The 57144-nt window shown below is 71.6% G+C and carries 48 protein-coding genes, 3 tRNA genes and 1 pseudogene (2 of these 52 only partly in view); 22 read left to right on the top strand and 30 right to left on the bottom strand.

Annotation, left to right across the window (positions count from 1 at the left end; translation table 11 throughout):
• A protein-coding gene (locus R2D22_RS23560; RefSeq protein WP_318106643.1) for an NsdA family TPR-like regulatory protein crosses the window boundary here: on the top strand, positions 1–1279 show its 3' portion. 5 nt of this gene lie to the left of the window's left edge; the window shows 1279 of its 1284 coding nt (coding positions 6–1284); its start codon lies off the left edge, out of view; it ends in the stop codon at positions 1277–1279.
• Positions 1280–1295: 16 nt separating this feature from the next.
• Here the strand turns inward: R2D22_RS23560 and R2D22_RS23555 are convergent, their stop codons facing one another.
• Entirely contained in the window at positions 1296–1892 is a 597-nt protein-coding gene (locus R2D22_RS23555; protein ID WP_318106642.1) for a histidine phosphatase family protein, read from the bottom strand.
• 146 nt (positions 1893–2038) lie between these two features.
• Between R2D22_RS23555 and R2D22_RS23550 the strand changes: the two genes are divergently transcribed.
• The 7 genes from R2D22_RS23550 to R2D22_RS23520 all read left to right on the top strand — a co-directional run bounded on the left by R2D22_RS23550 (position 2039) and on the right by R2D22_RS23520 (position 8239).
• Complete coding sequence (locus tag R2D22_RS23550; RefSeq protein WP_318106641.1) at positions 2039–2932, top strand: phosphatase PAP2 family protein; 894 nt, start codon at positions 2039–2041, stop codon at positions 2930–2932.
• Complete coding sequence (locus R2D22_RS23545; RefSeq protein WP_318106640.1) at positions 2865–4025, top strand: hypothetical protein; 1161 nt, start codon at positions 2865–2867, stop codon at positions 4023–4025. Before R2D22_RS23550 ends, R2D22_RS23545 begins: the two co-directional genes overlap by 68 nt.
• Positions 4016–5605, top strand: coding sequence for a hypothetical protein (locus R2D22_RS23540; protein WP_318106639.1), 1590 nt, complete (start codon positions 4016–4018; stop codon positions 5603–5605). Before R2D22_RS23545 ends, R2D22_RS23540 begins: the two co-directional genes overlap by 10 nt.
• Positions 5606–5661: 56 nt before the next feature.
• A complete protein-coding gene (locus R2D22_RS23535) occupies positions 5662–6930 on the top strand; it encodes an AAA domain-containing protein (protein ID WP_318109950.1) in 1269 nt (422 codons plus the stop codon).
• Positions 6931–7015: 85 nt separating this feature from the next.
• Entirely contained in the window at positions 7016–7369 is a 354-nt protein-coding gene (locus R2D22_RS23530; protein ID WP_318106638.1) for a hypothetical protein, read from the top strand.
• Positions 7370–7518: 149 nt separating this feature from the next.
• On the top strand, positions 7519–8175 hold the full coding sequence (locus R2D22_RS23525) for a bifunctional DNA primase/polymerase (protein WP_318106637.1): 657 nt from the start codon (positions 7519–7521) through the stop codon (positions 8173–8175).
• Positions 8166–8239 (top strand) — tRNA-Lys (locus R2D22_RS23520). Before R2D22_RS23525 ends, R2D22_RS23520 begins: the two co-directional genes overlap by 10 nt.
• A 65-nt stretch (positions 8240–8304) precedes the next feature.
• On the opposite strand, the gene R2D22_RS23515 is transcribed toward R2D22_RS23520, so the two are convergent.
• On the bottom strand, positions 8305–9579 hold the full coding sequence (locus tag R2D22_RS23515; RefSeq protein ID WP_411977159.1) for a M6 family metalloprotease domain-containing protein: 1275 nt from the start codon (positions 9577–9579) through the stop codon (positions 8305–8307).
• 322 nt (positions 9580–9901) lie between these two features.
• Between R2D22_RS23515 and R2D22_RS23510 the strand changes: the two genes are divergently transcribed.
• Positions 9902–11851, top strand: a complete 1950-nt coding sequence (locus tag R2D22_RS23510) for a putative bifunctional diguanylate cyclase/phosphodiesterase (RefSeq protein ID WP_318106636.1) — start codon at positions 9902–9904, stop codon at positions 11849–11851.
• Positions 11852–11981: 130 nt separating this feature from the next.
• Here the strand turns inward: R2D22_RS23510 and R2D22_RS23505 are convergent, their stop codons facing one another.
• Both R2D22_RS23505 and R2D22_RS23500 read right to left on the bottom strand, forming a co-directional pair.
• Entirely contained in the window at positions 11982–13685 is a 1704-nt protein-coding gene (locus R2D22_RS23505; RefSeq protein ID WP_318106635.1) for a glycosyl hydrolase family 18 protein, read from the bottom strand.
• Positions 13686–13930: 245 nt separating this feature from the next.
• Positions 13931–15010 carry an LLM class flavin-dependent oxidoreductase gene (locus tag R2D22_RS23500; protein WP_318109948.1) on the bottom strand — a complete coding sequence of 360 codons (1080 nt, stop codon included), beginning with the start codon at positions 15008–15010 and terminating at the stop codon, positions 13931–13933.
• A 307-nt stretch (positions 15011–15317) separates the two neighbouring features.
• On the opposite strand from R2D22_RS23500, the gene R2D22_RS23495 reads away from it, so the two are divergent.
• Both R2D22_RS23495 and R2D22_RS23490 read left to right on the top strand, forming a co-directional pair.
• On the top strand, positions 15318–16076 hold the full coding sequence (locus R2D22_RS23495; protein ID WP_318106634.1) for an IclR family transcriptional regulator: 759 nt from the start codon (positions 15318–15320) through the stop codon (positions 16074–16076).
• A 96-nt stretch (positions 16077–16172) separates the two neighbouring features.
• Positions 16173–16246 (top strand) — tRNA-Lys (locus tag R2D22_RS23490).
• A gap of 62 nt (positions 16247–16308) precedes the next feature.
• Here the strand turns inward: R2D22_RS23490 and R2D22_RS23485 are convergent.
• From R2D22_RS23485 to R2D22_RS23460, 6 genes and pseudogenes are all read right to left on the bottom strand, one after another.
• Positions 16309–16962 carry a response regulator transcription factor gene (locus R2D22_RS23485; protein WP_318106633.1) on the bottom strand — a complete coding sequence of 218 codons (654 nt, stop codon included), beginning with the start codon at positions 16960–16962 and terminating at the stop codon, positions 16309–16311.
• Positions 16941–18200: a sensor histidine kinase gene (locus R2D22_RS23480; protein WP_318106632.1), complete on the bottom strand. Its 1260-nt coding sequence runs from the start codon at positions 18198–18200 to the stop codon at positions 16941–16943. Before R2D22_RS23480 ends, R2D22_RS23485 begins: the two co-directional genes overlap by 22 nt.
• A gap of 290 nt (positions 18201–18490) precedes the next feature.
• On the bottom strand, positions 18491–20158 hold the full coding sequence (locus R2D22_RS23475) for an AMP-binding protein (protein WP_318106631.1): 1668 nt from the start codon (positions 20156–20158) through the stop codon (positions 18491–18493).
• Between the two features lie 25 nt (positions 20159–20183).
• On the bottom strand, positions 20184–20786 hold the full coding sequence (locus R2D22_RS23470) for a lytic polysaccharide monooxygenase auxiliary activity family 9 protein (RefSeq protein WP_318106630.1): 603 nt from the start codon (positions 20784–20786) through the stop codon (positions 20184–20186).
• A 145-nt stretch (positions 20787–20931) separates the two neighbouring features.
• Positions 20932–22251: pseudogene (locus tag R2D22_RS23465) on the bottom strand (SPFH domain-containing protein); the annotation flags it as partial.
• Between the two features lie 944 nt (positions 22252–23195).
• The gene (locus R2D22_RS23460) at positions 23196–24620 is read right to left on the bottom strand and encodes a peptidoglycan-binding protein (RefSeq protein WP_318106628.1); all 1425 of its coding nucleotides are present in this window, start codon (positions 24618–24620) and stop codon (positions 23196–23198) included.
• Positions 24621–24804: 184 nt separating this feature from the next.
• On the opposite strand from R2D22_RS23460, the gene R2D22_RS23455 reads away from it, so the two are divergent.
• The 3 genes from R2D22_RS23455 (at position 24805) to glxA (ending at position 28976) form a co-directional block, all read left to right on the top strand.
• A tRNA-Lys gene (locus R2D22_RS23455) sits at positions 24805–24878 on the top strand.
• Between the two features lie 283 nt (positions 24879–25161).
• A complete protein-coding gene (locus R2D22_RS23450; RefSeq protein ID WP_318106627.1) occupies positions 25162–27033 on the top strand; it encodes a glycosyltransferase family 2 protein in 1872 nt (623 codons plus the stop codon).
• Between the two features lie 41 nt (positions 27034–27074).
• Positions 27075–28976, top strand: coding sequence for a radical copper oxidase GlxA (glxA, locus tag R2D22_RS23445; protein WP_411977068.1), 1902 nt, complete (start codon positions 27075–27077; stop codon positions 28974–28976).
• 18 nt (positions 28977–28994) lie between these two features.
• Here glxA and R2D22_RS23440 read toward each other — a convergent pair whose 3' ends face one another.
• The 14 genes from R2D22_RS23440 to R2D22_RS23375 form a co-directional block, all read right to left on the bottom strand.
• The gene (locus R2D22_RS23440) at positions 28995–30020 is read right to left on the bottom strand and encodes a glycoside hydrolase family 6 protein (RefSeq protein ID WP_318106625.1); all 1026 of its coding nucleotides are present in this window, start codon (positions 30018–30020) and stop codon (positions 28995–28997) included.
• Between the two features lie 62 nt (positions 30021–30082).
• Positions 30083–30763, bottom strand: coding sequence for a class F sortase (locus R2D22_RS23435; RefSeq protein WP_318106624.1), 681 nt, complete (start codon positions 30761–30763; stop codon positions 30083–30085).
• A gap of 1 nt (position 30764) precedes the next feature.
• The gene (locus tag R2D22_RS23430; protein ID WP_318106623.1) at positions 30765–31445 is read right to left on the bottom strand and encodes a PT domain-containing protein; all 681 of its coding nucleotides are present in this window, start codon (positions 31443–31445) and stop codon (positions 30765–30767) included.
• Positions 31446–31558: 113 nt separating this feature from the next.
• A complete protein-coding gene (locus tag R2D22_RS23425; protein ID WP_318106622.1) occupies positions 31559–32341 on the bottom strand; it encodes an HAD-IIA family hydrolase in 783 nt (260 codons plus the stop codon).
• A 91-nt stretch (positions 32342–32432) separates the two neighbouring features.
• Positions 32433–33968 (bottom strand): alkaline phosphatase family protein, encoded by a 1536-nt coding sequence (locus R2D22_RS23420; protein ID WP_318106621.1) that lies wholly within the window; start codon positions 33966–33968, stop codon positions 32433–32435.
• Between the two features lie 146 nt (positions 33969–34114).
• Positions 34115–35173, bottom strand: a complete 1059-nt coding sequence (locus R2D22_RS23415) for a 2-aminoethylphosphonate ABC transporter substrate-binding protein (protein WP_411977158.1) — start codon at positions 35171–35173, stop codon at positions 34115–34117.
• Positions 35174–35196: 23 nt separating this feature from the next.
• Complete coding sequence (locus tag R2D22_RS23410) at positions 35197–35994, bottom strand: ABC transporter permease (protein WP_318106619.1); 798 nt, start codon at positions 35992–35994, stop codon at positions 35197–35199.
• Positions 35981–36805 (bottom strand): 2-aminoethylphosphonate ABC transporter permease subunit, encoded by an 825-nt coding sequence (locus R2D22_RS23405; protein WP_318106618.1) that lies wholly within the window; start codon positions 36803–36805, stop codon positions 35981–35983. The genes R2D22_RS23410 and R2D22_RS23405 overlap by 14 nt, the downstream gene beginning before the upstream one ends.
• 112 nt (positions 36806–36917) lie before the next feature.
• Positions 36918–37973 (bottom strand): ABC transporter ATP-binding protein, encoded by a 1056-nt coding sequence (locus R2D22_RS23400; protein WP_318106617.1) that lies wholly within the window; start codon positions 37971–37973, stop codon positions 36918–36920.
• On the bottom strand, positions 37970–38659 hold the full coding sequence (locus R2D22_RS23395) for a phosphonatase-like hydrolase (RefSeq protein ID WP_318106616.1): 690 nt from the start codon (positions 38657–38659) through the stop codon (positions 37970–37972). Before R2D22_RS23395 ends, R2D22_RS23400 begins: the two co-directional genes overlap by 4 nt.
• A gap of 4 nt (positions 38660–38663) precedes the next feature.
• Positions 38664–39785, bottom strand: a complete 1122-nt coding sequence (locus R2D22_RS23390) for a TIGR03364 family FAD-dependent oxidoreductase (RefSeq protein ID WP_318106615.1) — start codon at positions 39783–39785, stop codon at positions 38664–38666.
• Between the two features lie 143 nt (positions 39786–39928).
• The gene (locus tag R2D22_RS23385; protein WP_318106614.1) at positions 39929–40693 is read right to left on the bottom strand and encodes a GntR family transcriptional regulator; all 765 of its coding nucleotides are present in this window, start codon (positions 40691–40693) and stop codon (positions 39929–39931) included.
• Positions 40694–41075: 382 nt separating this feature from the next.
• Entirely contained in the window at positions 41076–42056 is a 981-nt protein-coding gene (locus tag R2D22_RS23380; RefSeq protein WP_318106613.1) for a hypothetical protein, read from the bottom strand.
• 120 nt (positions 42057–42176) lie between these two features.
• Positions 42177–43412 (bottom strand): ROK family transcriptional regulator, encoded by a 1236-nt coding sequence (locus tag R2D22_RS23375; RefSeq protein ID WP_318106612.1) that lies wholly within the window; start codon positions 43410–43412, stop codon positions 42177–42179.
• 55 nt (positions 43413–43467) lie between these two features.
• On the opposite strand from R2D22_RS23375, the gene R2D22_RS23370 reads away from it, so the two are divergent.
• The 3 genes from R2D22_RS23370 (at position 43468) to R2D22_RS23360 (ending at position 45289) form a co-directional block, all read left to right on the top strand.
• Positions 43468–44556, top strand: a complete 1089-nt coding sequence (locus tag R2D22_RS23370; protein WP_318106611.1) for a Gfo/Idh/MocA family oxidoreductase — start codon at positions 43468–43470, stop codon at positions 44554–44556.
• Positions 44557–44627: 71 nt separating this feature from the next.
• Positions 44628–44873, top strand: a complete 246-nt coding sequence (locus R2D22_RS23365; protein ID WP_318106610.1) for a type II toxin-antitoxin system VapB family antitoxin — start codon at positions 44628–44630, stop codon at positions 44871–44873.
• The gene (locus tag R2D22_RS23360; protein WP_318106609.1) at positions 44870–45289 is read left to right on the top strand and encodes a PIN domain nuclease; all 420 of its coding nucleotides are present in this window, start codon (positions 44870–44872) and stop codon (positions 45287–45289) included. The genes R2D22_RS23365 and R2D22_RS23360 overlap by 4 nt, the downstream gene beginning before the upstream one ends.
• 49 nt (positions 45290–45338) lie before the next feature.
• Here the strand turns inward: R2D22_RS23360 and R2D22_RS23355 are convergent, their stop codons facing one another.
• The 4 genes from R2D22_RS23355 to R2D22_RS23340 all read right to left on the bottom strand — a co-directional run bounded on the left by R2D22_RS23355 (position 45339) and on the right by R2D22_RS23340 (position 48314).
• Positions 45339–46196 carry a fumarylacetoacetate hydrolase family protein gene (locus R2D22_RS23355; protein ID WP_318106608.1) on the bottom strand — a complete coding sequence of 286 codons (858 nt, stop codon included), beginning with the start codon at positions 46194–46196 and terminating at the stop codon, positions 45339–45341.
• Positions 46197–46312: 116 nt separating this feature from the next.
• The gene (locus R2D22_RS23350) at positions 46313–47095 is read right to left on the bottom strand and encodes a YidC/Oxa1 family membrane protein insertase (protein WP_318106607.1); all 783 of its coding nucleotides are present in this window, start codon (positions 47093–47095) and stop codon (positions 46313–46315) included.
• Between the two features lie 95 nt (positions 47096–47190).
• On the bottom strand, positions 47191–47484 hold the full coding sequence (locus R2D22_RS23345; protein WP_318106606.1) for a DUF6412 domain-containing protein: 294 nt from the start codon (positions 47482–47484) through the stop codon (positions 47191–47193).
• 59 nt (positions 47485–47543) lie between these two features.
• Positions 47544–48314: a class E sortase gene (locus R2D22_RS23340; protein ID WP_318106605.1), complete on the bottom strand. Its 771-nt coding sequence runs from the start codon at positions 48312–48314 to the stop codon at positions 47544–47546.
• A gap of 85 nt (positions 48315–48399) precedes the next feature.
• Here R2D22_RS23340 and R2D22_RS23335 point away from each other — a divergent pair, with 85 nt between their 5' ends.
• Complete coding sequence (locus R2D22_RS23335; protein WP_318106604.1) at positions 48400–49395, top strand: SEC-C metal-binding domain-containing protein; 996 nt, start codon at positions 48400–48402, stop codon at positions 49393–49395.
• Positions 49396–49515: 120 nt separating this feature from the next.
• Complete coding sequence (locus R2D22_RS23330; RefSeq protein ID WP_318106603.1) at positions 49516–52656, top strand: DEAD/DEAH box helicase; 3141 nt, start codon at positions 49516–49518, stop codon at positions 52654–52656.
• 79 nt (positions 52657–52735) lie between these two features.
• Here the strand turns inward: R2D22_RS23330 and R2D22_RS23325 are convergent, their stop codons facing one another.
• Positions 52736–53272, bottom strand: coding sequence for a hypothetical protein (locus R2D22_RS23325; RefSeq protein WP_318106602.1), 537 nt, complete (start codon positions 53270–53272; stop codon positions 52736–52738).
• A 482-nt stretch (positions 53273–53754) separates the two neighbouring features.
• Between R2D22_RS23325 and R2D22_RS23320 the strand changes: the two genes are divergently transcribed.
• The 3 genes from R2D22_RS23320 (at position 53755) to R2D22_RS23310 (ending at position 56790) form a co-directional block, all read left to right on the top strand.
• Positions 53755–55527 carry a DUF262 domain-containing protein gene (locus R2D22_RS23320; RefSeq protein ID WP_318106601.1) on the top strand — a complete coding sequence of 591 codons (1773 nt, stop codon included), beginning with the start codon at positions 53755–53757 and terminating at the stop codon, positions 55525–55527.
• Positions 55528–55800: 273 nt separating this feature from the next.
• A complete protein-coding gene (locus R2D22_RS23315; protein WP_318106600.1) occupies positions 55801–56466 on the top strand; it encodes an excalibur calcium-binding domain-containing protein in 666 nt (221 codons plus the stop codon).
• A gap of 21 nt (positions 56467–56487) precedes the next feature.
• Entirely contained in the window at positions 56488–56790 is a 303-nt protein-coding gene (locus R2D22_RS23310) for a hypothetical protein (protein ID WP_318106599.1), read from the top strand.
• Positions 56791–56857: 67 nt separating this feature from the next.
• On the opposite strand, the gene R2D22_RS23305 is transcribed toward R2D22_RS23310, so the two are convergent.
• Positions 56858–57144: the 3' portion of a DUF445 domain-containing protein gene (locus R2D22_RS23305; RefSeq protein WP_318106598.1), read on the bottom strand. The gene runs 1099 nt beyond the window's last position; only the last 287 of its 1386 coding nucleotides appear in the window; the start codon falls outside the window, past its right edge; the stop codon is at positions 56858–56860.

Here is a 57144-nt window from a genome sequence, read left to right as displayed (position 1 = left end):
GACGTCACGGGCAGTTCCCAATCTCGCCTTCCGCAGGCTCCGCGGACAGCAGTCGCCCGCGGAGTTCGCCGCGGCGGTCCGCCGGGCGGCGCGGGAGATCGGCGAGCAGGTCGCCTGCGACGCCCGCTACATCGGACGCGTGGAGGCCGGAGAGATCCGCTGCCCCAACTACGCGTACGAGCGGGTGTTCCGGCACATGTTCCCCGGTCTGTCCCTGGCGGACCTGGGCTTCGCGGCGCGGGAGGCGGTGCGCGGGCGGCGGACGAACGCCGCGGCCGGCGCGGCCCCGCCCGCCCGCACCACCCGGAACGATGAGGAGAGCGACGTGCTGCGTCGCGCATTCATGACGAGCGGCACCGCCACCGTGGCGGCCGCTTCGCTGGGACTCGGCGGCAGCGCCGCCGCGATCCCCGCCCCCCGGTCCCCGCACCGGATCGGCGAGGCCGAGGTCAAGGCCGTCGAGGACGCCGTGCGGCGGATCCGGCTGCTCGACGACCGGCACGGCGCCGAGGGCCTCTACAAGGTCGCCGCCCAGCCGTTGCGGGCCGCGTACGCGCTGCTCGACGCGGGCGTCGCGGCCCGCCGCTCGACCGAGGAGCGGCTGCAGTCCGGCGCCGGCGAGCTGGCCATCTCTGTCGGCTGGCTCGCCCACGACTCGGGCCGGCACGAGGACGCCCGCTCGCACTACGCGGAGGCACTGGCCACCGCGCGGGTGGCCGACGATCCGGCCCTGGAGGCGCACGCCTTCTGCAACACCTCGTTCCTGGCCCGCGACGGCGGCCGGTTCCGCGAGGCCGTACGGGCCGCGCAGGCCGGTCTGCGGGCGGCCCGGGTGGTGCCGTCGGCGCGGCTGCACGCGCTGCTGTCGCTGCGCGAGGCCGGCGCCTGGGCGGGGCTCGGCGAGCGGACGTCCTGCGAGCAGGCGTTGGGCCGGGCGCACACGTTCTTCGCCAAGGGCACCTGCGAGGCGGACCCGGAGTGGATGTCGTTCTTCGGCGAACCGGAGCTGGAGGCCCTGGAGGCCCAGTGCTGGTCGGCGCTGGGCGAGCACGGCCGGGCCGCGCGGCACGCCCACCGCGCGACGGTCCTGCAGAACCCGCACTTCGCCCGCAATCTGGCGCTCTACCGGGCGCAGCTCGCCGGTGACCTGGCCCGCGCGGGCCGGCCGGACGAGGCGGCGGTGGAGGCGCGGCGGGTGCTCGCCTCCCTGGAGGGCGTGCAGTCGCACCGGATCCGCCGGATGCTGGAGACCACCCGGCAGGTCCTCGCCTCGTCGTGACCGCCCCGGGCGGCGGCTATGCCTCCAGGTGCCCGGTGTCGTTCCAGCGCTCGATCGCGGGCGCGCCGTACTGCCAGCCGAGCACCGACAGGCTCGTCGGGTCGAGCTTGATCCGGGAGCCGAAGAACACGTCCTCGCCCAGCCAGCGCGCGGCGATCGTGCGCAGGATGTGCCCGTGCGCGAAGACCAGGACGTCCCGGTCCGCCGAGCGCGCCCAGGCCACCACCTCGTCCGCGCGGGCGGCCACGTCCGCGCGGGTCTCGCCCTCCGGCACGCCGTCGGTCCAGAGCAGCCAGCCCGGCTGCCGCTCCTGGATCTGCGCCGGGGTCAGGCCCTCGTACGCGCCGTAGTCCCACTCCATGAGCGCGTCCCAGCGCTCGGCGCGCTCGCCGAAGCCCGCCAGCTCGCAGGTCTCGGCCGCGCGGACCAGGGGGCTGGTGCGGATCTCGACGCCCGGGAGTCCGTCCCAGGCCCCGCGGTGCAGCCGTTCGCCGAGCAGCTTCGCGCCGCGGCGGCCTTCTTCGAGCAGCGGGATGTCCGTCCTGCCGGTGTGCCGGCCCGAGAGCGACCACTCGGTCTGGCCGTGGCGGGCGAGCAGGATGCGCGGTGCCATGAAGACTTCTCCCTGAAATGTCCTCGCATGGGTGCACGAACGTGCACCCTCATCATCCCGCACCCGAACTCCCGTCCGCCTCCGGGCAACCCGTTCCCCCTCCCCCGCGTCTCTTGAAGATCAGGACCGGATGGGGGGACGTACGGATGCCGCTGCCGCGAGGAGCGTCGCTGGGGGTCAGGGAGGGCCGGCCGCGCTGGTGGACGGAGCTGCTGCTGATCGTGGTGGTGTACGCCGCGTACTCGGGCGGCCGGCTGCTCGCGCGCGGCGACGTGACGGCCGCGGTCGACCACGGCCTGGCGATCCTGCGGATCGAGAAGCTGCTGTACCTGAACGCAGAGCACCCGCTCAACCGGCTCTTCACGGCCACCCCGGAGATCGGCATACCCGCCGACTTCGCGTACGCCACGCTGCACTACCTGGTCACCCCGGCCGTGCTCATATGGCTGTTCCGCCGCCGCCCGGCCCACTATCGGGCGGCCCGCACCTGGCTGATGACCTCCACGCTGCTCGGCCTGGTCGGCTTCACGCTGCTGCCGACCTGCCCGCCGCGGCTGCTCGACGCGAGCCACGGCTTCGTCGACACGATGGCGCAGTTCAGCGCGTACGGCTGGTGGGGCGGCGAGGCGAGCGCGCCGCGCGGCCTGGGCGGGCTGACCAACCAGTACGCGGCGATGCCGTCGCTGCACGTCGGCTGGGCGCTGTGGTGCGGCGTGATGCTGTGGCGGTACGGGCGGACGCCGCTGCTCAAGGTCCTCGGCGTGGCCTACCCGCTGCTGACCGTGATCGTGGTCATGGGCACGGCCAACCACTACTTCCTCGACGCGGTCGCCGGCGCGGCCGTGATGGGCCTCGGGCTGCTGCTCGCGGCGCCCGTCATGCGGGGCGCGGACCGGCTCGCACGCCGGTTCACCGCCGGCACCCCGCCCGTACCGTCCCCGATTGTCAGTGCCGGATGCGACACTTCCGCGGGTGAGCGAATCCCTGGGCAGCGCGGTGCGCGGAGCCCCGCAGACGACACTCCGACACCAGCTCGCTGAGCTGCGCGGACCGGCCGTCGTCCCGCGTCCGATGGACGCGCGGGCGCTGGCGGCGCTGGCCGCCAACCCCGGCTGCAAGCGGCGTGCGCTGCTGGACGGCGCGGGGGTCGACAAGGCCGTGCTGGCGGAGCGGCTGGGCTCCCCCGCGGCGTACGGACAGTCCCAGTTCGCGATCATGCGCGGGAACGCCTTCGAGGCGAAGGTGAAGGCCGACGGCGGGCGGGAGCTGCTGCGGCTGCTCGGCGTCGACGACGCGGCCGGGGTCGAGGTGCCCGATCTGGCGGCGGCCGGCCCCGAGGGGCGGGCCGCGCGGACCGCGCTGGCGCTGCGGGAGGCGACCGAGGCCGGGGCGTGGACGCTCCTCGACCATCCACTGCTCGCCCTGGACGTCGCGGGCTCGCCGGTGTTCCTGGAGCCGGACGCGGTGGTGATCGGGCCCGACGGGCGGTGGACGGTCGTCGAGATCAAGTCCTTCCCGATGATCGACGGTGCGGCGGACGCGTCGAAGGTCGGCGCGGCGGCCCGCCAGGCGGCGGTGTACGTGCTGGCCCTGGAGCGGGTCGCGGCGGTGACCGAGGGCGCGCGGGTGGCGCGGTCGGTGCTGCTCGTGTGCCCGAAGGACTTCTCCAACCTTCCGGCGGCGTCCGTGGTCGACGTGCGCAAGCAGGTCTCGGTGACCCGCCGTCAGCTGGACCGGCTCACCCGGATCGAGGACATCGCGGCGGCGCTCCCCGAGGGGCTCACCTTCGACGTGGAGACGTGCACGCCGGAGCAGTTGACCGAGGCGGTGGAGGCGGTGCCGCACGCGTACGCGCCGGAGTGCCTGGCCGCCTGCGAGCTGGCGTTCCACTGCCGGGAGCGGGCCCGCTGCGCCGGGGCCGTGGAGGTACTGGGCCGGTCGGTACGGGGCGAGCTGGGCGGCCTGACGACGATCGGCGCGGTGCTCGACGCGGCGCGCGGACAGGACGGCGACGGGGGCACCCCCTGCTCGGGCGAGGCCGAGAGCTCGGGGGAGGACGACCCGACGGTCGCGGCGGTCCGCCGGGCGCGGGCGCTGCGCGCGGAGGCACTGGAGGCGGGCGCATGTCTCTGATCAGCACGCTGGCCCGGATGGAGGCCGTCGAGGCCGGCCGGGCCCAGCCGCTGGCGACGGTACGCCACCGGCATCTGGCCGAACGGCCCCTCGTCTTCGTCCCGTTGACGACCGCCGGCGAGGCGGGCGCGCCGCTCGGCGCGCTGGTCGGCACGGACCCCGACGAGCCGCGGCTGCTCGTCGTACCGCAGCCGCGCGACCGGGACCTGCGGTTCGCGTTCCTCGCCGAACTGGCCGACGAGATCCTGCCGTACGTGGACTCGTTCGCCGACGGCGTCGAGGCGGTGGAGAAGAACGAGACCGACCCGGAGACCGGCAAGAAGGTCAAGGTCGAGGTCGAACTCTGCTCGGACGCCCCGCAGTTGATCCTGCCGAGCCGGTCCGGCGTGGAGTACGTACGGCTGCTCGGCCGGTCGATGCGGTTCCGGCGGACGGCCGAGCAGGACCCGGAGACGCCGTTCCCGGCGCCGCCGCGGGTGCCGCTGCTCGGCCGCTGGCTGACACACTTCGGGGACCGGGCCAGGGTCCCCGGCTCGTCGCTGCTGCTCGCGGCCACGGACCTGCTGAACCGGCACTGGGCGACCGGCCAGTCCTCCCTGGAGGACCAGCACCTGGGGGCGCTGCTCGCCTGGATCGACGTACCGGACGGGGAATCGGGCGCGGAGGCGGCGCTCCGGGCCGAGCTGGGTCGCGACGCGGCCGGTCAGCTGCTGTGCCCGCCGGCCGGACCGGCGACGGACCCGGCGTTCGACAACCGGCTCCTCGCGCCCGCGATCGAGCGGTACGACCGGGCCCGGCAGGCGCTCGGCACCGCCCAGGACGGCGCGAGCGCGGACGAGCGGCTCGGCGAGCTGCACCGGGCCGAGCGGGAGATCCGCCGGCTGATCGCCACGCAGCTGAAGCCGACGTGGGACGCGGTGTGGCGCGCCGTCGAGCTGCTGCGGGAACTGCCGGAGGGGGCGAGGGTGCCGGACCGCTGGACGCGGGACCGCTGGTCCTTCACCGCCCACCGGGACCGGGTGACGGCAGGCGAGCCGCCCCAGCCGCGCCGGGACGACGCGGTGACCGCGGCCCGGAAACTGGCCGCGCGCGAACAGGCGCAGGGCCAGCTGGAGGCGCAGGAGGCGCTGGACGACCCGCTGGTCCTCGCCGGACGGCGGCTGACCGGAGAGGCTTTCGTGGCGGAGGTCGTGGAGGTCACGATGGCCTGGACGGAGTCGAAGCGCCCCGCGCCCCGGCCGCTGCTCACGGTCCGCACGGAGGACCGGCCGCATCTGGGCGAGGGCGTGAAGGTGTACCGCTCGCTGGACGGCAAACCGCAGACGGCGCAGTTCGCCGGGCATGACGACGACGGCTCGATGGTCCTGCGCATCCTGGACCGCATGGGCCGCGGCAAGGAACCCGCCGAGGGCTCGGTGCCGGAGAAGGGCGAGCGGCTGGCCTGGACGCTGTTCGAGCACGAGGCGCGGGTGGGCGCGAAGCTGCCGGACCCGGAGGAGACACCCTGGACGCACGGCGGCCCGCCGCGTGCGGACGTCGCCGAACTGCCCGACGCCGTGACCCCGGAGGACGTGCTGTGACCTTCGATCCTTCTGCGGAGGCCGCCCGGGCGACGTCCGACATCCTGGCCGGCACGATGCACGGGGACGCGCGGGGTGTCGTGGTCGACTCCCCGCCCGGCGCCGGCAAATCGACGCTGGTGGTCCGCGCCGCACTGGAACTGGCCTCGGCGGGGCGGCCGTTGATGGTCGTCGCGCAGACGAACGCGCAGGTCGACGACCTGGTGCTGCGGCTCGCGGAGAAGGAGCCGGACCTCGAGGTGGGCCGGCTGCACTCCAACGACAGCGACCCGTACGACAAGGCCCTGAACGACCTGGAGCAGGTACGGAAGTCCGCGAAGGCGGGCGACCTGGCCGGGCTGCCGGTGGTGATCTCGACGGCCGCGAAGTGGGCTCACGTGAAGAACGTGGAGCCGTGGGCGCACGCGATCGTCGACGAGGCGTACCAGATGCGCTCGGACGCGCTGCTCGCGGTGGCGGGCCTGTTCGAACGGGCGCTGTTCGTCGGCGACCCGGGGCAGCTGGACCCGTTCTCGGTGGTCGGCGCGGAGCAGTGGGCGGGGCTGTCGTACGACCCGTCCGCTTCGGCGGTGTCGACCCTCCTCGCGCACAACCCCGACCTGCCGCAGCACCGCCTCCCGGTCTCCTGGCGCCTGCCGGCGTCGGCGGCGCCGCTGGTGTCCGACGCGTTCTACCCGTACACGCCGTTCCGCAGCGGGACGGGCCACGGGGACCGGCGGCTGACGTTCGGGGTGCCGTCGGACGGCTCCGGCCCGGACCGGGTCCTGGACGAGGCGGCCGAGTCGGGCTGGGGCCTGCTGGAGCTGCCCGCCCGGCACACGCCCCGGACGGACCCGGAGGCGGTCCGGGCGGTGGCGCTCGTGGTGCGGCGGCTCCTGGACCGGGGCGGCGCGGCGGTGAGCGAGCGGGGCCCCGACCCGGTCCCGCTGACCGCGGACCGGATCGCGGTCGGCACCGCGCACCGCGACCAGGCGGCGGCCGTCCGCGCGGCCCTCGCGGAGGTCGGCGTGACGGGGGTGACGGTGGACACGGCCAACCGGCTGCAGGGCCGCGAGTACGACGTGACGGTCGTCCTCCACCCCCTGTCGGGCCGCCCGGACGCCACGGCCTTCCACCTGGAGACGGGCCGCCTGTGCGTCCTGGCCTCCCGCCACCGCCACGCCTGCATCGTCGTCTGCCGCGCCGGCGTCTCCGACCTCCTCGACGACCACCCGTCGACGGAACCGGTCCAGCTGGGGGTGACGGTGAAGTTCCCGGACGGCTGGGAGGCGAACCACGCGGTCCTCTCCCACCTGGCAGAACACCGCGTGACCTGGTCCCCCTAGCGCGGGGGACGCGGTCTTGCGGGGCGCGGGAGAATGGGAGGTGGCCCGGGTGTCCGGGCCGTGCGTTTGCGAGGAGGAACCACACATGGCGGAACCCGAGCGGAGCGAGCAGCGGCGGCTCCGGCCCGCACCGCTGATCTTCGAGCCTGCCGAGGCCACCGCCGACCCCGAGCACTTCTTCGACCTGGAGTCGATCGAGGACCCGAGGGAGCTGCTGGCCCGTGCGACGGAGCTGGCGAAGGCGTTCCGTGCCGCGACGGACCGCGCGATCGAGTTCCAGGCGATCGCGGCCGCGCAGCTCGCGGACCCGCGCCGGTTCGACCGGCTCACGGACGCGGACATCGCCGACAGGGCGGAGTGGGCGCCGGACTACGCCCGCAAGATGGTCGAGTTCGGCCGCGACCTGATCCGGTCCGGCGGGAAGCCCGCCGAGGACTGACCCGACCTGCGCCGGGGGCCGGGGCCACCGGCCTCTGGCGCGTAGCCCTGGCATATGCCGGGGCGCAAGATACTCCCCCGCACCCCACCCTGTCCGGGTTTCCGGCAACCCGCCGAAACGGTTCGGTCACTCCCGGTAGACCTGAAGTCATGAGCGCATGGCTGCGAGACGAATCCCCCCTGAGCCCGGCCCAGAGCGACATCGACGAGCGCCGGACCGACATCTTCGCGCTGCTCCGTGACGAGGGGCCGCACCACACCGCGCAGGTCACCGCGCCCGGGGCCGGCTGGCTCGCCTCGGCCACGGCCTACCCGCGCTCCACGCTCGCCCTCTGGGAGGCCCGCCCCACCGCGCCGGCGGTCCTGCCCTGCGGCACGGTCTTCGACATCGTCAACGTCCCCGCCGTCTTCGGCCGCCGGATGCTGGACCGGCTCTGGGAGGACGGCCCGGGCTCCGGCCCGGTCGCCGTGCACCGCGGCCGGATGCTGCTCTTCACCGCCCCCGGCACCGCCCACCGCCTGCCGTCCCTGCTGGCGTGGGAGGAGTGGGGCAACGCGGTCCCGCCGCTGCTCTGTCACGGCACCGGTGACGCCGTGACGATCCCCCCGCTGTCCCCGCCGTCCGCCTCCGGCCCGCGCTGGGTCGTGGCCCCGGACACCCGGCAGCCCTGGCTCCCCGGCCCGGAGGTCCTGCTGTGGGCGTGCGTCCGGGCGGTCCGTACCGCCTCGGCCGCCGACGTGCGGGTATCGATTTTTCCTCCCGCCGATCAGGATGCTAAGGTCTACGACGTCAGCAGGCGCCGCTAGCTCAGTTGGTTAGAGCAGCTGACTCTTAATCAGCGGGTCCGGGGTTCGAGTCCCTGGCGGCGCACAGACGGAAGAAGCCCCTCGCGGAAGCGGGGGGCTTCTTCGTGTGCGAGGAGCGCTCGGAGCGCCTCAGTCGCCCTTCTCCGGGAGCGTGATCTTCACCGTCCACGCCCCGCCCGGCGTCCGGTCCACGACCTCCACCCGTACGCCCTCCCCGGGCACGGTGAACGTCTCGCCCTCGGCGACCGGCGCGTCCGCCAGTGGCGGGTACACCGAGCGGTCCCAGCAGTCCTCGGTCCGCGGATGGGCGTCCACGACCTCGATCGGCCCGTCGCCGGACGCCGCCCGGGCCCGGACCCGGTAGACGAGCACGCCCTGGGTACAGGTCTCGGCGTCGTTGCCGGTCGCGCCGCGCGCCTCGATCGCCAGGACCGAGTCCTCCCCGGTCCGTACGACGGCCAGCCGCGTGCCGAGCGAGCCGCCCGCGACCGGCGCAGCGGCCATCGCGTCCAGGCCTACCAGAGTGGTCCCGGTGGTCTGGACGCAGCGCACCTGGCGCCGGTCCAGCCAGCCCAGCTTCCACTTGTGCCAGCCGAAGAGGTCCGGCGCGAGCCCGAACTGGCTGCCCATGACGTCCCAGTCCCCCACGTGCGTGTCCCAGTCGCCCTTGCCGTCCACCGGCCGGTGGTAGAGGTCGGGCAGGTCGAAGACGTGCCCGGTCTCGTGGGCGAGGACGTTCCGGTCGGGCGGGTGGCGCTCGAAGACGGTGACGACGCGCTTGATCTCCTTGCCGTCGACGGTGAGCGGGTCGTCCAGGTTGACGACCTTGGTCGCGTCGGAGTCGACGCCCGGCGCGTCCGGGTCGGCGACCAGGTAGACGATGTCGTACCGGGAGAAGTCGACCTTCCCGTCGGCGGCGGCCAGCGCGTCCCGCAGGTACGCGGTGCGCTTGTCCGTCGCCCAGTCGCGCCGTATGTCGTACGCGGTGGAGTCCCGCGGCATCTCGATCCATTCGCGGCGCGGGTCCGCGCGGAGGGTGAACCGGCCGTACGAGGCCTTCTCGAAGAACTCGCCGGTCGCCGGGAAGTGGTCGGCGGCCAGCTCGTCGGGGCTGAGCAGCGGGGTGGCGTCCGGGAAGGACAGGAAGAGCATGACCGCGTCGAGGGAGTGGACGGGCTTGGGGTAGGCGGTGTTCCAGGTGTCGAGGCCGAGGGAGTGGTGGGCGGCGGTCCGGGGCAGGGCGCACGGGCCGGCCGAGGGCGCGCCCACGGCGGGGCCCGCCACGAGCCCGGTGGCGGCGAGTGCCATGAGGGAGGTGAAGGCCGCCCCACCGGCGCGCAGCCGCGGACGTTCCACTCCCTCGGGTGTCTGCTGACCCTCCACGTAGACCTCCGGCTGCGGCATGCGGGACACCACAACCACCTTGTGCCGATTTCTTGGGATTCGCCCCTTTTCGGTGCCCCAGTCGGGTGAGCCTGCGACGCGCCGGGTGACGCGCGCGGCGCACCGGACGTCACATTCGGTCACGACACCGCAGTCCCCGTGTCACACCCGCGCAGAAACGATCGGGCGGCCTGAGCCGTGGGCATACTCACAACGGCGGGCGGCGTCCACCGCCCGTTCGGAGCTGGAAGGGCCGCGTCGGCAGCCTCTATGATCGGCACACTTTCCATGGCCGACCCCCCGAACAGACCTGTACGGAACGACTGCACTGCGGGAGCGAGCGGTGAGCGGAACCTCCGAAGGACCGGCACACGTACCGCTCTCCACCGCGCCGGGAACCACGCATCCGATCACGGAGCGTCATCACGACACCCTGATCGAGGAGTCGGCCGACGCCCGGCGGCGGGCGGCCGAACTGCGCGACTACCGGGCCGCGTTCCGCGCCGCCCAGCTGGCGATGGCGGTGGTGGACCGCGAGGGCGTGGTGGTGGCGGCGAACGAGGCGCTCGGCTCGCTGCTCGGCACCGACCCGGGCTCGCTGCACGACCAGGCCGCGGCCGACCTCGTCGACCTGGCGTCGGACGGCCGGACCTGGCACGCGTACCGCGAGGTGCTGCGCGGCCGGCGCTCGCGGTTCCGCTGTACGCGGCGGCTGAAGCACCCCGACGGACGCTCGCTGTGGGCGGAGGTCACGGTGGCCCCGGCGGCGGACAGCGGACGGGTGCTGCTGTCGATCGCGGACATCAGCGACCGGCGCGAACTCCAGGCGCGGCTGCGGCATCTGCAGATGCACGACCCGGTGACGCGGCTGCCGAACCGGACGTTGTTCTTCGAACGGCTGGCGGTGGCGCTGGAGACGGCGGCCCAGCAGGCGGCCGAGGACGGGACCGAGAGCGCGATCGACGCGGCGTACCACGCGCACCGGCCGCGCCGATCACATCAACCGCACCAGCCCCATCAGCCCCACCAGCCGTACGGGCTTGGCGAAACGGGGCGGATCGGCCTGATCTACCTGGACCTCGACGGCTTCAAGGCGGTCAACGACACGATGGGCCACCGGGTCGGCGACCGGCTGCTCGCCGCGGTCGCCGCGCGGCTGACCGAGTGCGCGGACAACGACGGGTACACCAGGAGCGGCGGGCATCTCGTGGCGCGGCTCGGCGGCGACGAGTTCGCGATCCTGGTCGAGGACTCCACCGGCACCGAGCAACTGGCCGATCTGGCCCAGTCGGTGCTCTGCGCGCTGCAGCAGCCGTTCGACCTGGCCGGGCAGCGGCTGTCGGTCTCGGCCTCGATCGGCGTGGTCGAACGGGCGGCGCACGGCACGACGGCGACGGGCCTGATGCAGGCCGCGGACACCACGCTGTACTGGGCGAAGGCGGACGGCAAGGCCCGCTGGACGCTGTTCGACCCGGAGCGCAACGCGCACCGGATGACCCGGCAGGCGCTCTCCTCGACACTGCGCCCGGCGGTGGAGCGCGGGGAGTTCGCGCTGGAGTACCAGCCGCTGGTGGGCATGGCCGACGGAGCCGTGAACGGGGTGGAGGCGCTGGTGCGCTGGAATCACCCGCAGTTCGGGACACTTGCGCCGAATCGGTTCGTCGGGATCGCCGAGGAGGACGGCTCGATCGTCGAGCTGGGCCGGTGGGTGCTGCGCACCGCGTGCCGCCAGGCCCGGCAGTGGCAGCAGGAACACCCCGGCGAGCAGCCGCTGTTCGTGAGCGTGAACGTGGCGGTCCGCCAGGTCTGGGACTCGGACCTGGTCGCGGACGTGGCGGGCATCCTCACGGAGACGGGCCTGGCCCCGCACCTGCTCCAGCTGGAGCTGACCGAGTCCGCGGTGATGGGCTCGGCGGGCCGCCCGCTCCAGGCGCTCCAGGCGCTGAGCGACATGGGCGTACGGATCGCGATCGACGACTTCGGTACGGGCTACTCGAACCTCGCGTACCTCAGCCGCCTCCCGGTCTCCGTCCTGAAGCTGGACGGTTCGTTCGTCCGCGGCTTCCAGGACGAGGCGCACGCGAACCCGGCGGACGAGCTGATCGTCGAGGCCCTGGTCCACCTCGCCCACCGCCTGGGCCTCACGGTCACCGCGGAGTGCGTCGAGACCTCCGGTCAGGCGACCCGGCTGCGCCGCATCGGCTGCGACACCGGCCAGGGCTGGCTCTACTCCCGTGCCGTCCCGCCGGACCGCATCGCCGAGCTCATCGGCGTCGCACCGCTGCCGGTCTGAGCCACCCGTCCGCCCCGCCGGTCCCGGGCATGGAACTGCCCCCGGCCGGCGGGACGTCCGGGCGGGGGCAGTGGATCGAGGGGGGCGGCCTCAGTGGCCAGAGGCTCAGGGCCTCGGGGCTCTCAGGCCGTCAGCAGGCGCCGAGGTCCTGCCAGACGCCCCACTCGCCGGTGGTGCCGGGCTCCTCGTTCTGGGTCCACCACTTGGCCTTCCACTTGTGGCCCTTGTGGGAGACCTCGTTGCCGCCGTTGTAGACCGTGCCGGCCACGTACGCCGGGGCCGTGCAGGACGCCGGGTCGGTCGGGGTCGGGGTCGGCGTCGGGTCCGTGGGGGTCGGCGTGGGGGTGGGGTCCGTCGGGGTCGGCGTCGGCGTGGGGGTGGAAGGGGAGCCGCCGACCGCGGTCACGATGTCGTTGAACAGCGTCGCGTTCGCGTCGAGTCCGAGCAGGGAGTACATCATCGCGCCGGCCAGCCCGCGCTGGTGCGCGTAGTCCGCCCGCGCCTGGATGGTCCGCTTGTCCAGGCCGGTGAAGAACTCGCCGTCCTTGTAGAAGTACGCCGACTTCGCCTCGTCGTCCCAGAAGGTCGTCGCCGCGTTGTCGACGATGCCGCCGAGCTCCTTGTAGTGGGCGATGCCCGCCTGCTGGCTGACCGGGCGGGCCGCCGACGCGCCGGTGGCCGGCTGCGCGAGGCCGTTCTTCGTGCCGGCCGGGACGCCCTTCCAGCCGCGGTAGTAGAACTCGTAGCCGAGCGTCAGCTTGTTCGCCGGGAAGCCGCCCGCGATGCCGTACGCCGGCTTGCCGTCGATCCAGGAGTCGATCGCGTTGTCGATCGAGTACTTCTCCGTGCCCGGCTTGATGACGTCGGTCGGGTCGGAGGCGCCCGAGTACAGCGGCGACTGGTGGTACGTCGGCCCGTCGCCGTCCCAGGCGCCGTGCATGTCGTACGTCATGATGTTCGCGTAGTCGAGGTACGCGCCGATCTTGTCCGTCTCGATGTTCTTGATCTTGTCCTGGCCGGCCGGCAGCGCCGCCGTCAGCAGGTACTTCTTGCCGCCGTGCGCCGCGCCGTACTCGTCGAGCTGCTTGCGGAACTCGGCGAGCAACAGGGTGAAGTTCTGCTTGTCCTCGGAGGCGTAGTGGTTGCCGAGGTGGCCGTCGGGCGAGCCCGGGTACTCCCAGTCGATGTCGATGCCGTCGAAGATCCCGGCCGCGCTGCCCGCGCCGCCGAAGCCGCCCTCGACCGGCAGGTCGCCCTGGATGTACTGCTTGATGCAGGAGGCCACGAGCTTCTTGCGGCTCGCGTCCGTCTTCGCCGCGTCGGAGAAGTACTTGGAGTAGGTCCAGCCGCCCAGCGAGATGTTGATCTTCAGGTGCGGGTGCTTCGCCTTCAGCTCCTTGAACTGGTTGAAGACGCCCACGATCGGCTGGTCCCACTTGTCGGCCACGCCGTCGACGCTGTCCGCCGCCGAGAAGGACTTCTGGTAGTCGGCGTACGAGTCGCCCGCGCCGTCACCGGCGTTGGGGTTGGCGTCGTCACCGGCCGCCTTGTTGGCCTCGAAACAGGTCAGGTCGGTCGGGTGGATGTTGCCGAACGAGTAGTTGATGACGTCGAGCTTGGCCGCGATCCCCCGGGTGTCCAGGTGCTTGGGGTAGAAGGCGTTGCCGTAGACGCTCCACTGGTCGTAGTACGCGATCTTCACGCCGCCCGTGGAGGCCGCGGGGGTGGCCGTGCCGGCCGCCTGGGCGGAGCCGAGGCCGACGGTCGCGGCCAGCGCGCCGGCGGCGAGGGCCGAGCTGAGGAGTGCGGCGATCAGGGGTTTGCGGGGGTGCACGTGCGGCCTCCGAGGGGGGTACGCGGTACAGGAGTTGGAGCAGTGATAGCCGCCGCGTGAATGGTGCGTCAATGGTCTGAACCAAACGAGGACTAGACCAATTCGCGCAAGAAAGCCCTCGTCAGAGTGGTGCAGCAGAAAACGGAACCGCTCGCCACCACAGGTGACGAGCGGTTTAAGGCTCACTTAGGGATGGCGCGTCGGATCGTTCGACGCTGAACCAACCCGCCCCGGAATCCCGGGACTCACTCCCCCGGAACGTCTCCGCCCGGCAGTCCGTACGCGTCCGCGATCAGCTCGTAGCTCCGCAGCCGCGCCTCCCCGCCGTGCGCGTTGGCGGTGATCATCAGCTCGTCCGCGCCGGTGCGCTTCTGGAGCCCGTCCAGGCCGGTGCGGACCTCGTCCGCGGTCCCGTGGATCACGTTCCCGAGCCAGGAGTTCACGAACTCCCGCTCCGGCGCGCTGAATTCGTACGCCTCCGCCTCCTCCGGCGTCGGGATCAGCCCGGGCCTGCCGGTGCGCAGCCGCAGCATCGACAGCGCGCCGGTCAGCACCTGCCGGCGCGCCTCCTTCGCGTCGTCGCTCGCCAGCGCCGAGACGCCGATCAGCGCGTACGGCGCGTCGAGCGCCTCGGAGGGTCGGAAGGAGTCCCGGTAGAGGTCGAGCGCCGGGACGGTGTTCTGCGCGGAGAAGTGGTGGGCGAAGGCGAACGGCAGCCCGAGCATCCCGGCCAGCCGGGCGCTGAAGCCGGACGAGCCGAGCAGCCAGATCGGCGGGCGCCCCTTCGGGCCCTGCACGGGACCGGGCACGGCGTGGATCCGGGCGTACGAGTGCCCGTCGGGGAAGTCGTCGTCCAGGAACCGGGTCAGCTCGGAGAGCTGCTGCGGAAAGTCGTCGCCCCCTTCGTTCAGATGGTCCGTACGGCGCAGGGCGGCCGCCGTCGCCCCGTCCGTGCCCGGTGCGCGGCCGAGCCCGAGGTCGACCCGGCCCGGGGCCAGCGCCTCCAGGGTGCCGAACTGCTCGGCGATCACCAGCGGGGCGTGGTTGGGCAGCATCACGCCGCCGGAGCCGAGCCGGATGCGCTCGGTGTGCGCGGCGAGGTGGGCGAGGATCACGGCCGGCGACGAGGACGCGACGCCGGGCATGGAGTGGTGCTCGGCCACCCAGTGGCGGTGGTAGCCGCGCCGCTCGGCGAGCCGGCTGATCTCCACACTGGTGGCCAGGGCCTGCGAGGCGGTCCGCCCGCTGCCGACGGTCACCAGGTCCAGAACGGACAGCGGGACGGGCGCGGTCCCGCGCACCTCTCCCCGGATCGGGTCGCTCACCTTGTCGCTCACCTCTGAGAGCCCTCCTGCGCTTGTGACGTACGCGCTCACGACGTACGGATCGCACACCAGAACAGGAGGGGGGCTCCGGTTATTCCGCCGGGGGCCGGCAGGACGCCCGCGGAGCGCTGACCTCACCTTCGAGCCGTCACGCATACCCCTGGCATATGCCAGAGTGCCGCGTCCCAGCGTATGGGGCTGACGGGGCGGGCCAATCCGGCAACAGCCGCTCCCTGACAGGCCCTTGGCGGCTATCGTGGTACGGAAGCTTGCGGTCACAACCTGGTCGACCTGGTAGGGGGAAACCGTGGCGCTGAAGCCCGAGCCCATCGCGCCGTTCCACTCGGTGCAGTACGCCCTTCGTGTCCTGGAGGCGGTGGCCCGGCACGCGGGCGGTGTCACGGACACCCAGATCGGACGCGAGACCGGCCTGCCGCTCGGTCACCTGTCCTCCCTCCTCCTCATGCTCCGCCGCGAGGGTTACGTGGAGCAGGTCGCCGACGGCGCGTACGTCGTCGGTGACTCCCTCGTCCTGCTCGGCTCCGGCGCCACCCGCCGCGAGGCCCTGGAGCGCAAGCTCCAGGAAACCCTCCGCGAGCTGCGCGACTCCGTCGGCGCGGCGGTCTACATCAGCCGGTACATCGACGGCGAGGTGAAGATCACCCAGTTCGCGGACGGCCCGCGCACGCCCGCGGTCAACGAGTGGGTGGACTTCCGCTCGGCGGCGCACGCCAGCGCGGTCGGCAAGTGCCTGCTCACCCAGCTCGACCAGAACGGGCGCCGCGACCACCTCTCCCGCCACAAGATCGCCCGGCTGACCTCCCGGACGATCACCAACGAGAAGGTGCTCTTCTCCAAGCTGGACAGCCAGCCCGCGTCCGTCCCGGTGCTCGACCTCCAGGAGTACGCGGTGGGCACGGTCTGCGCGGCGGTCCCGCTGACGGCCGGATCGGCGGTCGGCTGCCTCGCGCTCTCCCTGCCGATCGAGCACGCCCACCGGCTGCGCGCGGCGGCCGACACGCTGAACCGGAAGGCGGCGCCGGTGGTGCTGTCGCTGGCGATCTGAGGCCCTGGGGCGCCTGGAGACGGCCCGGCGGCGGCAGGCGGCGGCGGGTGGTCCGGAGCACCCCTCCGGACCAGGTAGTATTACTTCTGTCAGCAGGCGCCGCTAGCTCAGTTGGTTAGAGCAGCTGACTCTTAATCAGCGGGTCCGGGGTTCGAGTCCCTGGCGGCGCACAGACACGGAGGAGCCCCTCGCGCGAGCGAGGGGCTCCTCCGCTTTGTTCCCGCGACCGCCGCTACGCCCGCAGGTAGGTCAGCACGGCCAGCACCCGGCGGTGCGTGTCCTCGGCCGGCGGGAGGTCGAGCTTCCCGAGGATGTTGCCGATGTGCTTCCCGACGGCGGCCTCGGTCACCACGAGACGGCGGGCGATCGCCCCGTTCGAATGCCCCTCGGCGACCAGTCCCAGCACCTCCCGCTCGCGCGGAGTCAGCGCGGCCAGCGGGTCGCGGCGGCGGCGCAGCAGCTGCCGGACGACCTCGGGGTCGACGACCGTGCCGCCGGCCGCGACCCGGGTGAGCGCGTCCAGGAACTCCTCGACCTGGCCGATCCGGTCCTTGAGCAGATAGCCCACGCCCGTGCCGTCGCCGGAGTCGAGCAGCTCGGTGGCGTAACTGCGCTGCACGTACTGGCTCAGTACCAGGACCGGCAGCTCCGGGCGTGCGGCGCGCAGCGCGACCGCGGCGCGCAGCCCCTCGTCCTGGAAACCGGGCGGCATCCGGACGTCGGTCACGACGATGTCGGGGGCGTGCGCGGCGACCGCCTCGCGCAGGGCCTCGGCGTCGCCGACGGCGGCGGCGACCTCGTGGCCGAAGCGGGCGAGCAGCCCGATCAGCCCTTCGCGCAGGAGGACGCTGTCCTCGGCCAGGACTACGCGGAGGGAGGAGGGCACGGGATCTCCACTCGGATCAGGGTCGGCCCGCCGGGCGGGCTGGAGATCGTCAGTGTGCCATCGAGGACGGCGATGCGGTCGGCCAGTCCGGTGAGTCCGGACCCGCCGGCCGGGTCGGCGCCGCCGCGGCCGTCGTCCTGGACGAGGAGGGTGAGGCTTCCGGAGGCGTACCGGGCGGTGAGCCGGGCCTTGGTCGCACCGCTGTGCTTGCCGATGTTGGCGAGCGCCTCGCAGACGGCGAAGTACCCGGCGGACTCCACCGCCGTGGGGAGCCGGGGCAGTTCGATGTCCGCGTCGACGGGCACGGCGGAGCGGTCGGCGGCGTCGGCGAGCGCCGCGCCCAGGCCGAAGTCGGCGAGGACCTGGGGATGGATGCCGTGGATCAGCTCCCTCAGCTCGGTGAGGACCTGCCCGGCCTCGTCGTGCGCCTTGGCGAGCTGGTCGCCGAGGGGGCTGCCGGGCGGGGCGTCGAGGCGGGCGAGGCCGAGGGTCATCGTGAGGGCGACGAGGCGCTGTTGGGCGCCGTCGTGGAGATCGCGTTCGATGCGGCGGCGCTCGGCCTCGAAGGCGTCGACGAGGCGGGCGCGGGAGCGGGTCACCTCGCCGATCCGGTCGGTCAGCTCGGTCTCGCGGGGCGCGAGCAGCGCGCGGGCCATCGCGGCGCGGGCGCCGGCGAGTGCCGCGACCGGGTACAGCAGGGCGACGAGGAGGACGGCGCCGAGCAGGGAGGCGGCGAACGCCTCCGGATAGGAGGTGACGAGGTACGCCTTGACGACCTTGGTCTCCTGGCCGTCGAGGGCCAGGCGGAGCGGTGCGCCGAGAAGGGCCGCGGGCAGGCCCAGGCAGACGGCGAGCACGATCAGGTCGAGCGGCCACAGAACGGTGGCGTGCAGCACGGCGTACGCCAGCTCCCGCCAGGTCGCCTGCTCGCGCACCCGGATCCGGAGCCAGGCGGCGAGGCCGGGGGTGTCGGGCACGCGGTGCGGGTCGGCGGCGGGGGTGGTCTCGGCGATGCGGAGCCGGCGGCGCTCGATGCCGCCGAGCGCGACGCCGGCGAACAGGAGCAGCGGCAACCCGACGAGCAGCAGCGAGAACATGGCGAGGACCAGCAGCACCGCGAGCGCGGCCGCCCCGGTGACGGCCCCGCTCGCGAGATACCCGGCGGACCGCCAGGGCCAGACGGAACGGGGGTACGCGAGCGGCCGGGTGAGCGCCTGCCAGGGCGTGCGGACATCCATGCGGGTACGGTATGCGCCGCCGCCCGCCCGCGGCGATGGCCCTGGAGGGCGTCCGGGAGGTAGGCCTGGCCCTACCCCGGGCCCGGGCCGGGTTTCGAAAAGGGGCAGGGGTGTGCCTGGCTCTACCTCTGCCCCCGGGCCCGCACCCGGAGCGGAGGGCAGAGCCCCGCTCCGGACACCCCGACCCCCGCGGCGCGAAGCTGCCGCACCCGGGGCGGGGTGGGAGAGCCCCTGCTCCTGGCCTTCCCCGGCCCCCGGCAGGGTTTCGGGAAGGGGCGGGGTGGGGTGAATCAACTCCACACGAGGTGGGCGCGGTTGTGGGAGTCGTAGGTTGCGCGCAGGGTCGTGAGGGCCTTCGGCGTCAGGGGGGTGTACGCGGCGCCCGGGGTGGGGCGCCACCAGAGTTCGTCGCGGGAGAGGAACCCCTCCGTACGCAGGGACGCGCGCTGGATCTTGTTCGTCGCCGTCGTGGGGAGACGGTCCATGACGCGGACGAAACGCGGGGGCATCTTGGTGCCGAGGTCCGCCTGGCCGGAGAGGAACTCCGTGAAGCGGGCCGGGTCGAACGCCGCGCCCTCGCGCAGCGCCAGCGCCGCCATCACCATGTCCCCCGCCACCGGATCCGGCACCGCGTAGACCGCGACCGCCTCCGCGTCCGTCCAGCGCGCCAGGATGTTCTCGATCACGGCCGCCGCCAGGTTCTCGCTGTCCACCCGCAGCCGGTCGTCGGTGCGTCCCGCGAAGTAGTAGAAGTCGGCCTCGTCCCGGTAGAAGAGGTCCCCGGTCCAGTACCAGCCGCCGCGCAGCCGCTCCTTCTCCGCCTCCTCGTTGCGCCAGTAGCCCTCGAAGGGGCTGCGGCCCTTGTTGACGAGTTCGCCTATCGCCGCCGCGCCGTTGAGGAGGTGGCCCTGCGGCGAGAAGCGGGCCCGCTCGCACTCCTGCCCCTCGGCGTCCACGACCGCCAGTCCGTCGCCCGGCGCGGCCCGTCCGATCGCGCCCGTCGGGGTGTCCGGGGTCCGCTGGATCGCCGCGCCGCCCTCGGAGGAGCCGTACCCCTCGACGAGCTTCACCCCGAAGCGGGCCTCGAAGCGGGCCGCGTCGACCGCGCCCGCCTCCGTGCCGAAGCCGAGCCGCAGCCCGTGCTCCCGGTCTCCTGGGCCTTCGGGCGTGGCCAGCAGGTACTGGATCGCCCGCCCCACATACGTGAAGTAGGTCGCGCCGAACTCCCGTACGTCCGGCAGGAAGCCGGACGCGGAGAACCGGTCCCGCAGCGCCACCGACGCCCCGGCCGACAGCGCCGGTGCCCAGTCCGCGATGACGGCGTTGCCGTGGAACATCGGCATGCAGATGTAGTGCACGTCGTCCCGGCCCACCCCGAAGTGCGCGACCAGCGACGCGCCGGCCGCCGCCAGCCGCCCCTGGCTGCAGATCGCCGCCTTGGGCGCGCCGGTCGAGCCGGACGTGAAGTAGAGCAGCATCCGGCTGTCCGGCCGCACCGGCCGGACCACCGCGTCGCCGGGCTCGGCGCCCTCATACGGCGTGAGGAGTTCCGTGTAGGCGTCGGTGTCCGTCACGAGCACGCGCAGGCCCGGCAGGGCGAGCCCGTCGAGCAGGGGAAGGTACGCGCGCTGGGTGACGAGGACCCGGCATTCGGTGTGGACGATGTCCCGGGCCAGCTCCGCGCCCCGCCGGGTGGGGTTGATCCCGGCGACGGCGGCCCCCGCGAGGGCCGCCGCGCTGAGCCAGAGCGGGTACTCCGGTGTGTTGTCGAGGAGCACCCCGAGGTGCGGCTCGGCACCCCGGGGCAGCAGATCGACGAGCAGTGCCGCGCGCGCGGCGGCGCCCGCGGATACGTCGTGGTGCGTGAGGACCGTGTCCCGGCTCCGGAGTCCGGTCCTCGGGTCGCCCCACTGCCGCTGTACGAGCTCCGCCACGGTCGCGGTCACGGTCCCGGTCATGCGCCTGACCGTAACTGACTACTCGTCAGAACTGAACATCCGAGCAGGCGTAGAACGCGTTCGAGGTGTCCGCGATCGTCCACACCGCCAGGATCAGGTGCCGGCCGGTCTTGCCCGCCGGGATCGTGCCGGAGTGCGAGAGCGTGGACGGCGGCTGCTGGCTGTTGTAGGGAACGGTCAGGAACGGCTGGGGATCGAGCGCGGCCCGGGTCAGCTTCTGGCCGGGGTCCCAGCCGTTCCTGGTGATGAAGTACTTGAAGTCGGTGGTGCGGTGACGGGCCGTGAACTGCCAGCGGAAGGTGAAGCTCTGGCCGGCCGTGACCCGGGTGGCGGGCCAGGCTCCGCCGCGGGGGTCGTCGAGCTGGGCGAACTGGGTGAGCCCGGCGGAGCAGATCTTCCCGTCCGCCGGCCCGGCGGCCGGGAAGCCCTTCGGACCCTCGACCGACTGCGGTTCCCACTGGATGGGGCCGCAGTCGGTCACGGTGCCGTTGGCGCAGAGCTTCTGCCGGCTGATCGGGGAGTCGGTGTAGCCGTGGCCGGTGGCGCTGCCGGTGGCCAGGAACGTGACCCCGGCGACGCCGAGCGCGACCAGGGTCGCGCCTGTCTTGGTCTTGCTGCGCTTTCGCATGCTGTCGCTCCAGAAGAACGTGGGGGAGTTCTGTGGGCTGTGCGGTGCACGCGCGTGCGGGGTTCCGCGGTGGGACTGGTTCCGGTCTAGACCAAGTCCCAATGTATGGACGGAAGTTGAACATGTCCATACCAATCGCGGTGGCTCATGCGCCCTCTCCGCCGGTCCCCCGGCCCGTGTAGAACGCCACCGTCAGGTCCTTCACCAGCGCCTTGCGCTCGTAGTCGTCCAGCTCGACCAGACCACGCGTGGTCAGCCGGTGGACCATGTCGTCCACCGCGTCCACGACCGACGTCAGCACGCTGTCGCGGTGCTTCGCGTCGATCGCCGCGATCCGGCGGCGCTGCATCGCGGCCGCGATCTCGGGGGCGTACTCGATCCGGGTCGGCTGCGCCGAGAAGACGTCGATGCCGACCGGCGCGCACTCCGCGGAGAGCATCTTGGTGAGCGCCTCGCCGACGGCCTCCGCGTCGCGCAGGGTGGGGGCGTCCTCGTGGAACGCGTCGGCCGGGAGCTGGGACAGCACGCGGGCCATCGCCGCCTCGACCTGCTCGCGCAGGTACTCCTCGTGGTGCTCGACGCCGAGCGCGGCGCGGACGGTGTCGCGGATGCGCCAGACCACGAGCACGACGACGTTCAGCGCCGTGCCCTTCGCGTCGACCGCGGGCATCGGCTCGCTGCGCCAGTGCCGCAGCCGGACGTCGACGCGTCGGCGGAGCAGGAGCGGGCTCACCCACAGCAGGCCGGTCCGGCGGACGCTGCCGCGGTACTCGCCGAACAGCGTGAGCACCCACGCCGAGCCGACCCGGCCGCGGCCGAGGCCGCCGAGAGAGAAGAGGGCGAGGATCACGCCCAGGGAGAGCAGCCCCCACTGGCCGAGGTGGATGCCGTGGTACGGGCGCGCGGGCAGCCGGAGCATCCGGGTCACGGCGTCGGGCACGGCCCCGGTCCACCACACGACGGCGGCGCAGCCGGTGAGCGCGACGGCTCCGGCGACGACACCGATCCATCCGGGCAGCACAGGTCCGGGCCGCTCGCGCAGCGCGGGGTCGGCGGTCGGCGCGGGGCGGGGCTTCTGCTTGGGCTTCGGCTTGGGCGTCTCGGGCGCGGGCCCGCTCGGCTTGGGGACGGCCTTGCGTACGTCCGCGACCCCGAACACGGTGCCGGAGGCCTCGGCCGCGGCCCCGACGGACACCGGGGAGCCGCCGGGGGCGAACAGCGCCTCGAAGTCGAAGCTCTTGCCGGTACGCGGTGTGACGACGTCGTCCTTGGCGACCGGCGGCTCGCTCAGATCCGCCTCGTCCGACCGCGGCCGGCCGACGGTCACCCCGGACGGCGCGAAGATCGCCTCGAAGTCGAACCCGGTCGCGGCCGCGTCGGGCATCGGCCGGGTGTCCGGCCCCGCGTCGACGGCGGCGGGCTCCTCCCGGAAGAGCCGATGCACAGGAATCGCCCCGGTCGTCTCCACCCCGATAACCGGCGTCCGCCGCCCCACCCCACCCCGAGTCCCCCCAACCACACCATCCCCACCGACCGAACCACCATGGGAGGACACGGAAGGCCCACCGACCGAACCGACCCCGGGAGACGCGGAAGCACCGCTGGGCGAACCGGCCCCGGGGGACGCGGAAGGCCCGCCGGGCGAACCGGACCTGGGAGGCGCGGGATTACCGGCCACCGAGCCAGATTCGGCGGACGCGGGAGTACCCACCGCCGAACCGGCCCCGGAGGACGCGGACATGCTGGTGGACGAACCGGACGCCGCGGACGCCGGTGTACCGACCGACGGACCAGACCCAGGAGACGCGGAAGCACCGACCACCGAACCAGACCCGGCCGACGCGGACGGACCGACCACCGCACCAGACCCCGCGGACGCGGACGGACCGATCGGCGCGCCCGGACCCGCCGCCGCGGCCGGCGCCCGGAAGCCGACCGGGCCACCCGGCGCGCTCTGGGACGGCCGCCGACCCTCGGAGCCGGCGGACGCGGGCGTACCGATCGTGCCCACCGAAGCACCCGGCCCGAACCCGCCCGCCAGGGCTCCCCGGCCGACGGACGCGCCCGGACCCGCCGCCGGCGGAAGCGCGGAACCGACCGGCGCGCCCGGCCCGGCCGGTTCGACCGGGCCACCCGGCGCGTCCGGCGTCGCGGACGGGAGCCCGGAGCCGACCGGCGAAGCGGAACCCACGGACACGCCGGACCCGGCCGGGCCGGCCGACGCGCCCGCGCCGACCGGGCCCGGCGGGCCGGGCAGGCCGGGGTCGGCCGGCCGGTCCGCCTCGCCGGGGCGGGGCGCCGGGCCCGGCGGGGCGGGCTGCGCCGCGCCCTCCGCGCCCGCCAGGGCCGGATCGTTCTCGCGGTCGGGTGTCGCTGTGGTCATCCGTTCCACCTCACGCTCTCACTGGTTCATCGGAACAACCGGCGCCAGGTCTCCGGCCCCGGGTAGCCGTCGGCCGCCGCGCCGCTCCAGCCCTGGGCTCGCTGGAAGGCCTCGACGTTGCGGCGGTCCGCCTCCGTCCAGCGCGGACCGGGGCCGGACAGGTAGTGCTTGCCGAAGCCCCGCTTCACCAACTGCTTGCCCAGTTTCTCCACATATGCGTTGGATTGGCCCGGACGGAAGTAGCCACGCCCGGGGAACGCCGGCGCAGTCGCGCTCGACCCGCCCGAACCACTCGAACCGCCGATGGCCCGGCCCTTGCCGGTCACCAGGAGCCGCCACGTCTCGGGCCCCGGCAGCCCGTCCGCGTCGCCGCCCGTCCAGCCCTGCGCCTGCTGGAACGCCTGGGTCGCCCTACGGTCCGCGTCGCCCCAGCGCGGACCCGGGCCCTGGCTGTAGAAGCGCCCGCCGCCCCGCTCGACGAGCATCTTCCCGAGCTGGGTGACGTACTTGTTGTTCGCGCCGGGGCCGAAGTACCCCGCGCCCGGGTAGGCCGTCGTGGCCGATCCCGTACCGCTCTCGCTCCCGCCGGCGCCGCCGGTGCCGCCGGCGATCAGGCCCTTGTAGCGGTAGGCCACGTACCGGTCGGAGTTGTTCCAGTACGCCATGGGCGTGACCTGCCTGCGCGTACGCGGCTTGGTCTGCTCGTACGCGACGTACGCGGTGCGCGTGTAGTCGCTCCAGCCGCCGAAGATCGTCACGTGCGAGCCGCGGGTCGGGTTGTCGGGGTTGTGGAACAGCAGGATGTCGCCGGGCTGGAGATCGTTGCGGTCGATCCGGGTGCCGTACCGGGCGAGGCTGCCCGTCCACTCGTTGCCGGTCAGGTTCCAGACCATGGAGATGTAGCCGGAGCAGTCCTGCCGGTAGCCGTCGGACCAGTACTGCGTCATCGAGTACGGGACGTGCGCGTCGACCCACCGCTTGGCCCGGTTGATGATCTCCGCGCGGGTGCTGCGGCGCAGCGTCTCGGCGGAGATCTGACCGGTCGTCGGGGTCGCGCCGGCCGACGGCGGTCCGGGGTGCCCCACGCTCCCACCCCCGCTCCCGCTCGCGCTCCCGTGCAGCGGACCGGTGTAGCCCTGCGGGGTGTCCGGCAGGGGCTGCCCCTCGTCGGCCGCCCCGGCCGCCCCGGACACCCCAGCCGCCCCGGCCGACTCCGCCGCGTCCGCGGCCCCCGTGTCGGCGACCACCGACGCCGCGCCCGCCGCGCCCCCGCCTCCCAGGACCACGCCCGCCGCGGTCACCAGGAGCAGCGCGCGGCGCGCTCCGTGCGCCGCCGGGTGGCCGCCCGCCCGGACGGGAAGGCCCAGGGCGAGATCGCGCCGCCGCTGGGCGCAGCCCGGGCAGCCGCAGTCAGCCGCGGGCTCGTACTCCTCGAAGACCGGCACGCTCATGCGAATCCCCTCCACACTCGTCAAGATCTTCTGGCGCTGATGCACGGGCGCCAGTGTCTCAACTGTCCGGACATATCGCATTTTGACGGATCGAAGCTACGAAACGACCATCCGACAGGCCGGAGCGGCACGGAAATGGTCAGGAGCACTCTCAAACATCAGGTAGAGTTTTCTTTGTCAGCAGGCGCCGCTAGCTCAGTTGGTTAGAGCAGCTGACTCTTAATCAGCGGGTCCGGGGTTCGAGTCCCTGGCGGCGCACGCACAGCCGAGGCCCCTCACCGATGGTGAGGGGCCTCGGCCATGTTCTGACACGATCATGAGCGTAGCCCCATGCGATCACTTTCGGTCCGTTTCCACACCCTCGTCACACCCTTCCCACCTGGCCCGGTTATGGGCGGTAAACAGCTTGTTTCGCCCTTGTGATCATGAGGCGGGGTCGTGGACTCTGGCTTGGTCCCTGGGGGGTTGGGGACTTTTCGGCCGGTCGCGCCGAGTGCGGGGTGGGGGCCCCGCCCGCGACCGGGCACGGGGGGATGGACTCATGACGTCTGCATGGACGCCTGCCGGGGGAACCCGGCTCCGCTCCGTGACGACACTGCCACGCTACGACTACGAGCACTACAGCCGGCTCGCCGGGCCACTGACCGAGCCCGACCCGGCGAAACCGTACACAGTGCGCTACCGGTCCCTGCTCGCGCAGGAGCCGCACCGGCTGCGCGCGGGGCTCCTGCTCGCCGCCGCGCCACTCGTCTCGCTGTGCCTCTTCGCCTGGCTGATGCAGCCGCGGCACTGGACCGAACGCGACCCGAACCTCGACAACGACCTGCTCCGCGCACTCGACGTGGTCATGCTCGTCTCGATCGGGCTGATCGAGCTCTTCCGCACCGTGAACGTGCTGTCGAACGCGCACGCGACGCTGGTCGCCCGCGACCCCGTGCCGGTCGTGCCCGAACCCGGCACCAGGGTCGCCTTCCTCACCTCCTTCGTGCCGGGCAAGGAGCCTCTGGAGATGGTGACGAGAACGCTGGAGGCGGCCGTCCGGATCCGGCACCGGGGCACGATGCACGTCTGGCTGCTCGACGAGGGCGACGACGCCGAGGTCAAGGCGGTCTGCGCGCGGCTCGGCGTACGACACTTCTCCCGCAAGGGCGTCCCGCTGTGGAACCAGGCCACCGGCCCGCACCGGGCGAGGACCAAGCACGGCAACTACAACGCCTGGCTCCAGGCGCACGGCGACGCGTACGACTTCTTCGCCTCCGTCGACACCGACCACGTCCCCCTGCCCAACTACCTGGAGCGGATGCTCGGCTACTTCCGCGACCCGGACGTCGGCTTCGTCATCGGGCCGCAGGTGTACGGCAATTACGACACCTTCGTCACCAAGGCCGCCGAGTCGCAGCAGTTCCTCTTCCACGCGCTGATCCAGCGGGCCGGGAACCGCTACGGCGCGCCCATGTTCGTCGGCACCTCCAACGCCGTGCGGATCAGGGCCCTGCAGCAGATCGGCGGCCTGTACGACTCGATCACCGAGGACATGGCCACCGGCTTCGAGATGCACCGCCACAGGAACCCGGCGACCGGTCGGAAGTGGCGCTCGGTCTACACCCCGGACGTGCTCGCCGTCGGCGAGGGCCCGACCGCCTGGACCGACTTCTTCACCCAGCAGCTGCGCTGGTCCCGGGGCACCTACGAGACCATCCTCACCCAGTACTGGAAGGGCTTCGGCAGCCTGCCGCCGGGCAAGCTCCTCAACTACACGCTGATGATCGTGTTCTATCCGATGTCGGCCCTCAACTGGATCCTCGCGGCACTGAGTTGCGCGCTGTTCCTCGGCATGGGTGCCTCCGGTGTCCAGATCGACCCGGCGATGTGGATGATGCTGTACGGCAACGCCTCGGCGCTCCAGATCGGCCTCTACGTCTGGAACCGGCGGCACAACGTGTCGCCGCACGAACCCGAGGGGTCCGGCGGACTCGCCGGCATGATGATGTCCGCGCTCTCCGCGCCGATCTACGCCCGCTCGCTGCTCGACGCGGTGCTGCGCCGCAAGAGCTCGTTCGTGGTGACGCCGAAGGGCGACTCGTCCAGCCCGGACACCCTCTTCGGCACCTTCCGCGTCCATCTGTTCTTCGTCGCCGTCTTCGGCGGATCGCTCGCCGCGTCCTTCGTCCTCGGCCACGACCACCCGGCGATGATCACCTGGGCCACGCTGGCCCTGCTGATCACCGCCGCGCCGATCCTGGCCTGGGCGTACGGGCTCCGCGCAGCGAAGCGCGCCGCCCGCGTACCCGAGCGGCCGGCCGCGCCCGCGCACGTACCGCAGCAGCGCCCGCAGTGGTCCGGGTCCGGGACCGCCGGGTCCGAACCCGGCGCCCCCGAACGGACGATGGTCCTGGGAGGGCGTAAGAAGTGAGCGCCGTACGGCCCGACCATCGGAGGAGCCGGGCGCGGAGGGTGGGGATCTCGGCGGTCGTCGTCCTCGCGCTCGCCGGGTTCAACGGACCGGCGATGTGGCGGTTCGGCTCGGAGCAGTATCACGAGTACGCGATCGACCGGCCCGCGTACAAGGCGACCCACGGCCACTGGGACCTGCTCGACGTGCCCGCGGAGTTCCGGATCAACACCATCCACGCGGCCCTGCTCCACACCGGCAAGGTGCTGCTGATCGCCGGCTCCGGCAACAACCAGAAGAACTTCGACGCGAGGAAGTTCGAGTCCGTGCTGTGGGACCCGGCGACGGGGGACTTCAAGAAGATCCCGACGCCCAGGGACATGTTCTGCTCCGGGCACACCCAACTCCCGGACGGGAAACTCCTCGTGGCGGGCGGGACGAAGCGGTACGAGAAATTGGAGGGCGACGTCACCAAGGCCGGCGGCCTGATGATCGTCCACAACGAGAACCCGGACAAGCCGGCCACTCTGCCCGCCGGCACCCGCTTCACCGGGCGGGAGAACGGCAGGACCTTCGTCTCCCGGGACCCGGTCCTGGTCGAGCGGGCCACCAAGGTCTTCGACCGGAGGACCGGCCGGTTCCTGCGCAACGACCCCGGACTCGGCCGGATCTACGTCGAGGCGGAGAAGTCCGGGAAGGCGTACGAGACCGGCACCCAGGACAACTACCGGGTGGCCGGCCTGACCGGCGCCGACGCGCGCAACACCTACGGCATCGCGCAGAAGCTCGCCCTCGACAAGAAGGACTTCCAGGGCATCCGGGAGGCATACGAGTTCGACCCGGTCGCCGAGAAGTACCTCACCGTCGACCCGATGAACGAGGCCCGCTGGTACCCGACCCTCACCACCCTCGCGGACGGCCGGGTGCTGTCCCTCTCCGGGCTCGACGAGATCGGCCAGATCGTCCCCGGCAAGGACGAGATCTACGACCCGAGGACGAAGAAGTGGGCCTACACCGGCGTCGAGCGCCGGTTCCCCACCTACCCGGCGATCTTCCTGCTGGCCGACGGCCGGCTGTTCTACTCCGGCTCCAACGCCGGGTACGGTCCCGCCGACGTCGGTCGCGACCCGGGCGTCTGGGACCTGCGGACCGACACCTTCACCAGGGTGCCGGGGCTCTCCGACCCCGACCGGATGGAGACCTCCGCGACCGTGCTGCTGCCGCCCGCGCAGGACCAGCGGTTCCTGGTCATCGGCGGCGGCGGGGTCGGTGAGTCCGAGAAGGCCAGCGCGCGGTCCCGGCTCGTCGACCTCAAGGAGCCGCGCCCGCGGTTCCGGGACAGTGCCGCCCTGGAGAAGGGCACCCGCTACCCGAGCGCCTCGCTGCTGCCCGACGACACCGTGCTCGTCACCGGAGGCTCCGAGGACTACCGGGGGCGCGGCGGCTCGAACATCCTCCAGGCCCGGACGTACGACCCGAGGACGGGCGCGTACACCCGGGTCGCCGACCCGCGGGTCGGCCGGAACTACCACTCCGGCTCGCTGCTGCTGCCCGACGGCCGGGTCATGATCTTCGGCTCGGACTCGCTCTTCTCCGACGCCGCGAACACCCGGCCGGGCGTCTTCGAGCAGCGCATCGAGATCTACACGCCCGCCTACCTGTTCCGCGGCGACCGGCCGGAACTCGGGGACGGGCCGGGGCGGATCGCGCGCGGCAGGACCGGCGTGTACCGGACGGCGGACGCCGCCGGGATCACCTCGGCGAAGCTGATCCGGCCGAGCGCCGTCACCCATGTCACCGACGTCGACCAGCGCACGGTCGCGCTGACGCTCGAGAAGACGCCGGGCGCGGTCGAGCTGGGCGTCCCGAAGAACCGGGCCCTGGTGCCCTCGGGCTGGTACATGCTCTTCGTCACCGACGCGCGGGGCACCCCCTCCCGCGCGAGGTGGGTGGAGGTGCCCTGAGGCAGGCTGCTCGCCGAACTACTCGGCGTTGCGGGCCAGTTCGAGGGCGTACGGCTCGAACCAGTCGCCCGCCTTCGGGCCGCCCCTGCAGTCGCCGTCCGACTCGCCCGGCCGCTTGACCCACAGGTAGGCGCGGACCAGCTTGTCGGCCGTGCGGGTGGTCGGCGACTCGCCGAGCGCCCGGCCCGGCGGATTGCACCAGTTCTGGGCCGGGTCGCCTGCGGTGTAGGGCCCGTTGCCGTTGCGGCTGGTGTCGACGACGAAGGGCTTCCCTCCGGTCCGGGCCGAGAGCTGCTTCCCGTACGCGGTACTGGCCTCGGTGGTCTGGAAGTTGGAGACGTTGACCGCGAAGCCGTCGGCGTCGGCGATCCCGGCCCGCCGCAGCGGTTCGTCGAGCTGCTCCGGCCGGCCCCAGCCCGCGTTGCCCGCGTCCAGGTAGACGGTGGTGTGCGGCTGCTGCTTGAGGCGCTGGACGGCCGCCTCGAGCAGGGCGTACCGCTCCTCGTGGTACGGCTGCTCGGTGCAGCCGTCGACCATGTGCATCACCGCGTCCGGCTCCAGGACGACGGTGGCGCGCCGCTCCCCGATGCCGCGGGCGGCCGCCTCCACCCAGGCCCGGTAGGCCGCGCCGTCGGCGGCGCCGCCGGCCGAGTGCTGGCCGCAGTCGCGGTGGGGGATGTTGTACAGGACGAGCAGTGCGTCCCGGTCGGCCCGCTCGGCGGCCTCGGTGAAGCCGCGGGCTTCCTGCTCGGGACGCTCGGTGCCGATCCACTCGCCCACCGGCTGCCCGGCGATCTTCCGGATCAGCGCGGCCTCGGGTTGCCTCCCCGCCTTCACGTACGCGGCGACCTGGCGGGCCGCGCTGCCGTCCGGGTTGACCCAGAACGGGGCGGTCTTCTTGGGCTGTTGGGGGGCCGGCGGGCCCTGCACCGCGCCGCGGTCCACCCCCTCGTCCCCGTCTCCCCCGGACGCACTGCACCCCGCCGCCAGCAGCGCCGCCACCCCCAGCAGCACGAGCATGCGTCCGGTGCGATTCCCGTACATCCACTCCCCCTTGGGTGTACTAACCGGTCGAATCCATCGTGACACAGACAGATCCGGACCGGTCAGGCTTTCGTGGTGGCTGTGGTGAAGCCCGTCAGATAGGCGGAGACGACGACGTTGGCGGTGTAGGCGCCGGTCCTCTTGTCGTAGGTGCCGCCGCAGGTGATGAGGCGCAGTTCGGCCCGGTCGAGGTCGCGCTGCCCGTAGACCTGCTGCGGGTCGAAGTGCTCGCGCGGGAAGACCTGGACGTCGTCGACGGTGAACTCGGCGACCGAGCCGTCCGCCCGCACGACGTCGATCTTGGCGCCGGGCCGGGCGGAGCTGAGGCCGTAGAAGACGGCGGGCTTCGTCGCGGTGTCGACGTGGCCGACGAGGAGGGCGGCGCCGTCCGCGCCGGGCTGGGTGCCGCGGGCGAACCAGCCGACGGTGTGCGGCATCTCGTACGGCGGCGGGTCCACGGCGCCGGTCGCGTCGAGGCCGCGCGGGACGACCGGGGCGACGATGCCTATGGAGGGGATCTCGATCCGCCGCGGCTGCGCCGGGGCGACCGGGCGGTGCGCGGGCGGCAGGGCGACACCGAGCGGGCGGCCGACGGCGGCGACGTCGCCGGTGGTCGGCGCGGAGTGCCCGCCGGGGCCCGAGGTGGCCTCACGGCCCCAGAGCCACAGGCCAAGGAGCAGGACGGCCCAGGTGAGGCCGGTCAGCAGCCGCCCGGTGCCGCTCGGGCGTGGGTCGGCGGACATGTCACTCAGCGTCCTTGCGACCGTTCGCGTGCGCGCCCGCGCTCGCCCGGCGGCGCGAGTGCCGGAACGCGACGGCCACCGCGGCCACACCGGCCAGGCCGAGCCCGACCAGGGTGTGCGGGGTGCCGGGGCCCTGCTCCTCGACGGTGGCCGGCTCGGCGCTGTCCGCGCCGGGCGCGGCGAGGGCCGCGGCCCCGCCGCCGCCCGCGCGCACCGGGGCGAACGGGGTCTCGTGGTGCGTGGGCCGGTGGGTCGGCCGGTGCGTGGGCTGCTGGGTGGGCTGATGAGTGGGACGGTGCGTGGGCCGGTGCGTGGGCTTCTGCTTCCGTTCGACCTGGACCGTGCCGACGTCGCGGTGGTCGTGTCCGTCGCAGGTCACGGTGATCCGGTAGGTGCCGTCGGCCAGGCCCGACTTGAGCGTGGTGTCGCCGATCAGCGGGCGGTCGCCGCCGTCCCGGCCCGACAGCTCGGCGTCCGCGACGAACGCGTCGGACCTGGCCGCGCCGGTCGTGCCCTTGCAGCCGCTGACCCGGATGTCGATGTCGGCACCGGGTTTCGCGGTCGCCGGGCTGACCCGGACCTTCACGCCGTCGTGGGCGTACGCGACGCCCGCGGTGGGGCCGAGGACCAGTACGGCGGCGGCCGCTCCTGCGGCACGGAGAGCAATTGGACCTGAACGCATCGTGACCTCCTGATATCAGAAGGTTCGCGCGGTTCCGGCGCTCCCGCATCCGCAGGGGGCCCGACCAGGGGATCCGGGGCCCGGACAGGCCCTGGTGCACCCCTGGTACACCCCTAGTGCACGAGGTCCACGATGTCGGCGATCGAGTCGACGATCTGCGACGGGCGGAACGGGTAGCGGTCCACCTCGGCCTGGGTCGTCAGGCCGGTCAGCACGAGGAACGTCTTCATGCCCGCCTCCAGGCCGGCCAGCACGTCGGTGTCCATCCGGTCGCCGATCATCGCGCTGGTCTCGGAGTGCGCGCCGATCGCGTTCAGCCCGGTGCGCATCATCAGCGGGTTCGGCTTGCCCGCGAAGTACGGGTCCTTGCCGGTGGCCTTGGTGATCAGCGCGGCGACGGAGCCGGTGGCGGGCAGCGGGCCCTCGATGGACGGGCCGGTCTCGTCCGGGTTGGTGCAGATGAACCGGGCGCCGGCGTTGATCAGCCGGACCGCCTTGGTCATGGCCTCGAAGGAGTACGTCCGGGTCTCGCCCAGGACCACGTAGTCGGGGTCGTGGTCGGTGAGGACGTAGCCGATGTCGTGCAGCGCGGTGGTCAGTCCGGCCTCGCCGATGACGTACGCGGTGCCGCCGGGGCGCTGGTCGTCGAGGAACTGCGCGGTGGCGAGCGCCGAGGTCCAGATGTTCTCGACGGGGACGTCCAGGCCCATCCTGGAGAGCCGGGCGTGCAGGTCGCGTGCGGTGTAGATCGAGTTGTTGGTGAGGACCAGGAACGGCTTCCCGGTCTCGCGCAGCTTCTTGATGAACGCGTCGGCGCCGGGGATCGGCACGCCCTCGTGGATGAGGACGCCGTCCATGTCGGTGAGCCAGGATTCGATCGGCTTGCGCTCTGCCATGGGTGCGGGACTCCTGCCGTACAAAAGCCGTCCGGAACGGCGGTGTGCTGGGGGCGACGCGACAGCGCTGTGGCGACGCCCCCAGACTAGGTCAGGACGTGCTGATCCTGACCCCGTCGATCACCCAGTACCAGTTGTTGGACCCGGTGTAGCGGAAGCGGAAGCTGACGCTGGAGGCGCCGGTGGGGACGTTCACGGCGAGCGACTGCGGCTGCGAGATCACGTCGACGGTGTAGCTCTTGACGAGGGTCGGCGTGCCGCCGTTGAACGAGGCCAGGACCTGGGCGGTCTGGCTGCCCTCCTGCCGGTAGAAGGTCGTGAAGTCGAGGGTGACGCGGGACGCGCCGGAGACCCCGTACGCGGGGCTGACCAGCGTCGAGTCGTACGTACCCGAGAAAGCCTTGTCGGCCCACTCGTCGGAGTCGGCGACCGCGAACACGCCGCGGGCACGGACGTTGAGCTCGCGGGACTGGTCGCGCTGGGTACGGGACCAGAACTCGTCGGTGGCGAAGGACCAGCCGCGCCACTCGGTCATGCCGCCGGTGCCCATGGCGTTGTTGATGACCGACCAGCCGCTGGGCACGGTGTGCGTGAAGCCGAGGACGCCGGCCGGGATGCCGGTCTCGTCGACGCGGCCGGTGAGGGACGGCTGGAGCGCGTCGAACGGGTCGGTGGAGCGCTGCTGGATCGGCTTGCCGTCCAGGCCCCAGGCCGGGTCGGGGGTGATGCCGAGCTGCCGGAAGACGGTGGCGGCGACGTCGACCAGACGGGTGTCGATGGGCCGCGCGCCGGCGGCGATGCCGGGGCCCTCGGCGAGCACGAAGGTGCGCCGCTCCTCGATGGAGGAGCCGCCGTGGCCACCGGCGTCGGTGTGGCCGTGGTCGGTCGCGATGATGACGGTCCAGCGCTCGGAGGCGTACGAGGGGCGGGCCTTGATCGCGGCCCGGAGACGGCCGAGGTAGCCGTCCTGGACGGCGATGGCGTCCAGGTACTTCGGGCTGGCGGCGCCGTAGTTGTGGCCGATCTCGTCGGTCTCGCCGAAGTAGACGAACAGGACGTCCGGGTTCTGGTTGCGCAGGATGTCCTCGGTGGCGTCGGTGATCACCTTGTCGTTGACGACGTAGTTGTTGTTGTAGACCAGCTTGGCGTCGGCGCCGGGGGTGACCGTGCCGTAGGTGTCCAGCTCGGGCCAGTCGACGGCGGCGAAGAGCGAGAGCCCGGGCCGGACCTGGTTCAGGCGGGCCAGGAAGCCGGGGTACCGGCCGTAGTTGCGGCCGGTGAAGGTGTTGTCGCGGACGCCGTGCTTGTCGGGCCAGACGCCGGTGGAGATGGTCGACCAGCCGGGGCCGGACGAGGTGGCGGCCATCGGGTTGGCGTAGAGCAGGGACAGGCCGTACGTGCCGTTCGCCATCATCGCTTTGAGGTTCGGCGCGTCGGCGGCGTCGATGCGGTCGTACCGCAGGCCGTCCATGCCGACGACGAGCACCTTGTCGAGGCTGGTGCCGTTCGGGAGCGTCGGTGCGGCGGCGTGGGCGGCGGGCGCGGTGATGACGCCGGTCGCGGCGAGCGCGCCGGTGGCCGCACCGGCGGCGAGCACGCTGCGACGGGATATGCCGTTCGTCGGCATGGGGATCCTCCGTGGAAGGGGGCCGGATGACACGGGACGGACGGACACACCAACGCCCCTGATCGCTCAGGGGCGTTGGGCGTTGGTCCGTACCCGTTATCTTTCCGCGACACTCCACGGAGGCGGAAGAGACGTGCGGTGAACTCTTAGCTGCCGGTCGCGGACTTCCACGCGTCGACGTACGACGCCAGGTTCTTGTCGATGTCGGCCCAGTCGGGCTCGAAGATCTCCACGCCGTTCATCAGCTTGGCCAGTTCGATCGCGTTGGCGTCGGTCGGCTTGACGTCGGTACGGGCCGGAAAGCCGCCGCCGATCGCGCTGACCTGCCGCTGCGCCTCCTCCTCCAGCATGAAGTCGAGGAGCTTCTTGCCGTTCTCGCTGTGCGGGGCCTTGTTCACCAGGCCGGCGGCGTACGGCAGCGCGAACGTGGTGGGCTTGCCGCCCTGCTTCGCCGGGAACCAGATGCCCAGGTTCGGCATGGACTTGGCCTGCGCGAAGTTCATCTGGACGTCGCCGTTGGCGACCAGGATCTCGCCCTTGTCGACCTTCGGCGCGAGCTTCGAGGTGGAGGACGACGGGCCGACGTTGTTGGCCTGGAGCTTCTTCAGGTACTCCATCGCCGGCTCCTTGCCGCCGAAGTCGTGCATCGCCTTGATGACGACCGCCGTGCCGTCGCCCGCGACACCCGGCGTCGAGTACTGCAGCTTGTTCTTGAACTTGCCGTCGAGCAGCTCCTCCCACGTCCTGGGAGCGGCGGGCAGCTCCTTCTTGTTGTGGACGAAGCCGAAGTAGTTGTTGACGACGGAGATCCACTTGCCGTCGGCGGACTTGTCCGCGCCGCTGACCTTGTCGGCGTTCTTCGGGGAGTACGCCTGGAGCAGCCCCTTGCCGTCGGCCTGCTGGATGAACGGCGGGAGCGTGACGAGGACGTCGGCCTGGGTGTTGCTCTTCTCGCGGACGGCGCGCTGCACCATCTCGCCCGAACCGCCCTCCACGTACTCGACCTTGATCCCGGTCTTCTTCTCGAAGTCCTTGAAGACCTTGTCGTACCAGCCGTCGCCCGCCTCGCCCTTGAGGCCGTCGGCGCTGTAGACGGTGACGACCTTCTCGCCGGAGGCGGCGGAGGAACCGCCGCAGGCGGTGAGGGTGGCGGCGAGGGCGAGGCTGCCGGTGACGGCGGCGATCGGCTTGAGGTGCTGGGACATCGTGCGCATAACGTCGTTCTCTCCTAGCGGAAGGAAGCCTTGGTACGGATACGGGAGACAGCGAGCAGGACGATCAGGGTCGCGGCCATCAGGACGACGGCGAGCGCCGATCCGGTGAAGAGCGAGCCGCGATCGGTGGCGGTGAAGATCAGCACCGGCAGCGGCAGCCAGTCCGGCGGGTAGAGCATCATCGTGGCGCTCAGTTCGCCCATGGACAGCGCGAAGCAGAGCCCGGCGGCCGCGTTGAGCGACGGCAGCAGAAGCGGCAGCTTCACCCGGAGCAGTACGTACGAGGGGCGGGCGCCGAGGCTGGCCGCCGCCTGCTCGTACATCGGGTCGAGACGGAGGATGGCAGCCGAAACCGACTGGTAGGCGAACGCCGTGACAAGAATGGTGTGCGCCAGGATCACGATCCAGCGCGTTCCGTTGAGCAGCACGGGCGGCTGCGAGAACGCGACCAGGACGGCGAGCCCGACCACCACGGACGGCACGGCGACCGGCAGCACGAACAGCGCGTCGAGCACCTTCCGGCCGCGCTTGCCGAGGGCGGCCGCGGAGAGCGCGGCCCAGGTCCCGATGAGCAGCGCGAGCAGGCTCGCGGTGACGGCGGTGACCAGGCTGGTGGTCAGCGCCTGGAGCGATTCGCCGCGTACTGCCGCCGCGTAGTGGTCGACCGTGGGCCCGGAGGGGAAGGCCCCCGACCAGTGGGTGGCGAACGACGCGGCGAGGATGACGAGCAGGGGCAGGGCGAACAGCGGGACGAACAGCACCGCGAACACGGTCCAGGCCGTCCACCGGCCCGTACGGCTATGCACCAACACGGCGGCTGACCCCCCGGTACAGGGTGTAGAGGCCCACGGAGATCGCCACGTTGACGACGGCCACGACGCAGGCGGCGGAGTAGTCGGACTCGAGGATCGCCTTGCTGTAGACGAGCATCGGCAGGGTGGTGACCCCCTTGGCGCCGGTGAACAGCACGATCCCGAACTCGTTCAGGCACATGACCAGCACGAGGCTGCCGCCGGCCGCGAGCGCGGGCAGCGCCTCGGGCAGGATCACCTGCCGCACGATCCGCAGCGGCCGGGCCCCGAGCGAGGACGCGACCTCCAGCTGCGCGGTCTCCAGCTGCGAGAACGCGGCGAGGAGGGGCCGCATCACGAAGGGCGTGAAGTACGTGATCTCCGCGAGGAGCACGCCCCAGGGAGTGGTGAGGAACTGGAACGGCCCGGTGCCGTCGGGCGCTCCGGTGAGATCCGTCCACACCCCGTTGGCCATGCCGACGGTCCCGTAGAGGAACAGCAGGGCGAGCGTGACCAGGAACGAGGGGAAGGAGAGGAAGACATCGATGAACTTGGTGACGGCCCTCCCCCCGGGGAACGGCACGAACGCCACGATCAGCGCGAGCACGAACCCGAGCACGAGACACCCGACGGTGGCGGCGACGGCGAGCCACACGGTGGTGACGAGCGCGTCCCGGAACGCGACGGAGGCGAAGACGTCGGAGTAGGCCCCGGGGGCGAGGGACTCCTGGACGACGAGGGCGAGGGGGTAGAGAAAGAGAAGACCGAGAACGAGAAGGGGAGGCAGGGCCCAGATCGTTGCGGGCATTCGTTCCGGCTTCGTTGTGGGCATACGTTCCGCAGGGGCGATGGGGGTCCCCCCTGCTCGAGCGAAGCCGAGAGCTTGGGGGAGGGTGGACACAACGACCGGAGACCGTTCACTGCTCTTGACCGGTGCGGAGGCGTCACCCATCGGTGACCCCCGCCCCCAACAACACCGCATCCTCCGGCGCGAAGTGCACCGTGACCTCGTCCCCGAGCGCCGGCGTCTCCCGCAGCTCCCGTACGTCGGCCTTGAGGCGATGGCCGCCCACTTCCACGTACAGCCGGTGCGTCGCGCCGCGCCACTGCACCTCGGCGATCCGCCCGCGCAGCGCGTTGGGCCCGTCGCCGAGCCCGACGAGGTGGGGCCGTACGCAGAGGGTCGCGGCGGCTCCGGCGGCGACGCCGGACGTGGCGAGGGCGAGCTCGGCGCCGTCGAGGGTGACCGCGTCCCGCCCGGCCACGGTCACCGGCAGCAGATTCGCGTTGCCGACGAACGACGCCGTGAACTCCGTACGCGGCCTGCGGTACAGCTCCTGCGGGGTGCCGCAGTCCTGGAGCCGGGCGCGGTCCATGACGGCGATCCGGTCGGCGAGGGTGAGCGCCTCGACCTGGTCGTGCGTGACGTACAGAATCGAGACGTCCGGCAACTCGCGGTGCAGCCGGGCGAGTTCCGCGAGCATCCCGGACCGGAGCTGCGCGTCGAGCGCGGACAGCGGCTCGTCGAGGAGCAGGACGTTCGGCCGGATGGCGAGGGCCCGCGCGATGGCGACCCGCTGCTGCTGCCCGCCGGACAGCTCGCGCGGGTAGCGCTTGGCGTACGCCGCCATGCCGGTCATCTCCAGGGCCTCGGCGACCCGGCCCGGGATCTCGCCCTTCGGCGCTTTCTGCGCCTTGAGCCCGAAGGCGACGTTGTCCTCGACGCGCAGGTGCGGGAAGAGCGCGTACTGCTGGACGACCATGCCGATCCCGCGCTTGTGCGGCGGGAGGGCGGTGACGTCGCGGTCGCCGAGGAAGACCCGTCCGAAGACCGGCCGGACGAACCCGGCGACCGCCCGCAGCGCGGTGGTCTTGCCGGAGCCGGAGGGCCCGAGCAGGGCCATCACCTCGCCGGGCTCGACGGTGAGGGAGAGCGAGTCGAGGACGGTGTTGCCGCCGTACGCGACGGAGACCGCGTCGAACCGGATGCCGCCGTTCACGACGCGGACTTCGCTATCAGCGCGGGGAGTTCGGCGACGGAGGCGAGGACGTGCGTGGCGCCGTGCTCCGTGAGCGCGGTCTCGTCGTGGGCGCCGGTCAGGACACCCGCCACGATCCCGGCGCCGGAGCGGACGCCGCTGAGCATGTCGTACGAGGTGTCGCCGGCGACGGCGATCTGCCGGACGTCGTCCACCGCTCCGGTACGGAGGAAGGCGGCGAGCACCATGTCGGGGAAGGGCCGGCCGCGGCCGCCCGCGTCGGCGGGGCAGAGGGTCAGGGCGACGAGGTCGCGCCAGCCGAGGGCGTCGAGGATGGCGTCCTGGGTGACGCGGGCGAAGCCGGTGGTGAGGACGACGGTCCGGCCCTGCTCCTGGAGCGCGCCGATCGCCTCGGCCGCGCCGGGGATCGGGGCGATGCGCCCGCCGGTGACGAGGCTGCCGTACGCGTCCTCGAAGGCGAGGTTGGCCTGCTCGGCGCGGGCCTCGTCGCCGCCGAAGAGGTGGCGGAAGACGGAGATCTTGGACTCGCCCATGGTGGCGCGGACGTAGTCGATCATCGTGGCCGGGTCCTCGCCGAGCCGCTCGGCGGCGGCGGTGAAGGCCTGCTCGACGAGGCCGCCGTCGGCGACGGTGGTCCCGGCCATGTCGAGGACGACGAGGTTGTGGAGGGTCTTGTCCGTGCTCATGGATTCACCAACCCAGGTGGTTCGCGGTGGTCTCGGCGATGTCGGGCGAGCAGGTCATGCCGCGTCCGCCGGGTCCGGTCACCAGCCAGACGCCGTCGCGGACCTGCTGACGGTGGACGACGCGGGTGGTGTCGGTGCACTGCGCGTACACGCCGGCCCAGCGGCGGCGGATCTTCGGCAGCGGGCGGCCGAGGAAGTCCTCGACGACCCGGGTGACGTGCTCGTAGGGGTCTTCGAGGGTGTCGAAGGCGAAGGGGTGCTCGTACTCGTGGGTGTCGCCGATGGTCAGCCCGCCGTCGCGGCGCTGCACCATGAGGAGCTGCATCTTGTGGGCGGCGGCGACGGGCTCCTGGGCCTGGCGGGCGTTGAGCGCGTCGAGGGCCTCGGACTGGTAGGCGGGGTAGTACCGGAACGAGTCGGCGTCGGCGACGGAGGTGGTGAGGGCCTCGCCGAGGGGTTCGGTCTGCATCATCTGGAGCCGGACGCGGCGCACGGGGATCGGCCCGGCGATCTCGCGAACGAGGCCGGAGAGCCAGGCGCCGGTGCACAGAACGACGACGTCGCCGCTGTGGACGTCACCGTGGTCGTCGCGCACCGCGGTGTCACCGACGACGTCACGGACCTCCCGGTTGGGCAGGAAGGTGTACTTCCCGGTGGCCAGCAGGGCCTCGCGGAGGGCGAGTTGGGCGGTACGGGGTTCGACGGCGGCGTCGCGCTCGCACCAGAGCGCGGCCTCGAAGTCGCCGTGCAGGGCCGGGTTGATGCTCCGCGCCTCCTCGGCTGTGAGCAGCTTGTAGCCGCGGGCGGCGGCGTCGGGGCGGGCGAGGGCGGCCTCGGCGACGGCGCGCTCGAGGTCGTTGCGGACGGGGGTGAGCGAGCCGTTGGCCCGGAAGCCCAGCCCGGGGACACGGGCACCGATGCCCTCCCAGAGCTCCCGGGCGCGCAGCGCGGTCTCCAACTCCTCTCCGCCGGCCCGGCCGCTCACCCATATCTGGCCGAAGTTGCGGAGCGATGCCCCGCGCGCCTCGGCCTCGCGCTCGATGTGTACGACCTCGTGGCCGCGTTCCACTGCGTGCCAGGCGTGCATGGTTCCCACCACGCCGGCTCCTACGACGATCACCTTCATGGCAGAGACGGTCGTCGGGGTGAGTGACCCGGACGGATCGAGAGAGCGACGGGACGGTGAACGACCCACCAAACTTGGCCCAGACCCGTTACCAGTTCGTGACTTCAAAGGCGGAGGAACCTGACGAACGACTGGAACCCGATTTACCCCTGCCTACCCAGATGCGCGGTGAAGCTGAACCGGTCGCCGCGGTAGAGGGTCCGTACCCGCTCCAGGGGCCGGCCGGCGGTGTCCCGCGAGATGCGGTGGATGAGGAGCATGGGAAGGGCGGGCGGGGTGCCGATCAGGAGCGCCTCGCGGGGGGTGGCGAGGACGGTCTCGATGCGCTCGTCGGCATCGCCGAACTCGATGCCGAGCCGGTCGTGGAGGTAGGCGTAGAAGGAGGAGTCGGGGTCGAACTCGACATCGAGCCGGGGGACGCGGGCGACCTCGACGTACGTGCTCTCCAGTCCGACACGCTCGTCGTCGGCGAGCAGCACGCGCTCCATGTGCCAGACGGGCTCCCCGCGCGCGGCGCCGATCTCGGGGGCGAGGGCGTCGGGGCAGGGGAACCGGTCGAGCGAGATCAGCGACCGCCCGGGCCGGCGGCCCTGGCGGCGCACGCCCTCGGTATAGCTCGCGAGCGACAGCGGCTGCTCCAGCTTGGGCCCGGCGACGACCGTCCCCCGCCCCTGGCGGCGCAACCGCCCTTCCAGCAACAGCTCGCGCAGGGCCTGCCGCACGGTCTCCCTCGACACCTCGAACCGCACGGCGAGATCCCGCTCGGTCGGCAACAGCCCCCCTTCCCCCAACTCCTCGACGAGCGCGCCGACTTTCGCCTTCACGGCGTAGTACTTGGGAATGCGCCCATGCTCCGGAATGCCGGATCGGACAGGAGCGCCTGGTGCCTGGTCGTTCGGGTAGTCCACGCATGGATGGTCGCAGACGGGCATGAACGGGGAGGTGAACGAGGGGTTGCGGGGGTGGGAGCGCGCTGGAGCGCGCGCCGCAGGGCGGTGGGCGGAACCGCGGAAGGGAACGCGGCGCGAAGCTGCCGCGAGTGGGGCGCGGGAGCGGGCCCCGTTGGAACGTGCGCAGCGCACCGCAGGGCGGTGGGCGGAGCCGCGCACCATCCCGCGGCGCGAAGCTGCCGCGCCCTGGGCGCGGGGCGGAGCCACGCATCCCCCACCCACCCTCGCGGCGCGCAGCTGCCGCGCTTCGAGGTGCGGGGCGGAGCCCCGGCTTCCCCACTCACCACCAGCCCCCGGCAGGGTTTCGGGAAGGGGCGGGGTGGGGGACTCTCAGGCCGGCTCAGCCACCGCCACCACCACCGCCACCGCTCCCGCGACGCCGCCGCCCCAGCGCCACCAACCCCGCGCCGACCACGACCGCCAGCCCCGCCACCCCCGCCATCGCCCCCGCCGCCCGCCGCCCCACCGCGCCCGTCTGGGCCAGCTCCGGCACGGACGGCAGACGCGGCGGCGCAACCGGCCGGACCTGGTTGCCGATCACCCCGTCGTCGCCCCGCCCCGCCGGCGGGTCCGCCGGCGCGGACGGCACCGCGGACGGCACCGCGGACCCGGACCCGGCCCCGATCGTGAGCCGGTAGTCCCCCGACTCCCCCACCCAGTCCCCGTCGTCCCCCCGCCGCTGCACGATCGCCGCGTTCGCCACGACCTCGTTGGGCGCGGTCCCGTCGCGGAACGCGAGCCGCACAGGCACGGTCAGCGTCCGCCCACCGGGTACGACGAAGCCGGGGAACCCGTCGTCGAACACGCCGACGTTCTCGTCCTCCTCCGTCTCCTCGAACTCCACCGGCCGCCACCGCCGCGCCTCGGCGTCGTAGAAGTCGAACCGGATCTGCGCGGGCCGCAGCGCCCGGTCCCGGTCCGTCAGGGCGAGGACGGGGTGGATGTTGTCGCACGGCTCGCGCGTCGTGTTCGTGAGGTCGACGTTCCAGGTGCGGAAGGCGTCCCCGGCCCGGTAGTCGGCGGGGCCGCCGTGGATCCGGGTGTCGATGGGAAAGTCCGGGTCGGACGCCTTGCCGCAGGTCGGCGGCTGGTCCTTGCGCTCACCCCCGGATCCGGCCCCTGTCCCGGCACCCGCACCCGCACCGGCACCGGCCCCTGCCCCGGCTCCCGCCCCGGAGTCCGAGTCCGAACCCGGCCCCGGCCACGGTTCGGCGACCGCCACGGCCGGGCCACTGAACAGAAGGACGGCGGTTCCTGATGTCGTGACGGCGGTGACTCCGCGCACAAGAGCGCCGCGCAGTCGCGTGGGGACCTGTCGCATGGGCCTGGTGCCTTTGCTGCTCGCGGGCGTACGGGACGGCCGCGACGCTGCCATGCGGCACGCGGCGCGCCGGTCAGCGACGCGGTCCCGACCCCCGTACAGCCCGGAGAATCCGCCTGATCAGCCTATTGTCCGACTGATGGGCCCCCGCCCGATCTCCTTCCCGAACACCGGCGCGAGCACCAACTGCGCAGCCCCCTCCGCGACAGCGCTTCCCCCACCCCCCGCCAACGCGACGGGCACCGGCACCGGCACCGGCACCGCCGCAGCAGCAGCGCCGGTCCGGTGCGCGAGCGCGCCGAGTGCCTCGCCGACCCCGCGTACGAAAGCATCCGGCGCCGCGTCGACGAGCCGACCCCCCAGCAGCACCCGGTCGACGTCGAGCAGCGCGACGAGGTTGGCCGCCCCCGCCCCGAGTACCCGCGCTGCCTCGGGAACGTCCCCGCGCGCGACCGCTCCCAGGCACAGGACCTCCAGGCACCCGCGCCCGCCGCACCCGCACGGGGGCCCGTCGAGCTGGATGGTCTGGTGCCCGAACTCCCCCGCTCCCGTACGGGCGCCCCGGTGCAGCGCGCCGCCGAGGACGAGCGCGGCGCCCAGTCCGGTACCGAGGTGGAGGTACGCGAACGACTCCGGCGCCCCGGCCCGCAACGCGAGCCCGAGCGCGGCGGCGTTGGTGTCCTTGTCGAGGACGACGACCCCGCCGAGCCGCCGCGCGAGCGCGTCCCGCAGCGGGAACCCGTCCCACTGCGGGTGCCCGGTGACGCGGTGCGGCACGCCGGCGAGGTGGTCGAGCGGCCCGGGCATGGCGATGCCGACACCGAGGGACACGCGTTGCGGCCCGGCGCCGGAGGGCTCGTGCAGCAGCTCCCGTACCAGGCCCCCCACCTCTCGCTCGATCGCCGTCAGAACCGTTTCGGCGGGCGCCCCCAGATCCAGCGGCGCGCGCCGCACCGCGACCGGAGCCCCCGTCAGATCGACCAGGACCACCGTCAGTTCGTCGCGGTCGAGGTGCACACCGACGGCGTGCGCGGCCCCCGGCACCAGCCGCAGCGCGGTCGCCGGCTTGCCGCCCGTCGAGGCGCGCCGCCCCGCGTCCGCGGCCAGGCCCTCGGCCCGCAGCCGGGCCGTGATCTTGCTGACGGCCTGCGGGGTGAGCCCGGTGCGCTCGGCGAGTTCGGGCCTGCTGATGCCGGCCTCGCCGGCGGTCCGCAGCAGGTCCAGCACGAGGGCCGCGTTGTGGCTGCGCAGCGCGGGCTGGTTCACGCCGACACGGCCGGCCTGGCTGACACGGCCGGCGCGGCCGGCACGGCCGGCACCACTCACTCCGCCGACACGGGAATCGGTCCTGTTCACGCGCCCATTGTCGCGCGCGCTTGCACTTAGGCAACAGCGTTGCTTAAGTGAGCCCATGACTGGCACGCCCCGCAACCCCCTCCGCGTCGGCCTCGTCGGCTACGGCCTCGCCGGCTCCGTGTTCCACGCCCCGCTGATCGCCGCCACCGACGGCCTCGTCCTCGACACGGTCACCACCGGCAACGCGGAGCGCCGGGCGCAGGCGCTCGCCGAGTTCCCCGACGTACGGGTGGCCGCCTCGGCCGACGAGCTGTGGACGCGGGCCGACGAGCTCGACCTGATCGTCGTCGCGTCCCCGAACAAGACGCACGTACCGATCGCCACCGCCGCCCTGAACGCGGGCCTGCCGGTCGTCGTCGACAAGCCGATCGCGGGCACCGCCGCCGAGGCGCGCGAGCTGGCCGCGCTCGCCGACGAGCGCGGGCTGCTGCTCTCGGTCTTCCAGAACCGCCGCTGGGACAACGACTTCCGCACCCTCCGCGCCCTCCTCGCGGACGGCGCGCTCGGCCACGTACAGCGCTTCGAGTCCCGCTTCGAGCGGTGGCGACCGCGTCTGAAGGGCGGCTGGCGCGAGTCGGGCGCGCCGGAGGAGATCGGCGGTCTGCTGTACGACCTGGGCAGCCATGTCGTCGACCAGGCGCTGGTGCTGTTCGGCCCGGCGGCCCAGGTGTACGCGGAGTCGGACGTCCGCCGCGCCGGCGCGGAGGCCGACGACGACACGTTCATCGCGCTCACGCACGCGAACGGGGTCCGCTCGCACCTGTACGTGAGCGCCACCACGGCGCAGCTCGGCCCGCGCTTCCGGGTGCTGGGCGAGCGCGCCGGGTACGTGAAGTACGGCCTCGACCCGCAGGAGGCGGCGCTTCGCGAGGGCCATCGCCCGGGCCGCCCGGGCGACGAGGCGTGGGGCCGGGAGCCGGAGTCGCTGTGGGGCACGCTCGGCGCCGGGGAGTCCCCGCTGTCGGGCGGCGGGGACCCGGTCGAGTCGTTGCCGGGCGACTACCCGGCGTACTACGCGGCGATCGCGGCGGCGCTCCGCGGCGAGGCCCCGAACCCGGTCACCGCCGAGGAGGCGGCAGCCGCCCTGGACGTCCTGGAGTCGGCCCGCCGCTCGGCCCGGGAGGGCGTGACGGTGAGGCTTTAACCAGCGATATCACTTCGATCCCAGAAGCGATATCGTATGACGTGACCCGGCTCAGCCGAAGGGGGTTCGCCATGTCCCGCACCGTAATCGACCTGGACGACCAGATGGTCGCGGAAGCAATGCGCATCTACGGCACGACCATAAAAGCCAAAGCTGTCCGCATGGCGATGGAAGACGCCGTCAAGCGCCACCTGCGCCGGGAGTTCGCGGAGGCCGTCAAGAGCGGTGAACTCGATTTCAGCGAGATCGTCGACGCCACCGGGCCGAAGGAAGGCGCTGCACTCAACGGTGGTACGACCGGCCGGACCGCCGCGTGACCGAACTGTTCCTTGCGGACAAGTCCGCGCTCGCCCGCTGGAACCAGACCGCAGTGGCAGCGGTACTGGACGACCTGGACGAACGCGGTCTGCTGGCCATCTGCGCCCCCGTCGAATGGGAGATGGTCTACAGCGCCCGCAACAAGGCGGAGTCGGAGCGGATCAGGCTCCTGCTCTACGGATTCGATCTGCTCCCCGTTCCGGACGAGGTATGGGACCGCACTCTCGAGGTGCAGCGTGAGGCGCTCTCCCGCGGCGTGCATCGCTCACTGTCGATGGCCGATCTACTGATCGCCGCCACGGCCGAGCGCCATGGGGCGACAGTGCTGCACTACGACGACGACTACGACGCCATCGCCTCCATCACCGGACAGGCGACACGATGGGTCGTCGGCCCGGGCACCGCAGATCGGTGACCGTCGGGGTGGCACTGGTGCCGACCGGCACCACCCCGAAGAGGAGAGCTCACGCGTCCTTGAGCTCCTGCCGCTGCCGCCCCAGCCCCTCGACCTCGAGCTCCACCACATCACCGGCGCGGAGGTACGGCTTGGGCTCCGGCTGCCCCATGGCGACGCCCGCCGGGGTGCCGGTGTTGATGACGTCACCCGGGTACAGGGTCATGAACTGGCTGACGTACCGGACGACCTCCGCGACCTTGAAGATCTGGTCGGCGGTGGAGCCGTTCTGCTTCAGCTCGCCGTTGACCCAGAGCTTGAGCGAGAGCGCCTGCGGGTCCGGCACCTCGTCGGCGGTGACCAGCCACGGCCCGAGCGGGTTGAAGGTCTCGCAGTTCTTGCCCTTGTCCCAGGTGCCGCCGCGCTCGATCTGGAACTCGCGCTCCGAGACGTCGTGGGAGACGGCGTACCCGGCTACGTGCGCGAGCGCCTGCTCGTCGGTCTCCAGGTAGCGTGCGGTGCGGCCGATGACGACCGCCAGCTCGACCTCCCAGTCGGTTTTCACCGAGCGGCGCGGTACGAGCACGGTGTCGTCCGGGCCGACGACGGTGTCGGGGGCCTTCAGGAACACGACCGGCTCGGCCGGCGTCGCGGCGCCGGTCTCGGCGGCGTGGTCGTGGTAGTTCAGGCCGATACAGACGACCTTGCCGATGCGGCCGACCGGCGCGCCGACGCGCAGCCCGGTGGCGTCCAGCGCGGGCAGTACGCCCGCACCGGCCGCGGCCCGGATGCGATCGAGCGCGGACTCGTCGGCCAGCAGCCCTCCGTCGATGTCGCTCACCAGGGCGGAGAGGTCCCGGAGGGTTCCGTCCTGGTCGAGCAGCGCGGGCCGCTCGGCGCCCGCCGGTCCGACGCGCAGCAGCTTCATGGTCTTCTCCCTGTGGTCGAGGTGAGCCCCGGCCGATGGAGTGCGGCCATCGGAGGATTGGAAGATCCTCCAAGAATTCCGACCACCCTGCAAGGCCCCGTTCACAAGCTGGACCATTACCGGGCGGTAGCCGCCTGAGCGTCCGGATACGTGTCCGGGGACGAGCCCGAGGACGTGTCCGAGGGAGAGCCCGAAGACGTGTCCGGCTTCGCGCCCCGCTTCACGTCCCGGTACAAGAACGCCCGCTCGACGGCCGTCCACAAGGTGCTCGTCACGACGTAGAGCGCGGCAGCGAGCGGAACGACGGCGACGGTGATCAGGGTCCCGTACGAGAGCAGCGGCAGGACGCGGGCGACGCCGGCGGCGGCAGGCCCCGGCACGGCCTCGGTGAGCGAGGCGTCCCGCTTGGCCCGCCGGTACGTGAACGTGGCGACGGCGGCGACGACGGCGAACAGCGCCACGTACACCAGCCCGGCCGGCCCGAAGGGTCCGCCGTGCGCCAGCGCCTCGGACCAGTGGCCGCCGAGCGGGGCGGCGAAGAGGCTGTGCCCGGCGAGCCGCTCGCCGGAGAACAGGTGGAAGAGCAGGAAGAAGGCGGGCAGCTGGAGCACGCTCGGGAGGCAGCCGGCGAGCGGGGAGACGTTCTCCCGCTTGTGCAGCGCCAAGACCTCCTTCTGCAGCCGCTCCGGGTTCTTGGCGTGCCGGGTGCGCAGCTCGGCCATCTCCGGCGCGAGCCGCACCCGCGCCTTCTGGCCGCGGGCGGCGGCGCGGGCGAGGGGGTGCAGGGCGAGCCGTACGAGCGCGGTGAACAGCACGATGGCGGCGGCGGTGGAGGCGGAGCCGAAGAGCGGCTGGAACAGGTCGGCGAAGTGCTCGAAGAGCGAGGCGAAAACGGACATGGGAGCCCTCCAGGGGTCTCGTCGTGCCGGAGAAAGACGGAGATCGGCATGACGAAGCCGCGAAAGGGCGGGGGAAGAGCGAGGAGAACGCGCCCCTAAGCGGTCGTCGGGAGGAGACGTCCGGGGGCTCGGGGCCTGCGACGGCCCGAGGCGTCGGGGTCGCGCTGCGGTAGGAAGGCGGTGCGTTGCTCGCGGTCGCGGATGGCGGTCCGTACCCGGGTGGGCGGGACGGCGGGGGCGAGCCGGCCGACGGCGAGGACGCCCGCCGCGGCAGCGGCGAGGACGACGGCGACGGCGGAGAGCGCGGACCCGTCGACGAGAAGGGCCTCGGCGACGGCGAGCACGAAGAGCAGCAGGGCGATCGGCCGCGTACGAACGACGTCGAGCATGCCACCCCCCATTTCTGGTCTCGGACTCCACGAACCTACGGCTCTACAAACCTATGGCTCTACAAACGGAGCTTAGCCCAGATGACAAGCCGATAGGCGGAAGAGAACTCCGGGGTGCAGGTGGTGAGGGTCAGATACGAGCCGGGCTCGTCGTACCCGGAGGAGGGGTGGACGAGGCTGCGGGGGACGGGTGCGATGACGCCGGTGTCGCGGGGCGAGGTGCGGGCGAGGATCCGGTCGACGACGTACACGTACTCGCGCTGCTTGGTCCGGACCCGGATCTCGTCGCCCTTGCGGAGCCGGTTGATGTACCGGAAGGGCTCGCCGTGGGTGTTGCGATGCCCGGCGAGCGCGAAGTTCCCGGCAGCGCCGGGCGCGGCGGTACGGGGGTACTGCCCGACGAACCCCTTGTCGAGCACGGCCCGCCGCCCGACGCCGGAGGCGACGGGGACGGAGAGGGAGAGGGCGGGGATACGGAGGACGGCGAAGGAGGACCGCCGCGGAGGAGACGACGAGGACGAGGAGGAGGACGACGAGCCCCCGACCTCCTCCGACTCCGACTCCGCACCGGACTCCGCACCGGCCTCCGAACCAGGCACCACATCCGACGACTCCACGCCCCGCGAGAACTCCTCCTCCAACACCTGAACCTGCTGACGGGCGCCGGCGCGCGCCTGCTGGTTGGTCCACCACACCTGATGGACGACGAGGAGCAGGACGACGACCCCGAAGGTGACGGTGAGCTCGGCGGAGGCCCAGAGGGCGCGAGCGCTTCGGGTCCGTGGCGCCCGCTGCACGAGGACCCGGGTCCGATTCCGTTGCGGCAGCACGGGCGCACGATAGGGGGCGGCCCGCCAACTCACCAGACCGCGCGGGGCCCCGCCCCGACTGGCGTACAGCAGTACGGTGTTCACCATGCGCCCCGACACGCCTGCCGACCACACCACCGAAGCCGAGCGTCTGCTGCGGACCGCGGCGACGTACCCGGAGGACCACGAGCCGCTGCTCCTGAGGGCCGCGGCCCATCTGGAGCTCGCGGGCGACCGCGCCCGCGCGACGGACCTGTACGACACGCTCCTGGGCTCCACGCCGTCGAACCCCACCCTGATCAGAGCACTGAAGGCCGCGAACCTGTGGGAGTACGGCCACGAGGCGGAGGCAAGGGCGATCATCGAAGGCGTCAGGGCGCAGGTCCCGCAGGACGCGGCCCCCTGGGAGATCATCGCGGAGACGCTGGAGGCCCACGACGAGCTGGAGGCGTCGGAGGCCACGTTCACGCAGGCGGCGGAGCTGCTGGCGGACGGGGAGGACGAGGACTACGCCACCCAGTCCCTCCTGACCTCCCGGCACCGGGTGAGGCGGATGCTGGCCCTGGAGCACGACGCGTGGGACCACCGGGCGGACGCCCTGCACACGGGGGCGGTCCCCCTGGACGAACTGCACGACCCGAAGCGCCTGTGGTCCCTGGGCTCGGACGACCCGGCGGAGCTCCAGGCCGAGATCACCCGCCTCCGCAGCGAACTGGGCTCGTACCGCACGGCCCTGTCCCGCCCGTTCCCGGTGGCGGTCCTGCACTGGCCGGAGGCGGAACTGGACGAACTCGTCGCCTCGTACCCGGAACTGGAAGCCGAATACCCCACGTACGCGGCCCACCTCACGGACCTGGAAGCCTCCCTCCGCGAACTCCAGGCCGCCGGCACCCCCAACCTGGGCATCGTCCCGGCCACGGTCCCCTCCTACGAAGCCTTCGCCGCCTCGGAATCCTCCACCCCGGCCAACCCGGACCTCCTCCCCCAATACGCCACGACACTGGCCGCCCGAGGCCGAGCCACGGCATGGCCCCCAGCCCGCACGGCAGCGTGCTGGTGCGGCTCGGGAAGGACGTACGGGGAGTGCCACGGCGCGGACTGAGAGCGAGCTCAAGCGCGACGGAAGTGGTGAGTAATCGCGCCCAAGTGTGCCGCTGTCGGCCCGACCTGTCTGTGACGCCTGGTATCACTGGGACGATCACAACGGGGAGGGTGCGCGCCTATGACCGGTTGGAACGACACCAGTGGGCCGACAGCGGGGCTCTACGAGCAGCTGATCACGCTGCGGCTGGAGGGCCAGCTCCAGGGCATGGCCGCGCGGGGCTGGCATGCGGTTGACGGTGTCATCGGCCCCGAGTCATCGCCTCACGTCATCGCACGGCACGTAGCAGAAACGACACGGCGCATCCTGGAATGGCTGCCTGAGGCGGAACGGGTCCACGCGGCCAATCACATCCTCGAGTCGATGAACAGCATTGAGGGTGCGCGCGAGTGGGTCGACCTCGTTGCTGAGGGCCCGCGCCAGCTTTTGGCCATCGCTGAGCAGGAGGCCAAGGGGGTCTACCGGATCAGACCGGCGACGCCGCTTTCCGATACGGCGCTCATCACGAACTCCCCTGAAGACCCCAGCCTGGGCTTCGAGCTGCGCGCCGAGCTGGCCACAGCTGATCGCGTCGACCTGCTCTGCGCTTTCGTAAAGTGGCACGGACTTCGTGTCATCGAGCAGTCCCTCGAAGCAGCCCATGCACGGGGCGTTCCCATTCGCGTCATCACGACGACCTATATCGGCGCCACGGAACGCAGGGCACTCGACCGCTTGGTCCAGAGGTTCAACGCCGAGGTGAAGGTCAACTACGAGCTCCGATCGACGCGACTGCACGCCAAGGCATGGCTCTTCCGGCGCAACAGCGGCTACGACACGGCCTACGTCGGCAGCTCGAACCTCTCCAAGGCCGCTCTTCTCGACGGCCTTGAGTGGAACGTCCGTCTCTCCTCCGTTGCCACTCCGGACGTGCTGCGCAAGTTTGAGGCCACCTTCGACTCCTACTGGAGCGATGCGTCCTTCGAGCTCTACCACCCGGACCAGGACGCTGGACGCCTTGACGAGGCACTCCAGTTGGCCGGCCGCGGCACCTCCTCGGATTCGGGACGCCAACTCACCCTCTCTGGCCTCGAGGTGCGCCCGTACCCCCATCAGCGGGACATGCTGGAGCGGCTGGAGGTGGAACGGGAAGTCCACGACCGCCATCACAACCTGTTGGTGGCGGCAACAGGGACGGGCAAGACCGTCATGGCCGCGCTCGACTACAAGCGACTTCGCCAGAAGTACGGGCGGGATCTCCGCTTGCTGTTCGTCGCGCACCGGCAAGAAATCCTTCGCCAGTCACTCCGCACCTACCAGGACGTACTCGTCGACGCCAACTTCGGCGAAGAGTTCCATAGCGGACTGGTCCCGGACGACTGGAAGCACGTCTTCGCCAGCGTTCAATCTCTGCACGCGCGTGCCCTTGAACGATTCACGCCGGATCACTTCGACGTCATCGTCATCGATGAGTTCCACCACGGTGTGTCCCCCACCTACCGGAAGATCATCGATCACTTCGCGCCTCGGGAGCTCCTCGGGCTGACCGCCACCCCGGAGCGGATGGACGGCCGCACCATCCAGGACGAGTTCTTCGAGGGGCGCATCGCCGCCGAGATGCGCCTGTGGGAAGCGCTGGAGAACGACCTCCTCAGCCCGTTCCATTACTTCGGCATCACGGACAGCACCGACATGAGCGCGGTCGCCTGGAAGCGAGGCTCCTACGATGCCGCCGCGCTCGGCGAGCTGTTCACCGGGAACGAAGCGCGCGCTCGTCTGGTCGTCCAGGCCGTACGGGACAAGGTGGCGGACCCAGGTTCAATGCGGGCCCTCGGGTTCTGCGTCTCCGTCTCCCACGCGCACTACATGGCAGAGGTCTTCCGTCGTGCCGGCCTCAGAGCCGTAGCGCTCTCCGGCGAGTCTCCACGAGAGGAGCGTCGGTCCGCCCTCGCGGCTCTGAGCTCCGGAGAGCTCCAAGTGATCTTCTCCGTCGACCTCTTCAACGAGGGCTTGGACATCCCCGACGTCGACACCCTGCTGCTCCTGCGCCCCACGTCCAGCGCCACGGTCTTTCTGCAGCAGCTGGGTCGCGGACTTCGCCGGAGCGAGGGCAAGGCCGTACTGACCGTCCTGGACTTCATCGGTCACCATCGCAAGGAGTTCCGCTTCGAGGAACAGTTCCGCGCTCTCACCAACCTGACGCGCAACCGGCTGCTCGCACACATCGAGCATGACTTCCCGCAGCTGCCCTCCGGCTGCCAGATCATCCTTGAGTCCAAGGCCAAGGAAACGGTCATCGACAACATTCGCAGCCAGATCAGCGTCAACGTCACGCAGCTGGCTCGTGAAGTCCGGCGTTACGGCGAGTCTCGCCTGTCGACGTACCTGCGGGAAAGCGGGCGCGAACTCAAAGAGATCTACCGCGGCAACGGCAACTCCTGGACGGGCCTCCTCCGTCGCGCGGGGATCTTGCCGACGTCGAGCCCTGAGGGAGAAGAGGCCCTCCTGAAGCGCGTCTCCGCTTTCCTCCACGTCGACGACCCGCGCCGGGCCGCCACGTACACCCGGCTCCTCGAAGACAACGCCCCGACGTACGCCTCGCTCAACGAGCTCGACCGCAGCTACGCCCGCATGTTCTTCTTTTCGCTGTGGCCGCTGGGCGGCAACTTCTCCAGCTATCAGGACGCGCTGGACTCACTGCAGCCCCACGAGGCGTTTCGAGACGAGCTCCGTCAGGTCTTGGCGTACGCGCTCGACCACACCGATCACGTCCCGATCCCCCTCCTCGGAGACCTCGCCGAGCTGCCCCTGACCGTCCACGCGTCCTACAGCCGCGAGGAAATCCTGCCGGCGTTGGGCCAGTCGTACATCGGCGGCTTCATGCCGGGCCACTTCCGCGAGGGGGTGAAGTGGTGCGAGGACATCGAGACCGACGCGCTGTTCATCACCTTGGAGAAGGACGAGAAGGACTTCTCCCCACAGACCCGCTACCGGGACTACGCCCTCAGCGACACGCTGTTCCACTGGGAATCGCAGAACCAGACGTCAGATACGTCCCCGACCGGGATCCGATACCGGACCCACGAGGCGAACGGCTCCCACGTCCTCCTCTTCGTCCGCCGCTACAAGAAGACCGACATCGGCGGCCCCCAGCCGTGGATGCTCCTGGGCCCAGCCGAGTTCGTCGACTCCAAGGGCAGCAAGCCGATGGGCATCACCTGGAAGGTCCAGCACGAGATTCCCGCCGACGTCTTGTCCTACTCAGCCATCACGGCGGGCTGATGCCGAGTACGGGCCGCCCCCCGCGTTCGCATGGGGGCCGGCCCGTGTCGCCTGTGTCGACCTACTCCGCTTACTCCGCCTACTCCGCGGAAGTCGCGACGTCGTCGACGACCTGAACGATCTCCTTGACCATGCCCGAGCCGGCCTCGAGTGCGGACTGCAACTGGGTGGCACCCGCACTGAACACGATCGACGCCCCAACAATCCCGAGGAACGCCCTCTTCCATCGGCCACCGGTCTGCACATCAGTGCCGGTCAGGATGGTCGTGGCCTGGGTGAGGGAGCCAATCACCCGATTCGTTTCCCGCGAGACGCTGGCCGTACCGAAGAGTTCCGCATGCTCGATGAGCCACAGCAGGTGGTTGATCTGCGCCGTGATGGCAGTACGCAGCGTGGCGGGAAGCTCCGCCTCCGACGTTTCGGCCAGGATCTCGAGCCAGCTACGACAACTTTCGGCGAGGTTCTCCAGGTGAGTTCCGCTCGGCGCAGCGCTCGTGCCCTGCAGCGCCGAGCCGAGCACATCGGCCGCCGAGGCAAGGTGGTCCAGCGTCTCCTGCGATATCAGCAGGCTTGCCGGCCGACCCGTGTCGGACCAGCTCAGCTCCGGCTGAACCACTGACGCCCACCACTGCGGGAAGTAACGGGAGTACCTGACTCGCTGAGGCTCGGGCAGGGCGCATATCTGCGCAATCGACTCCGAGAGCAGGGCAGCTACCTCGGCATGGCGTCGAGCGAACTCGTCAGATCCCCACTCTGCTTCGAGTACCGCCGACCATCCTGCTCGGAAGTGCGGGGCATCTGATTGCCGCACCCGCGTCAGGATCTCGTACAAGCCATGCGCGCTTGTCGCCGACGCCATTTTCCCCGTCCCCCACCATGCGACGTAGCCGTAGAAACTTTAGAAATCTATCAGACCGAGTTCCGATACAAGCTCTGACGCCACACCCAGAGAGAAGCATCTTTCTTCGCATTATGGACAGATGGCGGATAGCATCCAAATCGCCAGAAATTATCCACTCGCCGGATCAGGATCTGACGCTGCCTCACAGAGCAACCCGACGGAGGTTATTCTCTTTCGAAACTCGGGGAGGACAGCCCATGGCTATCATCAAGCACGCCGCCCGTCAGACTCTCGGGCAACTCATAGGGGCCAATAATCCGCCCGTCGAGGTACCGGACGACAGTCAGCGCCAATACGCCTGGGGAAAGCGCGAAGTCGACACGTATTGGGACGACATTCAGAAGTTCATGCGCGCGCGGCGCACGGGCGCCAAGGCATCGTCCGAGTACTTCATCGGCCCGATCGTCACCATCACAGACGACAAGGTGACCACCCGCTCCCTCCTCGATGGCCAGCAGCGGCTCACCACGTCCACCATTCTCATCGCCGCCATCAGGGACACCCTGGGCAGCATGGCCACGACGTGGGCCCACGTTACCGCTAACAACATTCAGCGCGACTACATCGCCCGACGGGATGGGCGGCATTCACAGCCTCAATATTTTCTTACCCTGTCACTCTTCGATCGTGACTATTTTCGGGATTCGATCCAGAATTGGAACGAGACCACCGGTAAGGCCGCCCAGACAGAACTGCCGTCCCGCCCCTCGCACAAACTCATCCAGGACGCGTACTCTTCCTTCAAGTCCCACATCTTCTCGGCCTTGTCAATGATCCCCTCCGAGGAGGATCGGATTGACTGGCTGGAGACTCTTAGGGATTGCCTCGTCAAGGGTCTAGTCTTCGTGGAAGTGCAGACCCCGACGTCGAGCGATGCAAACGAAGTATTCGAGACCATCAACTCGCGCGGCAAGGATCTCTCCACCGTCGACCTCGTTCGAAACTTCCTGATGGAAAAGAGCAGGGGCGAAGACGAGAAGAACCGCGTCAACACGGCATGGAGTTCACTCCTCGACGGCTTCGAGCGTCGTGAGGAGATCGAGAAGTTCCTGCGGCATTTCTGGGTGGCCGGACATGGAGACGTCCGGTCGCACAGCCTCTACACGACCATCAGGACCGAGCTGACGGAACGCTTCGAGAAGGCGCAGCCCCGGTACGAGGTGCGGACGTTCGCGGCCGAGCTTCAGAACGCATCCGGAAGGTACATCGAGCTCATCACGTCCGGAACGGGGATGGAGACGCTCGACAGCCTTCTGGACGAGGTCAAGACGCTCGGCGCCGATGCCGTCTACCCCCTGCTCCTGGCTGTCTCTGGACGGGTCGATCACAACGAGCTGGCCAAAATAACCGAAGCGCTCGTCAGTTACTACGTGCGCTGGACCGTGGTGGGGCGGCGCGAGTCGACACTCCTTGAAGAGAAGCTCTTCGATCTTGCGAAGCAAGTGAGCTCCGGCACCTCTGTCGAGAACGCATTCCAGCAGGTGGTCTCCTGGACGCCGGACGATGCGGCCTTCCAGGCCGATTTCGAGCAGGCTCCGATCCCTAGGAGCACGCAGGCACGCTACCTCCTCACCATGATCGAGCAGCACCTGCGAAGGCGCGATGGCGTGGACGACGTCGTCGTCGCGGGAAGCAGCACGGTGCATGTCGAGCACATCTATCCGAAGTCGCCGGAGGCGAAGCACCGCCTCAACGATCACCCCGCGTGGGTGAACAGGCTTGGAAACCAAACCCTGCTTCACGGACGGAAGAACCGGATCGCCTCCAACAAGCCGCTCCCGGAGAAGGTCGAGGCGTACCAGTCCTCGTCTTTCTTGATCACGCGGGAAATCGACATCGACCGGCTCTGGAGCACAAGCATGAGCATCTGGCGAACCCAGGGAATCGAAGAGCGCCAAGCCGAGCTCGCGAAGATCGCCATTGATGTCTGGCCCATCGGGCAGCGACAAGTAGCACCGTCCATCGGCTGAACTCAGGCGAGTTTGGGCACGGTTCGGACACGTTGACTGCATTGTGAAACGAGCGGTGCAAGCATCGGGGCTTCGTTGATGGAACGAGGCCTTGGGGGGCTTGTGGGAAGAGGAGTGATACGCCGACGGGGCTTGGGTGTTGGCGTGGCTAGCGTGCTTGTGGGGGCTCTTGCGGGGTGTGGGGGCGGAGGTTCCGGAGTGGGGGACGGGAAGCGGGTGGGAACCGCTTCGCCGTCCGTCAGCGCCTCTGCCTCTGCGTCCGCGGCTCCTGCCGTGACGCTCACGCTCGTCGACGATCAGCAGCGGGCAGACGGAGGCGAGGAGTTGGAGATCGCGATACTCGCCAATGACACCGCCACCGAGGGGGACGGGGGTGGCGTGCGGCCGCTTGCCGATGTGCTGGGTGCGGGCGAGTATCAGCTTGAGATCTTCAAGACGCCGGCAAATGGGACGGCCGTCGTCTCTGGGACCGTCGTCACGTACACGCCGACCGCAGGGTTCAGCGGGGCGGACGAGTTCGTCTACCAGGTGACTCCGACGGACACGCGCATCGCCGGGGGTACCGCCGTCGTCCGGATCGCCGTTCCCGCTCCCAGCCCGTCGCCGACGCCTAAGCCCACGAAGGCTCCTGCGCCCGCCGTGTACTACCGGAACTGCGACGCGGCCCGCGCTGCCGGTGTCGCGCCGCTGCATCGTGGTGACAAGGGGTACGGGCGGCACCTCGACCGCGATGGGGACGGCGTCGCCTGCGAGCCGTACCACGGGAGCACGGGTGGGTCCGGCGGGTCTGGTGGGTCCTCGTCCGGCGGTGGAGGTGGCGGTGTGTACTACGCCAACTGCGCCGCCGCACGGGCCGCCGGTGCCGCGCCCGTCCGGCGTGGCGATCCCGGGTACGGGCGGCATCTCGACCGGGACGGGGACGGCGTCGCCTGCGAGTAGCGGCCGAGTAGGGTCGGAGGCATGGCTCTGAACCTTTCTCCCGTGCTCACCACCGTCGGGCTCGTCGGCGGTTACGCCGTCGCGCGGTACAGCAAGAAGCGGGCGCTCGGGGGTGTGGTGCTTGCCGCTGCCGGTGGTGTCGCCGCGCGGGAGTGGCACCGGGAGGGTGGGGGGCCCGTGGCCGTCGGGATGACTGCCGCCTACCTCGGGGCCTTCGGGGCCGCGCATCCGCTCGCCAAGAAGGTGGGCGCCTGGCCGGCCGTGCTCGGGCTCGCCACCGGTGTCGGTGTCGCCTCCGCCGTTGTTACTCGGGGCAGGGGCTGAACGCCCCGCCCCTCCCCTCCGTACTACCCGGCACCTCCCCTCACGCGCTGGGTGGCTGAACCGGAAGTCAGCCGCCCAGTGCGTGGCTCACGGTGTAGATCGCCAGGCCGGCCAGGGCGCCGACCACCGTGCCGTTGATGCGGATGAACTGGAGGTCGCGGCCGATGTTGGCCTCGATCTTTCGCGACGTCTGGGTCGCGTCCCAGCTCGCCACCGTGTCCGTGATCAGGGACGTGATCTCGCCGCGGTACGTCGTCACCACATACGCCGCCGCGTCCTCCACCCAGCCCTCCACCTTCGCCTGCAGCCTGCCGTCCGTGACCAGCCGGCCGCCCAGGGAGAGCAGCGAGGCCC

The sequence above is a fragment of the Streptomyces sp. HUAS YS2 genome, from assembly GCF_033343995.1.
GTDB lineage: Bacteria > Actinomycetota > Actinomycetes > Streptomycetales > Streptomycetaceae > Streptomyces > Streptomyces solicathayae.
Note: the sequence above shows the minus strand (reverse complement) of the source record. Positions and strands in the feature narration are given on the sequence as shown.

Excerpts from the sequence above, each read along its gene's own strand:
- R2D22_RS23555 (WP_318106642.1), bottom strand. The coding sequence starts at position 1,892 with ATGGCACCGCGCATCCTGCTCGCCCGCCACGGCCAGACCGAGTGGTCG.
- R2D22_RS23550 (WP_318106641.1), top strand. The coding sequence starts at position 2,039 with ATGCCGCTGCCGCGAGGAGCGTCGCTGGGGGTCAGGGAGGGCCGGCCG.
- R2D22_RS23540 (WP_318106639.1), top strand. The coding sequence starts at position 4,016 with ATGTCTCTGATCAGCACGCTGGCCCGGATGGAGGCCGTCGAGGCCGGC.
- R2D22_RS23535 (WP_318109950.1), top strand. The coding sequence starts at position 5,662 with ATGCACGGGGACGCGCGGGGTGTCGTGGTCGACTCCCCGCCCGGCGCC.
- R2D22_RS23530 (WP_318106638.1), top strand. The coding sequence starts at position 7,016 with ATGGCGGAACCCGAGCGGAGCGAGCAGCGGCGGCTCCGGCCCGCACCG.
- R2D22_RS23525 (WP_318106637.1), top strand. The coding sequence starts at position 7,519 with ATGAGCGCATGGCTGCGAGACGAATCCCCCCTGAGCCCGGCCCAGAGC.
- R2D22_RS23515 (WP_411977159.1), bottom strand. The coding sequence starts at position 9,579 with ATGCCGCAGCCGGAGGTCTACGTGGAGGGTCAGCAGACACCCGAGGGA.
- R2D22_RS23480 (WP_318106632.1), bottom strand. The coding sequence starts at position 18,200 with ATGGATGTCCGCACGCCCTGGCAGGCGCTCACCCGGCCGCTCGCGTAC.
- R2D22_RS23475 (WP_318106631.1), bottom strand. The coding sequence starts at position 20,158 with ATGACCGGGACCGTGACCGCGACCGTGGCGGAGCTCGTACAGCGGCAG.
- R2D22_RS23470 (WP_318106630.1), bottom strand. The coding sequence starts at position 20,786 with ATGCGAAAGCGCAGCAAGACCAAGACAGGCGCGACCCTGGTCGCGCTC.
- R2D22_RS23460 (WP_318106628.1), bottom strand. The coding sequence starts at position 24,620 with ATGAGCGTGCCGGTCTTCGAGGAGTACGAGCCCGCGGCTGACTGCGGC.
- R2D22_RS23450 (WP_318106627.1), top strand. The coding sequence starts at position 25,162 with ATGACGTCTGCATGGACGCCTGCCGGGGGAACCCGGCTCCGCTCCGTG.
- R2D22_RS23440 (WP_318106625.1), bottom strand. The coding sequence starts at position 30,020 with ATGTACGGGAATCGCACCGGACGCATGCTCGTGCTGCTGGGGGTGGCG.
- R2D22_RS23435 (WP_318106624.1), bottom strand. The coding sequence starts at position 30,763 with ATGTCCGCCGACCCACGCCCGAGCGGCACCGGGCGGCTGCTGACCGGC.
- R2D22_RS23430 (WP_318106623.1), bottom strand. The coding sequence starts at position 31,445 with ATGCGTTCAGGTCCAATTGCTCTCCGTGCCGCAGGAGCGGCCGCCGCC.
- R2D22_RS23425 (WP_318106622.1), bottom strand. The coding sequence starts at position 32,341 with ATGGCAGAGCGCAAGCCGATCGAATCCTGGCTCACCGACATGGACGGC.
- R2D22_RS23420 (WP_318106621.1), bottom strand. The coding sequence starts at position 33,968 with ATGCCGACGAACGGCATATCCCGTCGCAGCGTGCTCGCCGCCGGTGCG.
- R2D22_RS23415 (WP_411977158.1), bottom strand. The coding sequence starts at position 35,173 with ATGTCCCAGCACCTCAAGCCGATCGCCGCCGTCACCGGCAGCCTCGCC.
- R2D22_RS23405 (WP_318106618.1), bottom strand. The coding sequence starts at position 36,805 with ATGCCCACAACGAAGCCGGAACGAATGCCCGCAACGATCTGGGCCCTG.
- R2D22_RS23395 (WP_318106616.1), bottom strand. The coding sequence starts at position 38,659 with ATGAGCACGGACAAGACCCTCCACAACCTCGTCGTCCTCGACATGGCC.
- R2D22_RS23390 (WP_318106615.1), bottom strand. The coding sequence starts at position 39,785 with ATGAAGGTGATCGTCGTAGGAGCCGGCGTGGTGGGAACCATGCACGCC.
- R2D22_RS23380 (WP_318106613.1), bottom strand. The coding sequence starts at position 42,056 with ATGCGACAGGTCCCCACGCGACTGCGCGGCGCTCTTGTGCGCGGAGTC.
- R2D22_RS23370 (WP_318106611.1), top strand. The coding sequence starts at position 43,468 with ATGACTGGCACGCCCCGCAACCCCCTCCGCGTCGGCCTCGTCGGCTAC.
- R2D22_RS23365 (WP_318106610.1), top strand. The coding sequence starts at position 44,628 with ATGTCCCGCACCGTAATCGACCTGGACGACCAGATGGTCGCGGAAGCA.
- R2D22_RS23355 (WP_318106608.1), bottom strand. The coding sequence starts at position 46,196 with ATGAAGCTGCTGCGCGTCGGACCGGCGGGCGCCGAGCGGCCCGCGCTG.
- R2D22_RS23350 (WP_318106607.1), bottom strand. The coding sequence starts at position 47,095 with ATGTCCGTTTTCGCCTCGCTCTTCGAGCACTTCGCCGACCTGTTCCAG.
- R2D22_RS23345 (WP_318106606.1), bottom strand. The coding sequence starts at position 47,484 with ATGCTCGACGTCGTTCGTACGCGGCCGATCGCCCTGCTGCTCTTCGTG.
- R2D22_RS23335 (WP_318106604.1), top strand. The coding sequence starts at position 48,400 with ATGCGCCCCGACACGCCTGCCGACCACACCACCGAAGCCGAGCGTCTG.
- R2D22_RS23330 (WP_318106603.1), top strand. The coding sequence starts at position 49,516 with ATGACCGGTTGGAACGACACCAGTGGGCCGACAGCGGGGCTCTACGAG.
- R2D22_RS23320 (WP_318106601.1), top strand. The coding sequence starts at position 53,755 with ATGGCTATCATCAAGCACGCCGCCCGTCAGACTCTCGGGCAACTCATA.
- R2D22_RS23310 (WP_318106599.1), top strand. The coding sequence starts at position 56,488 with ATGGCTCTGAACCTTTCTCCCGTGCTCACCACCGTCGGGCTCGTCGGC.